At 63.1% G+C, this 57,671-nt stretch carries 47 protein-coding genes, 1 tRNA gene and 1 riboswitch (1 of these 49 running past the window's edge); of the genes, 19 read left to right on the top strand and 29 right to left on the bottom strand.

The annotated features are described in order from the left end of the window. Window positions 1-141 precede the first annotated feature (141 nt). A tRNA-Gly gene (locus tag NKH19_RS18425) sits at window positions 142-215 on the top strand. A gap of 4 nt (window positions 216-219) precedes the next feature. Here NKH19_RS18425 and NKH19_RS18430 read toward each other — a convergent pair. After that, a complete protein-coding gene (locus NKH19_RS18430) occupies window positions 220-1,209 on the bottom strand; it encodes a LysR family transcriptional regulator (protein ID WP_352870212.1) in 990 nt (329 codons plus the stop codon). Window positions 1,210-1,521: 312 nt separating this feature from the next. Here NKH19_RS18430 and chvE point away from each other — a divergent pair, with 312 nt between their 5' ends. From chvE to araD1, 4 genes are all read left to right on the top strand, one after another. Then, on the top strand, window positions 1,522-2,592 hold the full coding sequence (gene chvE, locus NKH19_RS18435) for a multiple monosaccharide ABC transporter substrate-binding protein (protein ID WP_142868326.1): 1,071 nt from the start codon (window positions 1,522-1,524) through the stop codon (window positions 2,590-2,592). A gap of 123 nt (window positions 2,593-2,715) precedes the next feature. After that, the gene (gene mmsA / locus NKH19_RS18440) at window positions 2,716-4,248 is read left to right on the top strand and encodes a multiple monosaccharide ABC transporter ATP-binding protein (protein ID WP_352870211.1); all 1,533 of its coding nucleotides are present in this window, start codon (window positions 2,716-2,718) and stop codon (window positions 4,246-4,248) included. Next, the gene (gene mmsB, locus NKH19_RS18445) at window positions 4,245-5,537 is read left to right on the top strand and encodes a multiple monosaccharide ABC transporter permease (RefSeq protein ID WP_352870210.1); all 1,293 of its coding nucleotides are present in this window, start codon (window positions 4,245-4,247) and stop codon (window positions 5,535-5,537) included. Before mmsA ends, mmsB begins: the two co-directional genes overlap by 4 nt. Window positions 5,538-5,743: 206 nt before the next feature. Then, a complete protein-coding gene (gene araD1, locus NKH19_RS18450) occupies window positions 5,744-6,736 on the top strand; it encodes an AraD1 family protein (RefSeq protein ID WP_352870209.1) in 993 nt (330 codons plus the stop codon). Window positions 6,737-6,782: 46 nt separating this feature from the next. Here the strand turns inward: araD1 and NKH19_RS18455 are convergent, their stop codons facing one another. Next, a complete protein-coding gene (locus NKH19_RS18455; protein ID WP_352870208.1) occupies window positions 6,783-7,556 on the bottom strand; it encodes an ABC transporter substrate-binding protein in 774 nt (257 codons plus the stop codon). A gap of 101 nt (window positions 7,557-7,657) precedes the next feature. Then, window positions 7,658-8,752, bottom strand: coding sequence for a 2'-deoxycytidine 5'-triphosphate deaminase (locus NKH19_RS18460; RefSeq protein ID WP_352870207.1), 1,095 nt, complete (start codon window positions 8,750-8,752; stop codon window positions 7,658-7,660). Window positions 8,753-8,834: 82 nt separating this feature from the next. Next, window positions 8,835-8,912, top strand: a riboswitch (SAM riboswitch). Between the two features lie 57 nt (window positions 8,913-8,969). Here NKH19_RS18460 and NKH19_RS18465 point away from each other — a divergent pair. Continuing rightward, window positions 8,970-10,157: an O-succinylhomoserine sulfhydrylase gene (locus NKH19_RS18465; protein WP_352870206.1), complete on the top strand. Its 1,188-nt coding sequence runs from the start codon at window positions 8,970-8,972 to the stop codon at window positions 10,155-10,157. Between the two features lie 14 nt (window positions 10,158-10,171). Here the strand turns inward: NKH19_RS18465 and NKH19_RS18470 are convergent, their stop codons facing one another. After that, complete coding sequence (locus tag NKH19_RS18470) at window positions 10,172-11,323, bottom strand: ceramide glucosyltransferase (protein WP_352870205.1); 1,152 nt, start codon at window positions 11,321-11,323, stop codon at window positions 10,172-10,174. A gap of 244 nt (window positions 11,324-11,567) precedes the next feature. Here NKH19_RS18470 and apaG point away from each other — a divergent pair, with 244 nt between their 5' ends. Further along, the gene (gene apaG / locus NKH19_RS18475; protein WP_352870204.1) at window positions 11,568-11,960 is read left to right on the top strand and encodes a Co2+/Mg2+ efflux facilitator ApaG/CorD; all 393 of its coding nucleotides are present in this window, start codon (window positions 11,568-11,570) and stop codon (window positions 11,958-11,960) included. A gap of 185 nt (window positions 11,961-12,145) precedes the next feature. On the opposite strand, the gene NKH19_RS18480 is transcribed toward apaG, so the two are convergent. From NKH19_RS18480 to NKH19_RS18490, 3 genes are all read right to left on the bottom strand, one after another. Beyond that, window positions 12,146-13,177, bottom strand: coding sequence for an Hsp33 family molecular chaperone (locus tag NKH19_RS18480; protein ID WP_352870203.1), 1,032 nt, complete (start codon window positions 13,175-13,177; stop codon window positions 12,146-12,148). A 93-nt stretch (window positions 13,178-13,270) separates the two neighbouring features. Further along, a complete protein-coding gene (gene argF, locus NKH19_RS18485; RefSeq protein ID WP_352870202.1) occupies window positions 13,271-14,182 on the bottom strand; it encodes an ornithine carbamoyltransferase in 912 nt (303 codons plus the stop codon). A gap of 17 nt (window positions 14,183-14,199) precedes the next feature. Next, window positions 14,200-15,399: an aspartate aminotransferase family protein gene (locus NKH19_RS18490; protein ID WP_352870201.1), complete on the bottom strand. Its 1,200-nt coding sequence runs from the start codon at window positions 15,397-15,399 to the stop codon at window positions 14,200-14,202. A gap of 358 nt (window positions 15,400-15,757) precedes the next feature. Between NKH19_RS18490 and NKH19_RS18495 the strand changes: the two genes are divergently transcribed. After that, complete coding sequence (locus NKH19_RS18495) at window positions 15,758-16,276, top strand: GcrA family cell cycle regulator (protein ID WP_056588322.1); 519 nt, start codon at window positions 15,758-15,760, stop codon at window positions 16,274-16,276. A 130-nt stretch (window positions 16,277-16,406) separates the two neighbouring features. On the opposite strand, the gene NKH19_RS18500 is transcribed toward NKH19_RS18495, so the two are convergent. The 3 genes from NKH19_RS18500 to NKH19_RS18510 form a co-directional block, all read right to left on the bottom strand. Next, window positions 16,407-17,417, bottom strand: coding sequence for a magnesium and cobalt transport protein CorA (locus NKH19_RS18500; protein ID WP_352870200.1), 1,011 nt, complete (start codon window positions 17,415-17,417; stop codon window positions 16,407-16,409). A 90-nt stretch (window positions 17,418-17,507) separates the two neighbouring features. Next, window positions 17,508-18,233, bottom strand: coding sequence for a phosphate signaling complex protein PhoU (gene phoU, locus NKH19_RS18505; protein WP_352870199.1), 726 nt, complete (start codon window positions 18,231-18,233; stop codon window positions 17,508-17,510). A gap of 113 nt (window positions 18,234-18,346) precedes the next feature. Continuing rightward, window positions 18,347-19,606: an ATP-binding protein gene (locus tag NKH19_RS18510; RefSeq protein WP_352870198.1), complete on the bottom strand. Its 1,260-nt coding sequence runs from the start codon at window positions 19,604-19,606 to the stop codon at window positions 18,347-18,349. A gap of 117 nt (window positions 19,607-19,723) precedes the next feature. Here NKH19_RS18510 and ppk2 point away from each other — a divergent pair, with 117 nt between their 5' ends. Beyond that, the gene (ppk2, locus tag NKH19_RS18515) at window positions 19,724-20,626 is read left to right on the top strand and encodes a polyphosphate kinase 2 (protein WP_352870197.1); all 903 of its coding nucleotides are present in this window, start codon (window positions 19,724-19,726) and stop codon (window positions 20,624-20,626) included. A 182-nt stretch (window positions 20,627-20,808) separates the two neighbouring features. On the opposite strand, the gene NKH19_RS18520 is transcribed toward ppk2, so the two are convergent. From NKH19_RS18520 to NKH19_RS18530, 3 genes are all read right to left on the bottom strand, one after another. After that, complete coding sequence (locus NKH19_RS18520) at window positions 20,809-21,576, bottom strand: enoyl-CoA hydratase-related protein (protein ID WP_352870196.1); 768 nt, start codon at window positions 21,574-21,576, stop codon at window positions 20,809-20,811. Further along, a complete protein-coding gene (locus NKH19_RS18525) occupies window positions 21,573-22,211 on the bottom strand; it encodes an acyl-homoserine-lactone synthase (RefSeq protein ID WP_352870195.1) in 639 nt (212 codons plus the stop codon). Before NKH19_RS18525 ends, NKH19_RS18520 begins: the two co-directional genes overlap by 4 nt. A gap of 97 nt (window positions 22,212-22,308) precedes the next feature. Then, complete coding sequence (locus NKH19_RS18530) at window positions 22,309-23,040, bottom strand: helix-turn-helix transcriptional regulator (protein WP_352870194.1); 732 nt, start codon at window positions 23,038-23,040, stop codon at window positions 22,309-22,311. 259 nt (window positions 23,041-23,299) lie between these two features. Here NKH19_RS18530 and NKH19_RS18535 point away from each other — a divergent pair, with 259 nt between their 5' ends. Then, window positions 23,300-24,148, top strand: a complete 849-nt coding sequence (locus tag NKH19_RS18535) for an ABC transporter substrate-binding protein (protein WP_352870193.1) — start codon at window positions 23,300-23,302, stop codon at window positions 24,146-24,148. Window positions 24,149-24,187: 39 nt separating this feature from the next. On the opposite strand, the gene NKH19_RS18540 is transcribed toward NKH19_RS18535, so the two are convergent. Beyond that, window positions 24,188-24,595 (bottom strand): tellurite resistance TerB family protein, encoded by a 408-nt coding sequence (locus NKH19_RS18540; RefSeq protein ID WP_352870192.1) that lies wholly within the window; start codon window positions 24,593-24,595, stop codon window positions 24,188-24,190. 175 nt (window positions 24,596-24,770) lie between these two features. On the opposite strand from NKH19_RS18540, the gene NKH19_RS18545 reads away from it, so the two are divergent. After that, the gene (locus NKH19_RS18545) at window positions 24,771-26,417 is read left to right on the top strand and encodes a lysine--tRNA ligase (RefSeq protein ID WP_352870191.1); all 1,647 of its coding nucleotides are present in this window, start codon (window positions 24,771-24,773) and stop codon (window positions 26,415-26,417) included. Here the strand turns inward: NKH19_RS18545 and NKH19_RS18550 are convergent. From NKH19_RS18550 to NKH19_RS18580, 7 genes are all read right to left on the bottom strand, one after another. Next, window positions 26,383-27,234, bottom strand: coding sequence for a thermonuclease family protein (locus NKH19_RS18550; RefSeq protein ID WP_352870190.1), 852 nt, complete (start codon window positions 27,232-27,234; stop codon window positions 26,383-26,385). The genes NKH19_RS18545 and NKH19_RS18550 overlap by 35 nt on opposite strands. A gap of 8 nt (window positions 27,235-27,242) precedes the next feature. After that, entirely contained in the window at window positions 27,243-27,893 is a 651-nt protein-coding gene (locus NKH19_RS18555) for a S24 family peptidase (protein WP_352870189.1), read from the bottom strand. Between the two features lie 82 nt (window positions 27,894-27,975). Continuing rightward, complete coding sequence (locus NKH19_RS18560) at window positions 27,976-30,195, bottom strand: 3-hydroxyacyl-CoA dehydrogenase NAD-binding domain-containing protein (protein WP_352870188.1); 2,220 nt, start codon at window positions 30,193-30,195, stop codon at window positions 27,976-27,978. 14 nt (window positions 30,196-30,209) lie between these two features. Next, window positions 30,210-31,418, bottom strand: coding sequence for an acetyl-CoA C-acetyltransferase (locus NKH19_RS18565; protein WP_352870187.1), 1,209 nt, complete (start codon window positions 31,416-31,418; stop codon window positions 30,210-30,212). Between the two features lie 29 nt (window positions 31,419-31,447). Next, complete coding sequence (locus NKH19_RS18570) at window positions 31,448-32,617, bottom strand: acyl-CoA dehydrogenase family protein (RefSeq protein ID WP_352870186.1); 1,170 nt, start codon at window positions 32,615-32,617, stop codon at window positions 31,448-31,450. 113 nt (window positions 32,618-32,730) lie between these two features. Then, entirely contained in the window at window positions 32,731-34,542 is a 1,812-nt protein-coding gene (locus NKH19_RS18575; RefSeq protein ID WP_352870185.1) for an acyl-CoA dehydrogenase, read from the bottom strand. Between the two features lie 325 nt (window positions 34,543-34,867). Further along, entirely contained in the window at window positions 34,868-35,326 is a 459-nt protein-coding gene (locus NKH19_RS18580) for a MerR family transcriptional regulator (protein ID WP_352870213.1), read from the bottom strand. Between the two features lie 453 nt (window positions 35,327-35,779). On the opposite strand from NKH19_RS18580, the gene NKH19_RS18585 reads away from it, so the two are divergent. From NKH19_RS18585 to NKH19_RS18600, 4 genes are all read left to right on the top strand, one after another. Beyond that, entirely contained in the window at window positions 35,780-39,787 is a 4,008-nt protein-coding gene (locus NKH19_RS18585) for a peptidoglycan-binding protein (protein WP_352870184.1), read from the top strand. Window positions 39,788-39,979: 192 nt separating this feature from the next. After that, window positions 39,980-40,903, top strand: a complete 924-nt coding sequence (locus tag NKH19_RS18590) for a sulfite exporter TauE/SafE family protein (protein ID WP_352870183.1) — start codon at window positions 39,980-39,982, stop codon at window positions 40,901-40,903. After that, window positions 40,903-41,694, top strand: coding sequence for a TIGR02186 family protein (locus tag NKH19_RS18595; RefSeq protein ID WP_352870182.1), 792 nt, complete (start codon window positions 40,903-40,905; stop codon window positions 41,692-41,694). Before NKH19_RS18590 ends, NKH19_RS18595 begins: the two co-directional genes overlap by 1 nt. A 273-nt stretch (window positions 41,695-41,967) precedes the next feature. Further along, complete coding sequence (locus NKH19_RS18600) at window positions 41,968-43,224, top strand: Hsp70 family protein (RefSeq protein ID WP_352982601.1); 1,257 nt, start codon at window positions 41,968-41,970, stop codon at window positions 43,222-43,224. Between the two features lie 8 nt (window positions 43,225-43,232). Here the strand turns inward: NKH19_RS18600 and NKH19_RS18605 are convergent, their stop codons facing one another. After that, on the bottom strand, window positions 43,233-44,126 hold the full coding sequence (locus tag NKH19_RS18605) for a LysR substrate-binding domain-containing protein (RefSeq protein ID WP_352870180.1): 894 nt from the start codon (window positions 44,124-44,126) through the stop codon (window positions 43,233-43,235). A gap of 278 nt (window positions 44,127-44,404) precedes the next feature. Between NKH19_RS18605 and NKH19_RS18610 the strand changes: the two genes are divergently transcribed. From NKH19_RS18610 to NKH19_RS18620, 3 genes are read left to right on the top strand one after another with little or no spacing between them, the layout of a single operon-like run. After that, complete coding sequence (locus NKH19_RS18610; protein WP_352870179.1) at window positions 44,405-47,335, top strand: molybdopterin oxidoreductase family protein; 2,931 nt, start codon at window positions 44,405-44,407, stop codon at window positions 47,333-47,335. After that, a complete protein-coding gene (locus NKH19_RS18615) occupies window positions 47,332-48,066 on the top strand; it encodes a 4Fe-4S dicluster domain-containing protein (RefSeq protein WP_352870178.1) in 735 nt (244 codons plus the stop codon). Before NKH19_RS18610 ends, NKH19_RS18615 begins: the two co-directional genes overlap by 4 nt. Window positions 48,067-48,069: 3 nt before the next feature. Then, window positions 48,070-49,005, top strand: coding sequence for a dimethyl sulfoxide reductase anchor subunit family protein (locus NKH19_RS18620; protein ID WP_352870177.1), 936 nt, complete (start codon window positions 48,070-48,072; stop codon window positions 49,003-49,005). 7 nt (window positions 49,006-49,012) lie between these two features. Here the strand turns inward: NKH19_RS18620 and pdeM are convergent, their stop codons facing one another. The 5 genes from pdeM to NKH19_RS18645 form a co-directional block, all read right to left on the bottom strand. Next, complete coding sequence (gene pdeM / locus NKH19_RS18625; RefSeq protein ID WP_352870176.1) at window positions 49,013-49,729, bottom strand: ligase-associated DNA damage response endonuclease PdeM; 717 nt, start codon at window positions 49,727-49,729, stop codon at window positions 49,013-49,015. Further along, complete coding sequence (locus tag NKH19_RS18630; protein WP_352870175.1) at window positions 49,726-52,275, bottom strand: ligase-associated DNA damage response DEXH box helicase; 2,550 nt, start codon at window positions 52,273-52,275, stop codon at window positions 49,726-49,728. Before NKH19_RS18630 ends, pdeM begins: the two co-directional genes overlap by 4 nt. Before the next feature lie 67 nt (window positions 52,276-52,342). Next, window positions 52,343-53,257, bottom strand: a complete 915-nt coding sequence (locus NKH19_RS18635) for a C40 family peptidase (protein WP_502910973.1) — start codon at window positions 53,255-53,257, stop codon at window positions 52,343-52,345. Further along, window positions 53,220-53,570: a MarR family winged helix-turn-helix transcriptional regulator gene (locus NKH19_RS18640; RefSeq protein ID WP_352870173.1), complete on the bottom strand. Its 351-nt coding sequence runs from the start codon at window positions 53,568-53,570 to the stop codon at window positions 53,220-53,222. Before NKH19_RS18640 ends, NKH19_RS18635 begins: the two co-directional genes overlap by 38 nt. Before the next feature lie 58 nt (window positions 53,571-53,628). After that, window positions 53,629-54,993, bottom strand: coding sequence for a leucyl aminopeptidase family protein (locus NKH19_RS18645; RefSeq protein ID WP_352870172.1), 1,365 nt, complete (start codon window positions 54,991-54,993; stop codon window positions 53,629-53,631). Between the two features lie 126 nt (window positions 54,994-55,119). On the opposite strand from NKH19_RS18645, the gene NKH19_RS18650 reads away from it, so the two are divergent. Then, a complete protein-coding gene (locus tag NKH19_RS18650) occupies window positions 55,120-55,941 on the top strand; it encodes a tetratricopeptide repeat protein (RefSeq protein WP_352982605.1) in 822 nt (273 codons plus the stop codon). 89 nt (window positions 55,942-56,030) lie between these two features. Here the strand turns inward: NKH19_RS18650 and NKH19_RS18655 are convergent, their stop codons facing one another. After that, a complete protein-coding gene (locus NKH19_RS18655; RefSeq protein WP_352870170.1) occupies window positions 56,031-57,050 on the bottom strand; it encodes a type II secretion system F family protein in 1,020 nt (339 codons plus the stop codon). A 9-nt stretch (window positions 57,051-57,059) separates the two neighbouring features. Continuing rightward, window positions 57,060-57,671, bottom strand: partial view of a type II secretion system F family protein gene (locus NKH19_RS18660; protein ID WP_352870169.1) — the 3' portion only. Its footprint extends 402 nt past the window's final position; 612 of the gene's 1,014 nt are visible here — the last part of the coding sequence; its start codon lies off the right edge, out of view; the stop codon is at window positions 57,060-57,062.

Here is a 57,671-nt window from a genome sequence, read left to right on the forward strand (position 1 = left end):
CAAAGCATCCTCCAAAGAATCAGATGCTCTCGACAGATTCAGCTCCTAAACCCCTTGTCACGCGTTAACTCACCCGATTGCCCTGGAACGGACCGCTTTGCGATTGCCCGAAGGCTAACCCTCATGGTAACGAGGAGACGTGCGGGTATGATGTAATGGTAGCTTGTCAGCTTCCCAAGCTGAACGCGCGGGTTCGATTCCCGCTACCCGCTCCAGCAATCATCCCACCTCGCGCAAGATGAAGTCGTGCAGCATCTTGGCGGCCGGCGACAGCACGCGGTTCCTGACCGTGATCAGGCTGTAGGGCCTGACCTCGATGTCGAATTCGGTCTGGACGACGTCGATGGCACCGGCCAGCCCGTCGGGATTCTGGATGAATTTCGCCACCTGGACCGAGACCGGCGCAATGGCATCGGACTGCGCGACCATGACCAGCGTCAGGAGCAGTGAGCTGGTGTTGAGGATCCGGTCCGGCAAAGCGATGTTGCGGTTGAGGAAATTGCTCTCCATCGCCTGGCGCAAGGGCGAGCCGCCCGACTGGAAAACCCAGTCATAGGCGGCGGTGTCCTCCAGCCGCACCGCCTTGCCCTTGGTGAGGGGGTGGCCCCGTCGCACGATCAGGCAGGCCTTCTCGACACCGATGACGCGCGACTCGAACAGCCGCGGATTGAGATCGTCCGGGATGCGCGCGATGATGAAATCATGGCGCGTGGCGATCAGCTCGCGCGCCAGCACGTTGGAGGTCTCGACCTGCATGGTGATCTCGATGCGCGGATAGATGCGGCGGATTTCGCGGATTGCCGGCACTGCCAGTTCGATCGCGGGCGCCGTCACCGCACCCAGGAACACCGAACCGCCCTTGCCCGACTTGAGCTCGGAAATCTCGCGGTCAACCTCGCGCATCTCCAGCAGGATCGAGCGCGCGCGCCTTGCCAACGCCTTCCCATAGGGGGTCAACGTGATGCCGCGCGGCAGCCTTTCACACAGCTTGACCTCGAGCACCGCCTCCATCTCGCCGATCATGCGCGAGGCCGCCGGCTGCGAAATGTTCATGACCTGGGCCGCCGCGCTGACGCGGCCATGGTCGTCAAGCGCGACGATCATGCGCATATGACGCAGACTGAGACCGCTGCGCAGCAGGGTTTCGCCATCGCCCGGAATTTCGCTGTAACGGTTTGAAATCGAACTAGAATTGCGTAGCGCGGCCATCGCCTTTCCCTTACTTCCCCTTACCGCCGCCGGTGGTCGCGCCGGTCCATTTCGCCTCATAGCACATACCAAACGCGATATAGCAACCATCAAAGATCGCATTTGACAGTTATGGCAAAGGATCACACCCTTCGCGCGTTCCGAGACGTGACGGTCGATGACGAGTAAAATCGTATCGATTGAAATCAGCGCTTCGGGGCCATGGGAGGATACCGGAGATCGATATGACGGCAGCAGTGCCTTGGCACTTCTGCACGATTGCGCGGCCCGCGACCCCCGGGGTGCCGCGTCCATCAACCAGGGAGAGTAAAAGTGAAGATCATCAAGACATTGGCCGCCGTCGCGGCCCTTGGCATCGCTGCCATGACCTACTCGGCGCACGCAGCCGACAAGGGTCTTGTCGGCGTGCTGATGCCGACCAAGACCTCGCAGCGCTGGATCAACGACGGCGACGCCGTCAAGTCCCAGCTCGAGGCTCTCGGCTACACCGTCGACCTGCAATACGCGCAGGACGACATCCCCAACCAGCTCAGCCAGCTGGAAAACGAAATCACCAAGGGCCCAAAGGCGCTGATCATCGCCTCGATCGACGGCACCACCCTGTCGGATGCGCTGCAGAAGGCCGCTGACGCGGGCGTCGTCGTCGTCGCCTATGACCGCCTGATCAAGAAGACCGCCAATGTCGATTACTACACCACCTTCGACAATTTCGGCGTCGGCGTCATCCAGGCGAATTCGCTGGTCAAGGGCCTCAAGGAGCGTTTCCCGAACACCAAGCCGTGGAACGTCGAACTGTTCGGCGGCTCGCCCGACGACAACAACGCCTTCTTCTTCTACAACGGTGCTATCTCCGTTCTGCAGCCGCTGATCGACGACGGCTCGATCAAGATCAAGTCCGGCCAGACCGGCATGGACAAGGTCGGCACGCTGCGCTGGCTCGCCGCCACCGCCCAGGCGCGCATGGACAATCTGCTGTCGGCCAACTATTCGGACGGCAGCCGCGTCGATGGCGTTCTGTCGCCCTATGATGGCCTGTCGCGCGGCATCACCGCCTCGCTGCGCGCCGTCGGCTACGGCACGGACGCACAGCCCTGGCCGATCGTGACCGGCCAGGATGCCGAGACCGCCTCGGTCAAGCTGATCATCTCGGGCGAGCAGTACTCGACCGTGTTCAAGGACACCCGTGAACTGGCCAAGGCCACCGTCGAGCTCGTCGACAAGGTGCTCTCGGGCGGCAAGCCGGACGGCCTTGATGAAAAGACCTACAACAACGACGTCAAGGTCGTCCCCTCGATCCTCTTGACGCCGCATGACGTCGACAAGTCGAACTACCAGGCACTGGTCGTCGACTCCGGCTACATCAAGGCCGACGAACTGAAGTAACCCCGGTTACAAAATCAGGGGTCCTGCGCAACGCAGGACCCCTTTTCGTTAACCAGCGAGCCCGGTATTGTTTACCGACCTCGCCGGCAGTGTTTGCCGAGCTCTCAAGGAGCGGTAGTCCCCATGGTCTCGACGATTTTGGAGATGCGCGACATCACCAAGACGTTCCCCGGCGTGAAGGCGCTGTCGAACGTCAACCTTAGCGTGGAGGAAGGCGAGATCCATGCCGTGGTCGGCGAGAACGGCGCCGGCAAGTCGACGCTGATGAAGGTGCTGTCGGGCGTCTATCCCACAGGCACCTATGACGGCCAGATCATCTTCAATGGCCAGGAATGCCATTTCAAAGGCATCCACGACAGCGAACACAAGGGCATCGTCATCATCCACCAGGAGCTTGCCCTGGTGCCGATGCTGTCGATCGCCGAAAACATTTTCCTCGGCAACGAGCACGCCAGATATGGCGTCATCGACTGGAATGCCAACGAGGCGCGCACCAGCGCCCTGTTGAAGAAGGTGGGCCTCAAGGAGGACCCCAAGACGCTGATCACCAATATCGGTGTCGGCAAGCAGCAATTGGTCGAGATCGCCAAGGCGCTGAGCAAGGAAGTCAAGCTGCTGATCCTCGACGAGCCGACGGCATCGCTCAGCGAAAAGGACAGCCAGGCGCTGCTCGACCTTCTGCTCGAATTCAAACGGCAAGGCATGACCTCGATCCTGATCTCGCACAAGCTCAACGAGGTGAATCGGGTCGCCGACAAGGTCACCGTCATCCGCGACGGGCGCACCATCGAGACACTGGCCAAGAAGGACATCTCGGAAGACCGCATCATCACCTCTATGGTGGGCCGGTCGCTCGACGACCGCTATCCGCCGCGCGAGCCTGACATCGGCGAGGTCGTGTTCGAAGTGAGGAACTGGTCGGTCTATCACCCGCTCCATGCCGACCGGCAGGTGATCAAGGGCATCGACATCAATGTGCGCAAGGGCGAAGTGGTCGGCATTGCCGGACTGATGGGCGCCGGCCGCACCGAATTCGCGATGAGCCTGTTCGGCCGCTCCTATGGCCGCCATATCACTGGCGAGGTGCTGCTCAAGGGCAAGCCGATCGATGTCTCCTCGGTGAGCCGGGCAGTCGAACACGGAATTGCCTACGTCACCGAGGACCGCAAGACCTACGGCCTCAACCTCATCGACCATATCAAGCACAACATCACGCTGGCCAATCTGGGCGGCGTGTCGCGCCATAGCGTGATCGACGACATGCGCGAGCTCTCCGTCGCCAACGACTATCGCAAGAAGACCAATATCCGCGCTTCGAGTGTCTATCAGATGACCGGCAATCTTTCCGGCGGCAACCAGCAGAAGGTGGTGCTGTCGAAATGGCTATTCGCCGACCCGGACGTGCTGATTCTCGACGAGCCGACGCGCGGCATCGACGTTGGCGCCAAATACGAAATCTACACGATCATCGCCCGCCTCGCCGCCGAAGGTAAGGCGATCGTGGTCATCTCGTCGGAAATGCCAGAACTGCTCGGCATCACCGACCGCATCTACGTCATGAACGAAGGCCGCATTGTCGGCGAAATGCCCGCGGCGGACGCCAGCCAGGAAAAAATAATGCGCGCCATCGTCCGGGGAGAAGGAAAAGCAGCATGAGCACCGAAAGCGCCCCCGCCCCGCAGAGCAAAGTCGCCGAAGACGTGCCGCAGCGTCCACGTATCGCCGTCTCGGCGCTGACGACGAACCTGCGCGAATACGGCCTGATACTGGCGCTGATCGCCATCATGGTGTTCTTCCAGTTCACCACCTCCGGAACGCTGTTCAAACCGGTGAACCTGAGCAATCTGGTGCAGCAGAACTCGTTCATCATCGTGATGGCGCTGGGCATGCTGCTGGTGATCGTCTCCGGCCATATCGATCTCAGCGTCGGCTCCGTCGCCGGCTTCATCGGCGCATTGGCGGCGATGATGATGGTCATCTGGCCGCTCGGGCCGTTCAGCAATCCGCTGGTGGTGTCGATCATCTGCCTCATCGTGGGTGGCGCGATCGGCGCGGCGCAAGGCTACTGGATTGCTTATCACCGAATACCGAGCTTCATCGTCACGCTGGCCGGCATGCTGATCTTCCGCGGCATCTGCCAGGCGCTGCTGGGCGGCGGATCCTCGGTGGGACCACTTCCCGACGGCTTCAAGGCCCTCAGCTCGGGCTTCATCCCGGATGTCATCGGGCCACTGACGCTCATCCCGCCGACGGTGAACGCGGCCGGCAAGACCATTATCGGCAGCGGCCTGACGCTGCACATGACGACGATCGTGCTGGGCCTGATCGCTGTGCTGGCCTACGCCTATTTCGGGCTGAGGACACGACGCAAACGCGAACGCCATGGCTATGAGGCCGAGCCCTTTCCCCTGTTCGTCATCAAGACGCTGGTGGGTAGCGCGCTGGCGCTGTTCCTGGTCTACCAGTTCGCCAGCTACAGGGGCCTGCCGGTGGTGCTGCTCGTCATGGGCGTGCTGATCTCGCTGTTCGTCTTCGTCACCAAGCGCATGACCATCGGCCGCCGCATCTATGCGATGGGCGGCAACGCCAAGGCCGCGCAGCTGTCAGGCATCAAGACAGAACGGCTGACGCTGATGGTGTTCGTCAATATGGGCGTGCTGTCGGCACTTGGCGGCCTGATCATCGCGGCGCGGCTGGGACAGGCGGTGCCGGCTGCCGGCCTCGGTAGCGAACTCGATGTGATTGCCGCCGTCTTCATCGGCGGCGCCTCGGCGATGGGCGGCGTCGGTCAGGTCATCGGCGCGGTGGTCGGCGGCTTCATCATGGGCGTGATGAACAACGGCATGTCGATCATGGGCGTCAATGTCGACTGGCAGCAGGTCGTCAAAGGCCTGGTGCTGCTCGGCGCCGTGATCTTCGACGTCTACAACAAGAACAAGGTTTGACGGGCCAGCGAGGCAACGAGGAAAGCATACGGGTCTAGATCGCGATGCTGCCGGCAACCCGCCGGCGTCAAGAAGTCCCTCGGGGACCAAGCTCGCGGGCGCAATCCGGACGACGAGTTCAACCCGTGGCGCGGCGAGGTCCGAGCCGCGCGGGTTAGGGTTTGCCAAACGGCAACCGGGCCAAGACAAATGAGAGAGGATTCATCATGCTGATCTCCCAGATTCTCGATGACGCCGAGACCATCCGTGTCGTTGCCCGCAACGGCGGCAAGACCCGGATCATCAACGGCGCCCGCAGCGTCTACTCGCTGGCGATGGAGGCCGCGCGTACCGGCGTCGGTCTCGTCGCGCTGATCGAACGCAAGGGGCTTGGCGAAACGGTCGATCTCGAGGCGGCCTACAAGAAAGGACGGCTGCTGTCGCCGATCAACCATCCCGACCCGGCGCATCTGCACCTGACCGGCACCGGACTGACGCATCTCGGCTCAGCCGCGACACGCGATTCCATGCACAAGAAGCTCAGCGCCGACGGCGAGGAGCAGCTGACCGATTCCATGAAGATGTTCCGCATGGGGCTGGAGGGCGGCAAGCCCGCGAAAGGCCAGATCGGCGTGCAGCCGGAATGGTTCTACAAGGGCAACGGCACGATGGCGGTGGCGCCAGGTGCGGCGCTCTTGTCACCGGCTTTCGCCAAGGACGCCGGCGAAGAGCCCGAGGTGGCCGGCATCTACGTCATCGGCGATGACGGCGCACCGTTCCGCGTCGGCTTCACCCTGTCGAACGAGTTTTCCGACCACGTCACCGAACGCGTGAATTATCTGTTCCTCGCCCATTCCAAGCTGCGCAACGCTTCGTTCGGGCCGGAGATCCTGATCGGCGACCTGCCGTCCGATATCAGAGGCACCTCGCGCATCTTGCGCGACAACGACGTGCTGTGGGAAAAGCCGTTCCTGTCCGGCGAAGCGAACATGTCGCACACCATCGCCAATCTCGAACATCACCACTTCAAATATGCGGCTTTCCGCCAGCCGGGCGACGTGCATGTGCACATGTTCGGCACGGCGACGCTGTCCTTCGCCGACGGCATCAGTACTGAAGCCGGCGACGTGTTCGAGATCGAGGCCAAGGATTTCGGCCTGCCGCTGCGCAATCCGCTCGAGATCGAGCAGCCGGTGAAGGTGGCGGTGAAGGCGCTTTGAAAGGGTGATCTCCCCCCAAGGGGAGGAGATCGGCAGCTTCGACGTCTCAATAAATATCGAAGTCGAAATACTTGGCCTGGATCTTCTTGTAGGTGCCGTCGGCGACGATCGCGTCGATGGCCGCATTGAGCTTGTCGCGCAATGCCGTGTCTTCCAGGCGGACGGCAATGCCGGCTTGTGTCTCCGTGCCCTTGACGTCACCGACCAGTTTGCAGCAGCCGTCGCTTGCCTTCTTCAACCAATCCATCAGCACGAACTTGTCCGAGATCACGGCGTCTAGCCGGCCGTTGGTCAGGTCGGTGATCGCTTCTTCCTGGGTCGGGTAGAGTTTTGCCTCGGCGCCCGCCTTGCCATAGGTATTCTGGGCATAGTCGGCCTGCGTGGTCGAGGCCTGGGCGCCGACCGTCTTGCCTGCAAGGGCCGCCGGTTCGGTCGAGGTGAGATCGCTGTCCTTCGGCGCCACCAGAGCGAGCGGTGTCGTATAATATTTGTTGGTGAAAGCGACCTGCTTCTTGCGCTCCTCGGTGATGCTCATCGAGGCGATGATGGCGTCGAACTTCTTCGCCTGCAGGGCGGGAATGATGCCGTCCCAGTCCTGGGTAACGATTTCGCACTCGACCTTCATCTGCGCGCACAGCGCGTTGGCGATGTCGATATCGAAGCCTTCGACCTTGCCGTCCGCTGTAATGGTATTGAATGGCGGATAGGCGCCCTCGGTGCCTATCTTGATTTTCTCAGCTGCCTGCACCGACAGAGAGCTGGCCGCCATCACCAGCATGGCAGCGCCCGCCGCCGATATGATCCGTTTCGAAATCTGCATTTTCTTGGTTCCCCTTGAACGCCGCCAGCCTGACGACCAGAAAGGCAGCCAAGCATGGCGAGCCGGCGCAGGCAAGTATTTTGCCAGCTGGCAATGGGGGTTCAGCGCGCGGGGCGGAAATGCTTGGACAGCTTCAAACCCTGCGCCTGGTAGTTGGAGCCGAGATCGGTGCCATAGAGTGCCCGTGGCCGCTTCAGCATGTGCTCGTAGACCAGCCGGCCGACGATCTGGCCATGGTCGAGGATGAACGGCACTTCGTGGCTGCGCACTTCCAGCACCGCCCGGCTGCCGGTGCCACCGGACGCCGAGTGGCCGAAGCCCGGATCGAAGAAGCCGGCATAGTGGACGCGGAATTCACCGACCAGCGGATCGAAGGGCGTCATCTCGGCGGCGTAGAGCGGCGGCACATGCACCGCTTCCTGGCTCACAAGAATATAGAATTCATCGGGGTCGAGCACCAGTTCGCCAGCGCCGCTCTTGTGGATCGGCTCCCAGAAGTCGACGACCTCCTGCGCGGCGCGCTTGTCGACGTCGATGAGACCGGTGTGATGCTTGCCGCGGTAGCCGACAAGGCCGTTTCGATCGCCGTTGAGGTCGATCGACAGCGCGATGCCGCCGCCGGAAATGTTGGGCGGCTCGGTGGCAACCAGGATCTGCGCGCGATGCAACTGGTGAAGTTCGGCTTCCGACAGCAGCGCATTGCCGGTGCGGAAACGGATCTGCGACAGTCGCGAACCGGTGCGCGCGACGATCGGGAAGGTGCGCGGGCTGACCTCCAGATAGAGCGGACCATGATAGCCGGCGGCGATCTTGTCGAACTCGTGGCCGCGATCGGTCATGACGCGGGTGAAGATGTCGAGCCGCCCGGTCGAGCTCTTGGGATTGGCCGAGGCCGAAATGTCCGCCGGCAATGCCAGGCTTTCGAGCAAGGGCACGATATAGACGCAGCCGGTCTCCAGCACCGCGCCCTCGGCCAGATTGATCTCGTGCAGCTTCAGCCGGTCGAGCTTTTCCGAGACCTTGTGGTTGGGGCCCGGCAGGAAGGAGGCACGCACCCGCCAGGCCTTGTCGCCGAGCCGGAGATCGAGGCTGGCCGGCTGGATCTGGTCGGCATCGAGCGCACGTGCCGACTTCAGCGCGCCGGACTGGAAGAGCGCCGAAATGTCCTGATCTGGAAGAATGCCTGTTTGCCGCAAAGCCGGCTCCGCTGCAACGCCGCTGGTACAAACCTCTTAATCAAGCCGGCAATTGACGCAAGCGTGGCGCGGGTCTAAAGGGTCGTTATCCCGTGGTGATTTGGCCGGTCGGCTTGCAGCCACGTTAAACAAGTCGCTAAAGGACCGTCGGGCCGCAAGGCCGTATGGACCGGTTGCGACTTTCGCGGCCGGTTTTTTTGTGTCTGGAAGAAGAGCGATGAGCACCAACAAGCGCAACTGGAAGCCTCAAACGGCACTCGTGCACAGCGGAACGCTGCGTTCCGGTTTCGGCGAAACGTCGGAAGCGATTTACCTCACCCAGGGCTACGTCTATGAAACGGCGCAGGCCGCCGAAGCCCGTTTCAAGGGCGAGGAGCCGGGCTTCATCTATTCGCGCTACGCCAATCCGACCGTCGACATGTTCGAAAAGCGCATGTGCGCGCTCGAAGGTGCCGAGGACGCCCGCGCCACCGCCTCCGGCATGGCCGCGGTGACGGCAGCGCTGCTGTGCAGCGCCAAGGCCGGCGACCATATCGTGGCGGCGCGCGCGCTGTTCGGCTCCTGCCGCTGGGTGGTCGAGACGCTGGCGCCAAGATACGGCATCGAGGCGACGCTGGTCGACGGCACCGACATCGCCAATTGGGAAAAGGCGGTCAAGCCGAACACCAAGCTGTTCTTCCTGGAAAGCCCGACCAACCCGACGCTGGAAGTGGTCGACATCGCCGCGGTTGCCTCGCTCGCCAATTCGATCGGCGCCAGGCTGATCGTCGACAATGTCTTCGCCACGCCCTTGCAGCAGAAGCCGCTGCAACTCGGCGCCCACATCGTCGTCTATTCGGCGACCAAGCACATTGACGGCCAGGGGCGCTGTCTCGGCGGCGTCATCCTGTCGGACAAGAAGTGGATCGACGAGAACCTGCACGATTATTTCCGCCACACCGGGCCCAGCCTGTCGCCCTTCAACGCCTGGACGCTGCTGAAGGGGCTGGAAACGCTGCCGCTGCGCGTGCGCCAGCAGACGGAAAGCGCGGGCCGGATCGCGGATTTCCTCGCCGAGCGGCCGGAAATTGCCCGCGTCATCTATCCCGGCCGCGCCGACCACCCGCAGGCCGATATCGTCAAGAAGCAGATGTCGGGCGGCTCGACGCTGATCTGCCTTGACGTCAAGGGCGGCAAGCAGGCGGCCTTCGCCTTGCAGAACGCGCTCGACATCGTGCTGATCTCCAACAACCTCGGCGACGCCAAGAGCCTGATCACCCATCCGGCGACGACGACGCACAAGAACCTGAGCGACGAAGCGCGTGCCGAGCTCGGCATCGGGCCGGGCACGCTCAGACTGTCCGTCGGCCTGGAAGACACCGACGATCTGCTTGAGGATATCGAACAGGCGCTGAAGGCCTCGTAAGAGGGCTTTGGCTTTCAGGCGCCGGACGGCGTCTCTTCCAGCTCGGCCGCCTTGGTCCCGATGGTCATCGCGTTGCCGCGCCAGTCGACGGCACCGCCGAGCCAGCCGCGTGCCCACATCGCCGGCAGGATCAGGTCGCGGGCCATGATCGCGGCAACCATGCGTCGCGACAGGTACCAGCCCTTGGACCAGGCCAGGGCGCACTCGGGAAGGTAGAAGGCCGCCAGCACGGCAATGGCGGTTGCCCAGAGGCTGAAGCCGGCGCTTGCCGCCGCAATCAGCGCCAGCACCAGCGGCACCGCCGCGCCAGTCAGGATTTCGGGTGCGAAGAACAGCGGGAAGGTGACGCGGCGCAGGCGCGCCCAACGGGCCTGACGTGACCAGATCTCGTCGAACGTGCGCCGGCCAAGCGGCTGTTCGAAGGGCGCGGCGACGAGATTGACGCGCAGGCCGAGGCCGTTGACCAGCTTGGTCGCGGCGGCGTCCTCGGCGATCTCGGCGGCCAACGCGCGGATGCCGCCATTGGCGTCGAGCATCGGCTTGTTCCAGAGCATGCTCTTGCCCTGGGCAAAGCCAAGGCCAAGCGCCTCGCCGGCATATTGCCAGCGCGCCTGCAGCGTGTTGAGGAAAGCGCATTCGACTTCAGCCCAGAAGCCGGCCGGCCGCGAGCCGATCGGCGTCGAACAGACAAGGCCGGTGTCGGGCCGCCATGCAGCCATCAGGTGCTGGATGTAGTCTCTCGGCATCAACACGTTGGAATCGGCCAGGACGACCCAGTCGTGCCGCGCCGCTTCCCAACCCTTGACGCAATTGTTGAGTTTCGGATTGGCGCTGAAGCGGTCGTCGCCGATCATCAGCCGGGCCGGCACCTTGGGAAACCGGGCAATCGCCCTGTTTATCGGTTTGACTACCGGATCGTCGGCATGGGCGACGCAGAAGATCAGCTCGTAGCGCGGCCAATCAAGCGAGAAGGCGCGCTCCAGCGTCTCGTGCGTGAACGGTTCAATGCCACGCGACGGCACGATGATCGACACCGGCCGCGGCTTGCCGGTCGGCGGCGCGATAATGCGGCGCCGTTTCAGACGCGAAGCGGCAAGCACGATGCTGGCGAGATTTGAGAGGATAAGAGCAATTGAAAGCGTGGCGGCTATGAGAGTGAGTTCCATCGAGATCCGGTCACTCCAGAAAACCGGTCCGCCAGAACAATCTGGCTGGCATGACGACCGATTTCAACAGTTCGACAGAGCGCCCGAGTCGCGCGGCACTGGTCGGCGCACACCATCATTGTCGTGTGTCACTTAAATGACATTCTTTGCCGGCACCTGCCGTTCGGTAGGCAATGAAAGGACGCGCACCGTTGACCAGCCTGCAAGGAGCGCCGAAAGATACTGGATTGTTTTGGAGCTGCTTATGTACAGCACCGTCACGCGCAACATCGAAGTGCAGGTCAGGCCGTTCTATCTGGAGGACCGTTCGGATCCGTCCGAGAACCGCTATGTCTGGGGCTATCAGATAACGATCGACAATCAGTCGGACGATTCCGTCCAGCTGTTGTCGCGCTATTGGCACATCACCGATGGCACCGGCAGGGTCGAAGAGGTACGCGGCCCTGGCGTCGTCGGCGACCAACCCGAACTCAATCCCGGCGACAGCTACCAGTACACGTCCGGTTGCCCGCTCTCGACACCCTCCGGCATCATGGTCGGGCACTACACGATGCGCAACCAGCGGGGCGAGACGTTCGACATCGCCATCCCCGCATTTTCACTCGACCTGCCGGGGAAGCGGCGGACGGTGAATTAGCGTCTTTCTCCCCGTCTCTGTACGGGGAGAAATGCCCGGCAGAGGGGCGCCGCCGGGCTGATGAGATTGTCTTCCACGCACAAGGCATCCGAGTGGACGGCGCGGCCATTCGCCGAAGTTCGCGCTGCCCCTCATCCGCCCTTCGGGCACCTTCTCCCCGTAAACGGGGAGAAGGAAGGGACACTTTACTGAGCCGCAAATTCCGCCGGGTCGAAGTCATATTGCTTCGAGCAGAATTCGCAGGCGACGTGAATGCCGCCGTCCTCGGTGCTGTCCTTGATCTCTTGGGCGGAAAAGCCCTCGAGGATGCCGCGGATCTTGTCCCGGGAGCACGAGCACTGGTCGGCGACCGGAACGCCGCCGAAGACGCGCACGCCATGCTCGTGGAACAGCCTGTAGAGCAGCCGCTCGGCGCCGATCGTCGGGTCGATCAGTTCGGTCGGCTCGATGGTGCCGAGCAGCGCCAGCAACTCCAGCCAGGAATTGTCGTCGGGATCGTGGATCTCCTCGCGCGGATCGCCATCGCCGCCCGGCAGGTCCGGCACGCGCATGCGCTCGGGCGACTGCGGCAGGAACTGCGCCAGGATGCCACCGGCGCGCCACTGCTCGCGGGCGCCGCCCGGGCCGGGCGTCAAGAGCTTGGCCACCGACAGCCTGAGATCGGTCGGAATCTGCTCCGACTGACGGAAATAGGTGCGTGCCGCATCTTCCAGCGTCTCGCCATCGAGCTGGACGATACCCTGATAGCGCTGCGTGTGAGCGCCCTGGTCGATGGTCAGCGCCAGCACGCCGGTGCCGAGCAGGGTCTGCTGGGACGTTTCGCCCGCCGCGACCAGCGCTTCCAGTCGGTCGGCATCGAAACGCGCATAGGCGCGCAGCGCCGAGGGCGTGGAAAAATCCGCGACCAGCATGTCGACAGGCCCGTCGGTGCGGGTCTGCAGGATGAACTTGCCCTCGAACTTGAGCGAGGTGCCGAGCAGCACCGTCAGCACACAGGCTTCCGCCAGCAGCCGGGCGACCGGCTCGGGATAGTCGTGGCGGCCGAGGATGGCGTCGAGCATCGGTCCGAGCTGGACGGTGCGACCGCGCACGTCGAGCGGGCCTACCTCGAAGGGCACGACGTGATCGTCGCCGGCGTAGCCGAATTCGCCGAGTTTGGGGTGATGTTCAGTCACTCGATAGGTTTCCAACATAACAAAGCTCCAGGGCGCGGCCATGCCGCCCTCTCGGGAGCATGCGTCGAAACGCGCTTGATTTGCGTGATGTGGCGCAAATAGGCATCACACCCCCAGAGATCAAGCTCACATAGATCAAGCGCCGAGGCACCAGGCGAGCACGGCCTTCTGGGCATGGAGCCGGTTCTCGGCCTCGTCGAAGACCACCGAATGCGGCCCGTCGATGACCTCGTCGGTCACTTCCTCGCCGCGATGCGCCGGCAGGCAGTGCATGAACAACGCGTCCGGCTTGGCCTTCGCCATCAGCTTGGCATTGACCTGGTAGGGCGAGAACACGTTGTGGCCGCGGGCACGATGCTCCTGGCCCATCGACACCCAGCAATCGGTGACGATGCAGTCGGCCTGATCGACGGCTTCCTCGGGCGAGCGGGTGAAATGCAGCTTGCCGCCATGCGCCTGCGACCAGTCGATATGCTTCTGCGCCGGCTCACTGCCCTCGGGCACGGCGACGTTGAGGTTGAAGCGGAACCGTGCGGAGGCTTCGAGCAAGGAATGCAGCACATTGTTGCCGTCGCCGGTCCAGGCGATGGTCTTGCCGGCGACCGGACCGCGATGCTCCTCGAAAGTCATGATATCAGCCATAAGCTGGCAGGGATGGGTGTCGTCGGTCAGTCCGTTGATCACCGGCACGGTGGCATTCTCGGTCAGCTCCAGCAGCCGCTCATGCGAGGTGGTGCGGATCATGATCGCGTCGACATAACGCGACAACACCTTGGCGGTGTCGGCGATGGTCTCGGAACGGCCGAGCTGCATCTCGGTGCCGGTCAGCATGATGGTCTCGCCGCCAAGCTGGCGCATACCGACGTCGAAGGACACACGCGTGCGGGTCGACGGCTTGTCGAAGATCATCGCCAGCACCTTGCCTTCGAGCGGCTTGCTGCGCTCGCCGGCCTTGAGGCGGGCCTTTCGCACCACCGCATCGTCCAGCATAAGACGCAGATCGCCTTCGGAAACGGCGGAAAGATCGGTGAAATGGCGAACTGACATCAGCAATGGTTCCGGGATTACTTCGCGGCGGCGGAGGCGATCGCCTCCGCCAGGCCCTTGGCGCCGGCGCGGATGCGGTTGAGCGCGTCGTGGATCTCGGCGTCGGTGACGGTGAGCGGCGGCAACAGGCGAATGACGTTGTCGCCGGCCGGAACCGCCAGCAGGTGCTGGTCGCGCAATGCCATGTTCACCTTGGTGTTGGGCATGGCGCATTTGAGGCCTAGCATCAGCCCGGTGCCCCTGATGTCCTCGATGACCTCGGGAAACTCGTCGGCGACCGACGCGAGACCCTGCTTCATCAGCAGCGCCTTGCGCTGGACGTCTTCGAGGAAGCCGTCTTCCAGCACGACATCTAGCACGGCGTTGCCGACAGCCATGGCCAGCGGGTTACCGCCGAACGTGGTCCCATGCACGCCCGCGGTCATGCCGACGGCCGCTTCGTCCGTGGCAAGGCAGGCGCCCATCGGGAAGCCGCCGCCAATGCCCTTGGCGATCGCCATGATGTCTGGCGTAACCCCTGACCATTCGTGCGCGAACAGCTTGCCGGTGCGGCCGATGCCGCACTGGACCTCGTCGAAGATCAACAGCAGGCCGTGCTGTTCGCACAATTGCCTGAGCCGCTTCAGCGATTGCGTCGGCACCGGACGGATACCGCCCTCGCCCTGCACCGGCTCGATCAGGATGGCGGCCGTCTCCGGCGTGATCGCCTTTTCGGCGGCGTCGATGTCGTCGAAACCGACCTGATCGAAACCTTCGACCTTGGGGCCGAAGCCTTCGAGATATTTGTGCTGGCCGCCAGCCGCGATGGTCGCCAGCGTGCGGCCATGGAAGGCGCCTTCGAAGGTGATGACGCGGAAGCGCTCGGGATGTCCATTGACGAACTGGTAGCGCCGCGCCGTCTTGATCGCGCATTCCAGCGCCTCGGCGCCCGAATTGGTGAAGAACACCTTGTCGGCGAAAGTGGCGTCCACCAGCCGCTCGCCGAGCCGGCTCTGCCCCGGAATCTCATAGAGATTGGAGACATGCCAGAGCTTGGCGGCCTGCTCGGTGAGTGCGGCCACCAGATGCGGATGGCTGTGGCCCAGTGAATTGACGGCGATGCCGCCGGCGAAATCGAGATATCGCTCGCCTTTGTCGGTAACCAGCCAGGTGCCTTCCCCGTGGTCGAAGGCCAGGGGTGCGCGAGCAAAGGTCTCGTAAAGCGCCGAACCGCTCATTATATGCGTCTCCGGTACCGGAAAATCAAAAAAGCCGCCAAAGCGGCGGCCTTTGCGGCTTATCCTGTTTTTCGGCCATGAAGTCAACGAAAACGTCGCGTAGTGCCGCGCGGCAAGCCCTCTGACGAGACGCCGGCTCATAAGCGACCGGGCAAGTTGGGGAAAACCGAAAAAACCGATTCGTGTTGCACTTGGGACTCTTGTCACCGAGTCAGCGCATAGAGTAGTTGTAGACGAGAAATAACTAGATTTCGTGCGGCGGACCTAATCACCAGATATATGTGGTGTCTGCCCCGGCAAATATTGCCGGGTTGGGAATGGATTCCGATTGCCGCACGCTTAGCAGGAGCGCGGTCTCATGAACTGGACTGACGAGCGGGTAGAACTTCTCAGGAAACTGTGGTCGGAGGGTCTGAGCGCAAGCCAGATTGCTGCGCAGCTTGGGGGGGTCAGCCGCAACGCGGTCATCGGCAAGGTGCACCGGCTGAAACTGTCGGGCCGCGGGCGCTCGACCGCCACGCCGGCACGCCAGAAGAAGGCGGCGCAAGGATCGACCGTTCAGAAATCGGTATCGCGCGCCGCAACCGCCACGCGCCATGTCACGACATCGATCGGCGCGACTGCCTTGCAGACGCAGTTCGACGCCGAACCGGTGGCACGCCACTACATCCGCCCGGTCGAGAATGTCGTGCTGCCGATCTCACGGCATCTGCAGCTCGTCGAGCTGACCGAGCGGACCTGCAAATGGCCGAACGGCGATCCGCTTTCGGAGGACTTCCATTTCTGCGGCAACGACGCCGCCGAAACCGGCCCCTACTGCAAGTACCACGCCCGCGTGGCGTTCCAGCCGGCATCGGAACGGCGGCGGAGTCGCTGAGCGAATAGCGAATAGCGAATAGCGAATAGCGAATAGCGAATAGAAACGGCTTGGCTTCTGGGACAGGAAGCAAGCCGTTTTGTGTTCGCTATTCGCTATTCGCTACTCCCTATTCGCTATTCGCTCTCTTTCACAGCCACCCATTCTTGCGAAACCGCCAGTAGAGAAACGCGCAGATCAGCGCGATCGTGGCCAGCACCATCGGGTAGCCGTATTCCATCTTCAGTTCCGGCATATCGCTGAAATTCATGCCGTAGATGCCGGCGAGTGCCGTCGGCACCGCCAGGATGGCGGCCCAGGAGGCGAGCTTCTTGGTGTTGGCCGTCTCCTGGCTCTGGCCGACCAGCAGGCTGGCTTCGAAAGCGAACGCCAGCACCTCGCGCAGGCTGTCGATCTTTTCCTGGACGGTGCGGATGTGATCGGTCACATCGCGGAACAGCGGATGCATGGCCGTATGGATCTGCGGCAGCTCGGCGCTGGTCAGCCGGCGGCAGACCTCGACCAGCGGCAGCGCCGCATTGCGCAGGCGCAAAAGATCGCGGCGCAGCATATAGAGGCGCTCGATGTCCGGGCCGGTCATCGGCTTCATCAGGACCTTGTCCTCGATCGCCTCGACCTCGTCCTCGATCTGCTCGAGCACCGGCATGTAATTGTCGACGATGAAATCGAGAATGGCGTAGAGGACGAAATCCTCGCCCTTGGCCAGCGAATGCGGGCAGCTTTCCCAATGCTGACGAACGGCGGCATAGGAGGTCGAAGGGCCGTGCCTGACGCTGACAATGTAGCCGCTGCCGACGAACAAATGGGTCTCGCCGAAGGTGACCCGGCCGTCGATCAGCTGCGCGGTGCGGGCGACAATGAACAGTGCATCGCCATATTGCTCGATCTTCGGCCGCTGGTGCGGGTGCTCGGCATCCTCGATCGCCAGCTCATGCAGGTGAAACTGCGCCTGGACGCGAAGCAGCAGGTTGCGGTCGGGCTCGAGCAGGCCAATCCAGACGACATGACCGGATTTTTTCGCCCATTCGCCGGCTTCCTCGATGGGAATGTCGGCGATGCGACGCCCGGCCGTGTAGACGCCGCAAGCGATAATGCCGGATATCGGCGCAGACGCCGGGGTCAGGTTCCGAACATTTTCCATCACGACCTCCCGAAGCAAATCCACGGACGAGGATAGAGGCAAGCCCGGAAAGCTTAGCTTAATTCGGGTGACGGTTCGAGAGGCGGCCGTTCACTTCACCGGCAGCGTCTCGGAAAGACCGATCTTGTCGGTCTTGTCGCCCTTCGGCCGCTCGGCCGGCAACTGCTCGCCGGTGACGATATAGTAGATGGTCTCGGCGATGTTGGTGGCGTGGTCACCGATACGCTCGATGTTCTTGGCGCAGAACAGCAGGTGCGTGCAGGGCGTGATGTTGCGCGGATCTTCCATCATGTAGGTCAGCAATTCGCGAAACAGCGATGTGTACATGGCATCGATCTGGTCGTCGCGGTCGCGCACGAAGCCGATTTTCTCTACCGAGCGGGATGCGTAGACGTCGAGCACTTCCTTGAGCTGGGTCAGCGCCAGGTTGGCCAGGGCCTCGAGGCCGCGGAACAGGCTGGTCGGCTGGCGTCCGTCGGTGACGGCGACCACCCGCTTGGCAACGTTCTTGGCGAGGTCGCCAACCCGTTCGAGGTCGGCGGAGATGCGAATGGTCCCGACGATCTCGCGCAAATCCGTCGCCATCGGCTGACGCCTTGCAATGATGATGATCGCCTTATCGTCGATTTCGCGTTGCCCTTCATCCAGCACGGCATCGTCGCGGATGACCTTCTCGGCGAGGCTAGGATCGGCATTGACCAAAGCGGCGATTGCCTGCTCGACCATGCGCTCGGCATGGCCGCCCATCGCGGCGATGCGCTTCGACAGATATTTCAGCTCGTCGTCGTAGGCGCTGACGATGTGCACGGACTGCATGGCAATACGCCTTCCCATGGAGTGTTTTGATTTTGAGTCGTTCCTCGAATCCCCGCTGATACGCTAGCCGGATGACAGAAAAAAGAAACAGTCGCCTCTAAACTAGGGCGATATCAGTGCGTCGGCAAATGAACCGAGAAGGCGGCGCCCTTGCCAACCTCGGACTTGATCGAAAGCCTGGCATTGTGGCGCGTCAGGATATGCTTGACGATAGACAGGCCAAGGCCTGTGCCCTTCTGGGTCCGGCTGGTCTCGACATCGACGCGATAGAAGCGCTCGGTGATGCGCGGAATGTGCTCCTCGGGAATGCCGGGGCCAAAATCCCTGATGGTCACGTCGATGCCGGGCTCCGAGCCGGCATCGCCGTGCGCGATCGACACCACCACGCGCCCGCCCGACTGCCCGTATTTGCAGGCGTTCTCCAGGAGGTTCTCGAAAACCTGGAAAAGCTCGTCGCGATCGCCGGGCACATCGAGCGGCCCATCGGCATAATCCCGCTCGATGGCAACGCTGTTTTCCCTGGCCAGCGGTCCGAGTGAATCAATGACGCTGTCGAGTGTCTCGCGCAGATCGACCTCGGTTCCCGGCTTCAGATAAGGCTTCATCTCGAGCCGCGACAGCGACAACAAATCGTCGATCAGACGCGCCATGCGACTGGTCTGGCTCTCCATGATCTGCAGGAACCGATCGCGCGCCGCCGGATCGTTGCGGGCCGGCCCGCGCAGCGTTTCGATGAAGCCGGCGATGGAGGCGAGCGGCGTACGCAGTTCGTGGCTGGCATTGGCGATGAAGTCGGCGCGCATGCGGTCGATCCTGCGCGTTTCGCTCTGGTCCTTGAATACCAGCACGTAGAGATCGGTCGCATGACCGACCGAGGACGCGCTCACCCGGTAAGCCCGTTCGACCGGCAGCTTCTCCGTGTAGTCGACGACATCGGAGGCGACATCGCCCGACAGCACGCCGTCCAGCAGAGCTTGCATTTCCGGCGCCCGGAACTTCAATGACAGCGACATGCCGGGCGCGATCCCGCCGAAGGCGGCATAGGCGGCGGCATTGGCATGCACGATGGTGGCGGTCCGGTCGAAGATGATCAGCGGATCGGCAACGGCGGCCGCAAGATATTCACCGGAGAGCCGCTGCAAGCCGATCGCCTCGATGGCCGCGCCGCTCTCGCTGGATTGGCGCGCGCCGGCGGCCGGCAGCATTGCCGCCGCAAGCAGCAGGAGCAGCGCCGGCAACAGTGCGTAGGCAGAAATACCCGCAAAGGCAAAGGCGATCAGAACAGCGACGACGGCGGCCGCAAGCAGCCAGCGGCTGTTCCACAGCCGGATGGCCAGCGTTTGCGCCATCCCTTTCTGTTCCAGGTCAGCCATTCGCTCGCGCGCCCGCACCACATGCATTCGCCGGTCGCGCGGCGGCGGAAACTTCCGCTGGACCGCTCCGGAGGCTCCCAATAGCATGAGTCCGGAAGCTGAAAAGGGTTCGTCTCGATGAAAAATGCCAAGGAAAGTCCCGCCGCGCCGACTTCGGGCCCGCTGAAGATCAGGATCGACGGCAAGGAGCGGGAGTTCGACATCGAAAATCCCGTGCTTCCCGGCTGGGTCGAGGACAACAAGCTGACCGCCGGCGGCTATCCCTACGACAAGAAGATGAAAAGCGACGAGTATGACGAGACGCTCGAGAAATTGCAGATCGAGCTGGTCAAGGCGCAGGCCTGGCTGCAGTCGACCGGCAAGCGGGTGATGGCGCTGTTCGAGGGCCGCGACGCCGCCGGCAAGGGCGGCACGATCTTCGTGGTGCGCCAGTACCTCAACCCGCGCACGGCACGCAATGTGGCGCTGACCAAGCCGACCCCGACCGAGATGGGGCAATGGTATTTCCAGCGCTATGTCGATCATTTCCCGACATCTGGCGAATTCGTCACCTTCGACCGATCCTGGTACAACCGTGCCGGCGTCGAGCCGGTGATGGGTTTCTGCACGCCGCGGCAGCACGAGCAGTTTCTCGACGAGACGCCGCATTTCGAACGGATGATCTCCAACGAGGGCATCCACTTCTTCAAGTTCTGGCTGAACATCGGCCGGGAAACCCAGCTCGAGCGCTTCCACGATCGCCGCTACAGCCCGCTGAAGAGCTGGAAGTTTTCGCCGATCGACGTTGCCGGCATTACCAAGTGGGACGATTATACAGAGGTGCGCGATACCATGTTCGAGCACACTCACAAGGAGTTCGCACCGTGGATCATCGTGCGGGCCAATGACAAGCGGCGCGCGCGGCTGGCGGTCATGCGGCGCATCCTGTTGTCGCTGCCCTATGACGGGCGCGATCTCGACGTAATCGGCAAGGAGGACAAGAAGATCATCGGCGAAGGGCCGTCGTTTTTGAAAGAATAGGCTGGCCTGGGAACCAGGATTGACGCATTTTGCGCCGCGCAGCCAAGGCCGCGCGGCGATGCTTTTTTCCTCGTCTGTCCTAAAGCGCGTCGCGTCGAAACGGATTCATGCGCCGCGCTTTAGGTCTTTGTTTCCATGCATGTCGTTGTCTCAAAACCGGGGCCACTTTTGAGCGACATGCATCAAGCCGCCAGCCGGGCGATGCGCTGCAATCGCCGCAGGGTCGTGTCGTCCTGCAGCGCCTGCTGGAAAAGCGAAATCTCCTGGTCGATGCGGTCGCATAGTGCCTGCGTGTCCCCCTTCAGCAGGCCGCGCGTCTGCAGCAGGGCGGCGACCGGCTTCTTGACAAGCTGTCTCGCCCGGCCGAGGGCCGCTTCCTCGACGCTGCCGCCCGGCACGATCTCGGCGATGAGGCCGAGCGCCCTGGCATCTTCGGCGCGAAGCGTGTCGCCGAGGCAGAAGAAGCGGAAAGCACCGGCGTAGCCGAGCTTCTGCGGCGCCAGGATGCTGGTCGCCGCATCCGGCACAAGGCCGAAATCGACGAATGGTACCCGGAACGTGCTTTCATCGGATGCGATCACCATGTCGCAATGGAACAGGATGGTGCAGCCGACCCCGACGGCATCGCCGTCGACGCAGGCAAGGATGGGCTTTGGAAATGTCGCCAGCGTGCGGAACAGGTCGGTGACGGCGGCGATCAGTTTCTGGTGCTTGGTGGCGTCGAGGAATTCGGAGAAGTCGCCGCCGAGACAGAAACAGCCTGCCAGGCCGCGCAAAACGACGACGCGCACCTCCTCATTGTCGGCGGCTTCATGGAAGGTCTTTGCTAGGCTTTCATAGGCTCTCCTGTCCAGCACCGGCCGGCCGTCATTCGACGACACGGTGACCACCAGCGTGTGGTTGCGAAGCTCAGGTTGCGGGTGTGTGCCCATGACTGTCTCCGATCTCATGACGCACGCCTTTGCCCGAGCATGTCGGGGTAACCCCTGGTCAGCACGGGCGCAAAATGATTGCGGCGCGAGCGCACCACGTCGAGGGTGTGTTCGTTGAAGGTCAGCAGGGTGGCCACGACCTGCTGGTTGCCATAGGTGCGCTGATAACCCAGCGGGGTCGCCAGGAAATGCAGTTGCAAAGCGCGCAGCACCCACATCGGCTCGAATTCGATGATCACCTTGTCGACGCCGCGCTTCAGCCCCCACTCGACGAAACCGGCGATCAATTCGGTGCCGACGGTTGAAACGCCGCGGCGGCCATCGCGAAAACCGGGAGCCACCGCATAGCGGGTCAATTCCCAGATGTTTGGGCCCGATGGCGGCGTTCCTTCGGAAAGGTCGGTCAAAACCTCGGTCAGCAGATGTGGCCGCGTGGTCGGCAACATCCTTTGATAGCCTGCGACTTCGTCACCTCTGATGACAATCTGATGCACCGCCTCGTCATGATCGAACTGGTCGAGTTCGAGCCCGTCGGGGCGCCGGAGATCGTCCCACCCCATCTCCTCGACGAATATCTTGTAGCGCAGCCGGTGGACGGCCTCCCAAAGATCGGGACGTTCCATCAATTCCTGGGTTGTAAGGGAAAATAGCATTCCGCCGTCTCCTGTGTTCAGAGGAAGATACGGCCGTGCTTCGATGAGAAAATTGCGTGATCGCGTATGCAAGAACTTCTAAGTCGGCACGGCCGACCTAGCTAATGTAGCCGCGCCGTATCGCTTCCGCGACGGCCTGCACCCGGTTGACGGCACCGAGTTTGCTTTTGGCGTTAAGAAGATGTTTCTCCGAGGTGTGTTCGGAGATGCCGAGGATTTGAGAAATCTCCCATTCGGACTTGCCGACGGCGGCCCATTGCAGGCATTCCCGCTCGCGCGGCGTCAGCACGATATGATCGATGGCCTTGCTCGCCATCGTGTGGAGTTGCATGGCGCGGCCAACCGCGTAGGTCGACACCAGCGACACCTGGCCGAACTCGGCGGCGGACAATTCCACGGCCTCCCCGCCCAGCGACACCATGACGATCTGGCCGTCGAGCGTGATCAGCGGGAAGGCCAGTCCATCACGCAGTTTGAAGGCACCGGCATCGCCCATCACTTCGCCGCTGCTCTTGTCTATGCGGATACTCTGCGAGGCCTCGCGCCACTGGAAGGGCGCCTGCAGCTGTTTCATGTGGCTGACGACCGGGTCATGATCGACATAGTTGCGCGCGACATAGCGCTCCAGCCACTCGCCGGGCCAATCGCAGAGAAGCACATGCTGCTTTTGCTGGCCGGCCGGCGTGCCCGGCTGCGGTACGGTTCCCGCCATCAGTGCGGTGAGACCGAAATCCGACGTTATGCCCAGCAGCGTTTCGCAGACCGCCGCCGCCGTCGCGGCGTGCTGCAGTTGGTCTATGAATTCCAGCGTGCGATCGAACTGACCCATCGCAACATCAACCCCATGTTGCCTCATGCATTGCGGCCTATGATGCGTGCCTGAGTTACACTTCGCCACCGACCACGGATTGCAAACCGCATGCTTATTCTGTGGCTCCGACCTCGATCCTCTCACCAAGGCGGCCAAAGCTGATTTGCAAACCGGCTAAATCATATCCTGAAATCGGCGTGTTGAAATCAAAAACCATTGTGCCTGTCCCATTTTCGTACGAAAACCGGTGCGAGCACGACCGCGGCGGAGTTTTATCTTGGCGTTCCAATGGAGATCCTTCGCCCTTGCGATGCTGATCGAATTGCTGTCGTTCGCCGACGGCGCGCGCGCCGCGGCGCCTCAGGTTCCGGTTCTGTGGGATGCCAAGGAGCGGCTGCCCAAGCCGGACCTTTCGGCGCTGCCCCGGCTGAGATTCCTGACGACCACCGATTTCCCGCCCTTCAATTTCCTCGACGGCTCCGGAAAGCTGTCCGGGTTCCACATCGATCTGGCACGTGCCATCTGCGCCGAGCTTGGCATTGTCGAGAAATGCCAGATCCAGGCCTTGCCCTGGGCCGAGCTGGAAGGCGCGCTACGGAAAGGTGAAGGCGAGGCGATCATCGCCGGCATCGCCGCAACGCCGGAATCGCGCGCGACCTATGCCTTCTCGCGCTCCTACCTGCAGTTTCCGGCGCGCTTCATCATGCCGAAGAGCAAGGCGCTGGCCGAACCGATCTTTGCCAAGTTGCGCGGCAAGCGTGTCGGCGTGGTCGCCGGCTCGGCGCATGAGAGCATGCTGCGCGACTATTTCAACACCGTTCAGATCGTCCCCTTCGACAGGCCGGAAAACCTCTATGCCGATCTCAAGGGCGGCAAGCTCGACGCCGCCTTCGGCGACGGCATGCGCCTGGCTTTCTGGCTGGGCGGCTCGGATTCAGCGGGCTGCTGCCGCTTTACCGGCGGCCCTTACCTAGCGCCTGAATATCTGGGCTCGGGCATGGCCATCGCAACCCGGGCGGACAATCCGGCACTGGCCGCCGCGTTCGACTACGCGCTGCAGGAGATTTCGATGAAAGGCACGTTCGCCGAATTTTATTTGCGCTATTTCCCGGTTAATTTTTTTTGATCCGGTCTCCGTCAGGTTTTGCTAGGGAGCTGCGGATATTCAGGTGAGCGTGCGCAGCCGCGCCTTGGCGGCACGGCCGATGGCGGCGACGGTCAGTGTGTCGAGATCGAGCTGACGCCGGATCAGCTGCAGCACCCGCACTTCTTCCATGCGCATTTCGAGATCGACGGCGGCCACCTCGAAGGCCGCGGCGTAGGCGGTGTCGCGCAAGCGCTCGGGCAGGGCCTCGGCGACTTCAGCCAGAACGCCTTTCAGCCCATCCTTTTCGTGCAGTCGCTTCTGGCAGGCCTGGGCGACACCGACCAGCCGGTCGTGGTTGAAATCCTCGAACACCGGCCAAGAGCGGACAACGTCGCCGATCCTGGCCAGTTCGACATCGGTCATGTCGCGATCGGAGGCCGAGGTGATGACCATCAGGTAGATCAGGGCTTCATGCGGCGTCGGCAATTTTTTCTCCTTGAACCGGGCTTCGAAGGTAGGAACGCACTCTCCGCACCGCAAGGAAAAAGCGCCGCACGCGTTGACGCTCCGGCGCTGCACGCCTAGAGACCGGTTGAAAAAACCCTGCTCCGGCCCCGCCTTCGAATGATTTGGGCCGGCGAATGATTTGGAAAACAGTGACATGGCGAGATCAAACATCGTCGATCTCAATCCCGAGGTGCTGGCGGCCGCGGCCGAGAGCAAGGCGTGGCCGTTCGAGGAAGCCAAAAAGATAATCGAACGCTACAAAGGCGCCGACTTTCCCCAAACGATCTTGTTCGAGACCGGCTACGGGCCATCCGGCCTGCCGCATATCGGCACATTCGGCGAGGTGGCGCGCACGTCTATGGTGCGCCATGCGTTCCGCGTCCTGACGCAGGACAAGGTTGCGACCAAGCTGCTGTGCTTTTCCGACGACATGGACGGCATGCGTAAGATACCCGACAGCGTGCCGGACCGCGTCGCACTCGAGCAGCATCTGCACAAGCCGCTGTCGTCGGTTCCCAATCCGTTCGGCGGCGACTATGCGAGCTTCGCCGACCACAACAACGCGATGCTTTGCCGCTTCCTCGACACGTTCGGCTTCGACTACGAGTTCGCCAGCGCGACGCAATATTACAAGTCCGGCCGTTTCGACGCGATGCTGCTGCGCGCCGCCGAACGCTATGACCAGATCATGGCGGTGATGCTGCCGACGCTCGGCCCCGAGCGCCAGGCGACCTACAGCCCGTTCCTGCCGATTTCGCCGAAGAGCGGCCGCGTGCTTTACGTGCCGATGAAGCATGTCGACGCCAAGGCCGGCACCATCACCTTCGACGACGAAGGCACGGAGACCACGCTTTCGATCACCGGCGGCCGCGTCAAGCTGCAGTGGAAGCCGGATTTCGGCATGCGCTGGGCAGCGCTTGGCGTCGACTTCGAGATGTTCGGCAAGGATCACCAGACGAATGCTGTGGTCTACGACCGCATCTGCAACATTCTGGGTGGACGGGCGCCGGAGCATTTCGTCTACGAACTGTTCCTCGACGAGAACGGCCAGAAGATCTCGAAGTCGAAGGGCAACGGGCTGACCATCGACGATTGGCTGACCTATGCGCCGACCGAAAGCCTCGGGCTCTACATGTACCAGCGGCCACGGCAGGCCAAGAAGCTGTATTTCGACGTCATCCCGCGGGCCGTGGACGAGTACTACACCTTCCTTACCGCGTATCCCCGGCAGGACTGGAAGGAACGGCTGGGCAATCCGGTCTGGCATATGCATGACGGCAACCCGCCCGCCATCGACATGCCGGTGCCGTTCTCGCTGCTGCTCAACCTGGTCAGCGCCTCCAACGCGCAGAACAAGGATGTGCTGTGGGGCTTCATCTCGCGCCATACGGTGGGGGTGACGCCAAAGACGCATCCCGAGCTCGACCGGCTGGTGGGCCACGCGATCCGCTATTTCGACGATTTCGTGAAGCCGACGAAAACCTTCCGGCCGGCCGACGAGGTCGAGCGCGAGGCACTGCAAGCTCTCGACGAGGCGCTTGGCGCGCTGCCGGCGGACGCCAATGGCGAAGCGATCCAGAACGCTTCGCTCAACGTCGCGCGCAGGATCGAACGTTATCAGGACCATTCCAAGCAGAGCCCGGAAGGCGGCCCCGGCGTATCGGGCGCCTTCTTCCAGATGATCTACCAGGTGCTGATCGGCCAGGAGCGCGGCCCGCGCTTCGGATCGTTCGTCGCGCTCTATGGCATTGCCGAAACGCGGGCGCTTATTGAGCGGGCGCTGGCTGGTCAGCTGGCTTGAGAACGCCGTCCACCTCTTCCAGGATCGAACTCGGCGCCTGAGGCGCCGGGCTTGGCGCGGCCGGCATTGCCGGCATGCCGGACAGATCGGGCGCCGATCCGAAAATGCCCTTCTTCGCCGTGCGTGCCTTGTCGCCGGCCTCGACATAAGGGCCACCATTGGCGGCGCGCGCCCAGCCGTTTTCGACCAGCCATTGGCCGACATCCTGCTTGCCGATCCGGCATTCGGCGGCGATCAGGTCGCGGCCGCCCTCGGGCGGTACGATGCAGGCCACCGCGCGGCCGCGCAGGAAGGCGCGGAACGCCGTCCGCGCACGGACGCCGCACGGCCAGGATTTGCCGTCATCGCTGCAAATCTCGTCCTGGCTGACGATGTCGATGCCGGAAACCGCGACCGAGTAACCCTTCGCTTCGATCAGGCCGGCGGCCGGCGCGACCGGCTGGAACAGCTTTGTGCCGTTCCAGTCGTCGGGCATTTTCGGCTTGGGCGGCACGGCCAGCGCCAGCTTGCTCAGCGGCTCGCGCGGCTCGACCCGTTCCAGTTCCTCGGCCGGAAGCTCAGGCGGCGCAACGAGGTCGGGATCGATCGCCCTCGAATGCGGCGCAGGCTTCGGCGGCTGTGGATTTGAAATGGCCCATGTGGCCGGTTCTTCGGGCACCATGTCGGCGTCCTCCCGCGCGATCGTATCGGCGCCCGGATCGAGCTGGTCCACCGTGACCACACTGTCGCTTCCATTCAGCGTGCGGCCGCCCGTGACGACCATGGCCGCCATTACCGGGACCATCAGAATCGAAAGGGCGATATGAAGGAGACGCACCAGCCGACCTACTGGCTTGCCCACACAATCCGCGCCACCCATTCTACATCGCGCATGGGAATATCGCGGTCGGGATGATCGGGATTGAGCGAGACCAGCGCGATCGACTTAACGGTCTGGCGCTCGAGCACCTTGGCCATGACCTCGCCGGCAGTGGTTTTGACGACGACGCGATCGCCCTTGCGGGTGATCGCGCCCGGTTCGACGATGAGGATATCGCCATTGCGGTAGAGCGGCAGCATGGAATCGCCCTGCACCTGCAGCGCATAGGAGCTCTCCGTCGATTGCGCCGGCAGTTCGACCAGATCCCAACCCTGACCGGCCGGAAAGCCGGCATCGTCGAAGAAGCCGCCGGCGCCGGCCTGGGCAAAACCGAGCAACGGCACGGAGCTTCCGCGGGCGATCGAGGCGCCATGACGGATCCCGGCCCGGCCTTCGATCAGGCCGGTGAATTCGTCGAGCGAAGCGCCCGTCGCCTCGATGATCTTGGCCAGCGATTCGGTCGAAGGCCAGCGTGGCCGACCATCCGACGACAGACGCTTCGACTTGTTGAAGGCAGTGGAATCAAGCCCCGCGCGCTTGGCCAGACCCGAGGCCGAAAGCGAATAGCGCTCGGCAAGAGCATCGATGGCGGCCCAGACACGGTCATGTGAGAGCATGTCTTGCTCTCCTTCAAACAGGAAAAAATACCTTTTCCGTTCTAACCCCGAGCCACCCTCTTGTCCACAGTCCAGGGCTGCCTCATGCCGCCTTTCTGGTCTCGCCCTTCGCATAGGGATCGAAGCGCTGGTAGAAGCTCTCGTCTTTCTCGGCCATGTCGAGCAGCAGCTTGGGCACCTTGAACTCGGCGCCGTATTTCTTCTGCAGGCCCTTGGCGATCTTGACGAACCCCTTGGCACCGATGCCGTCGATGTAGGACAGCGCGCCGCCGGTGTAAGGGGCGAAACCGAAGGCCAGGATCGAGCCGACATCGGCCTCGCGCGGGTCGGTGACGATACCCTCTTCCATCACCCGGGCCGCTTCCAGCGCGATGGTGACCAGCAGCCGCTGCTGCAGCTCCTCATAGTCGACCTTCTCGGGCGCAAGCTGCGGATAGAGATCCTTGAGCCCCGGCCACAGCTTCTTCTTGGCGGGTTTCGCCGGATAATCGTAGAAACCCTTGCCGTTCTTGCGCCCGAAGCGGCCGTGATCGTCGACCATGGTGTTGATCAGCGCCATCTGCTTCGGATCGACCGCCTTGTCGCCGAGATCCCTGATGGTCTGCTTCATGATTTTCTGGGCAAGGTCGATGGCCGTCTCGTCGGTCAGCGCCAGGGGTCCGACCGGCATGCCGGCGGCTTTCGCGGCATTCTCGATCATCGGCGCCGGGACACCTTCGATCAGCATCTTGTAGGCTTCCGACATGTAGCGCAGCACGCAGCGGTTGACGTAGAAGCCGCGCGTGTCGTTGACGACGATCGGCGTCTTCTTGATGGCGCGGACGAAGTCGATCGCCGCGGCCAGCGCCTTGTCGCCGGTCTTCTTGCCCAAAATGATCTCGACCAGCATCATCTTGTCGACTGGCGAGAAGAAGTGGATGCCGATGAAATTCTTCGGCCGCGCCGAATTCTTGGCCAGCGCCGAGATCGGGATGGTGGAGGTGTTCGACGCAAAGATCGCCGATGGTTTCAACACGGCTTCCGCCTGTTCGGTGGCGCTCTTCTTGACGGCCGAATCCTCGAACACCGCCTCGACAACCAGATCGCAGCCGGCAAGGTCGGCATAGTTGGCCGTCGGCGTGATCAGCGACAGCAATTTGTCCTTGTCCTCCGGCTTGGCGCGGCCCTTCTTCACCTGATCCGAGATCAGGTTGTCGGAATGCGCCTTGCCCTTGGCGGCCGACTCCATGTCGCGATCGAGCAGCACCACCGGAATGCCGGCCTTGGCGGTGACATAGGCGATGCCGGCGCCCATGAAGCCGGCGCCGAGAATGCCGATCTTCTTGAACTTGGTTTCGGGTACGCCGGCCGGGCGGCGCGCGCCCTTGTTCAGTTCCTGCAGCGACACGAACAGCGAGCGGATCATCGCCGCCGCTTCCCTGGTCCGCATGATCTCGGTGAAATAGCGCTGCTCGATGCGCAAGGCGGTGTCGAACGGCACCAGCAGGCCTTCATAGACGCATTTGAGGATCGCGGCGGCGGCCGGATAGTTGCCGTAGGTCTCGCGACGCAGTATCGCGATGGCCGGCGGCCACAGATTGAAGCCGGCGGGCGAATAGATCTGGCCACCGGGCAGCTTGAAGCCCTTCTCGTCCCATGGCGCCACCGGCTTAAGGCCATTCCTGATCATCGCCTTGGCGGTATCGACCAGCCTTGCCGGCTCCGCGATCTCATGGATCAGGCCCATCGACTTGGCCTTTTGCGGCGACAGCGTCTGGCCGGAGGTCAGCATCTGCAGCGCCTGCTGCTGATCGGTCAGCCGCGGCACGCGCTGGGTGCCGCCGGCGCCCGGGAAGATGCCGATCTTCACCTCGGGAAGCGCCATCTTCACCTTGTCGCTATCGGCGGCGACGCGACCGTGGCAGGCCAGCGACAGTTCGAAGGCACCGCCCATGCAGGTGCCGTTGATCGCCGACACCCACGGCTTTCCGCAAGTCTCCAGCTTGCGGAACAGGCCGGTCATGATGCCGGCATTGTCGAACAGCGCCTTGGTGGCCTTTTCGGCGTCCTTTCCCTTTTCAGCGGCGAAGGTCGTCAGCATCTTCTGCAGCAGGGTGATGTCGGCGCCGCCGGAGAACGTGTCCTTGCCGGATGTGATCACCGCGCCCTTGATGGCGGCGTCACCCGTCACGTGATCGACGATGGCGTTCAGTTCCCGCATCGCTTCTTCGGTGAAGACATTCATCGATCGGCCAGGCATGTCCCAGGTGACAAGCGCAATGCCGTCGGCGTCGACGTCGACCGTGAAATTAGTGTAGCTCATTGTTTCTCTCCCCGTCAGACGCGTTCGATGATCGTTGCGGTGCCCATGCCGGCACCGATACACAGCGTCACCAAGGCGGTGTTCAAATCACGGCGCTCGAGTTCGTCCAGCACCGTGCCCAAGATCATGGCACCGGTGGCGCCGAGCGGATGGCCCATGGCAATGGCGCCGCCATTGACGTTGATCTTGTCATGCGGAATGTCGAACGCCTGCATGTAGCGCAGCACCACCGAGGCGAAGGCCTCGTTGAGCTCGAACAGGTCGATGTCGGACAGCTTCATCTTGGCGCGCTTCAACAGCTTCTCGGTGACGTCGACCGGGCCGGTCAGCATCAGCACCGGTTCGGAGCCGATGTTGGCGAAGGTGCGGATGCGGGCGCGCGGCTTGATGCCCATCGCCTTGCCGGCCTTCTTCGAACCGAGCAGCACGGCCGCCGCGCCGTCGACGATGCCGGATGAATTGCCGGCATGGTGGACGTGGTTGACCTCTTCCACCTCAGGATGCTTCTGCACGGCGACAGCATCGAAGCCGCCCATCTCGCCAGGCATGATGAAGGACGGGTTGAGCGAGGCCAGCGACTGCATGTCGGTCGACGGGCGCATATGCTCGTCATGGTCGAGGATGGTCAGGCCGTTCTGGTCCTTGATCGGAATGACGGACTTCTTGAAGCGGCCGTCGGCCCAGGATTTCGCGGCGCGCTTCTGGCTCTCGACCGCATAGGCGTCGACGTCGTCTCTGCTGAAGCCGTATTTGGTGGCGATCAGGTCGGCGGAGATGCCTTGCGGCACGAACCAGCCGGGCAGGCCGACCGAAGGATCCATGAACCAGGCGCCACCGGAGGCACCCATGCCGACGCGCGACATCGATTCGACGCCACCGGCGATGACGATCTCGTCGGCGCCCTGCGCGATCTTGGCGGCGCCGAAATTGATGGCATCGAGCCCGGAAGCGCAGAAGCGCGAGATCTGCATGCCGGGCGCCTTGGTGTCGTAGCCGGCCTCGAAGGCGGCGGCGCGCGGGATGACCGAGCCCGCCTCGCCGACCGGATCGACGCAGCCGAAGATGATGTCGTCGACAGTGCCGGTGTCCAACCCATTGCGGTCGCGCAGCGCTTCGAGCGTCTTGGCGGCAAGCCGAACCGCCGGCACCTCGTGCAGCGATCCGTCCTTCTTGCCCCTGCCGCGCGGCGTCCGCACGGCGTCATAGACATAAGCTTCGGCCATCTCTTGCTCCTTGGTTTATCCGACGCTGCTCAGAGCGAGCGTCCGATCAGCAATTTCATGATCTCGTTGGTGCCGCCGTAGATGCGCTGGACGCGGGCGTCGCGGAACATGCGGGCGATCGGATATTCATTCATGTAGCCATAGCCGCCATGCAATTGAAGGCATTCGTCGACGACTTTTCCCTGCAGGTCGCTGAGCCAATACTTGGCCATCGATGCGGTCACGGGATCGAGGCCGCCATTGATGTGGCGAGTGACGCAGTCGTTATAAAAGACACGACCAATGGTGGCCTCGGTCTTGAGCTCGGCCAGCTTGAACTGGGTGTTCTGGAAATCGATGATCGCCTTGCCGAACGCCTTGCGCTCCTTGACGTAGTCGATGGTCAGCGCCAGCGCCCGCTCGATCATGGCGATTGCGCCGGTGCCGATCTGCAGCCGCTCCTGCGGCAATTGCTGCATCAGCTGGACGAAGCCCTGCCCCTCTTCATGGCCGAGCAGATTGGAGGTCGGCACGCGCATGTCGTTGAAGAACAGCTCCGATGTGTCGTTGGCCTTCAAGCCGATCTTGTCGAGGTTGCGGCCACGCTGGAACCCTTCGACCTCGTCGGTCTCGACGACGATCAGCGAGGTGCCCTTGGCGCCCTTCTCCGGATCGGTCTTGGTGACGATGATGATGAAGTTTGCCAGCTGGCCGTTGGTGATGAAGGTCTTGGAACCGTTGACTTTGTACTGGTTGCCATCCTTCTCGGCCCGCGTTTTGACGCCTTGCAGATCCGAGCCGGCGCCGGGCTCGGTCATGGCGATGGCGCCGATCAGTTCGCCTGTCGCCAGCTTCGGCAGCCATTTCTTCTTCTGCTCTTCGGAGCCGTAATGGAGGATGTAAGGAGCGACGATCGAATTGTGCAGGCCGATGCCGAAACCATCGACACCGACATGGCCGATGGCCTCGATGATGGCACTCTCATGCGCGAAGGTACCGCCAGAGCCGCCATATTCCTCCGGCATCGAGGCGCAGAGCAGGCCAGCCGCACCGGCCTTCAGCCAGCTTTCGCGGTCGACCATCTCGTTCTTTTCGAACTCGTCGTAGCGCGGCGCGATCTCTTCCGACATGAAGCGGTGCGCCATGTCGTAGAGCATGCCGACCTCGTCCGCCGCCCAGGCGGGCTTGGGAAGGCCAAGGATTTCGGCTGGGTTGGTCATGCTGTATGATACTCCTCCCAGAGCGCATCTTCAGAGTTGAGGTCGGCGCGCTTTACGCAGGACCCCACCCGGCCCTTCGGGCCACTCTCCCCTCACGGGGAGGGAAACTAACTTTAGAACGCTTCCGACGGCAGTGCCATCAGCGTGTCGGCGCCGCTCGAAATGCGGGCGAGATGCGCTGATGTCTCCGGCATGATCCGCTCCATGAAGAAGCGCCCCGTCACGACCTTGTTGTCGTAGAAGGCTACGTTGTTTTCATAAGAGGATTGGACGCCATTGGCGCCCGTCTTACCAAGAGCCGCCTTGGCCATCCGCGCCCACATGTAGCCGAGCGCGACAAGGCCGAAGAGATGCATATAGTCGGTCGAGGCGGCGCCCGCATTGTCGGGCTTGGCCATGCCATTCTGCACCAGCCACATGGTCGCCGCCTGCAGATCGTTGAGACCCTTCTTCAAGGCCTTGGTGAACGGCGCCATCTTATCGTTAGCGCGGTTCTCCTCGCAGAATTCGCCGACCTCCTTGAAGAAGGCCTGCACGGCGCGGCCTCCATTCAGGCCGAGCTTGCGGCCGACGAGGTCGAGCGCCTGGATGCCGTTGGCGCCTTCATAGATCATGGCGATGCGGGCATCGCGCACGAACTGGCTCATGCCATGCTCTTCGATGTAGCCGTGACCGCCGAACACCTGCTGCGCCATCACCGCGTGGTCGAAGCCCTTGTCGGTGAGCACGCCCTTGATCACCGGCGTCATCAGGCCGGTGTAGTCGTCGGCTGCCTGGCGGTCCTTGTCGTCACCGGAGCGGTGGGCGATATCGGACTTGATCGCCGTCCACAGCGCCAGCGCGCGACCGGCCTCGTTAAAGGCCTTCATGGTCATCAGGCTGCGGCGGATATCGGGGTGGACGATGATCGGGTCGGCCTTTTTGTCGGGCGCCTTCGGCCCCGACAGCGAGCGGCCCTGCAGGCGGTCCTTGGCGTAGGCGACAGCGTTCTGGTAGGCGATCTCAGAAAGCGACAGCCCTTGCAGGCCGACGCCGAGGCGCGCCTCGTTCATCATCGTGAACATCGCCTTCAGGCCGCCATTGGCCTCGCCGAGCAGCGTGCCTTGCGCCTCGTCATAGTTCATGACGCAGGTCGAATTGCCGTGGATGCCCATCTTCTCCTCGATCGAGCCGCAGGAGACGGTGTTCCTGGCGCCCGGATTGCCCGATGCGTCGAGCATGAGCTTCGGCACGATGAACAGCGAGATGCCCTTGACGCCTTCCGGCGCGCCCTCGATGCGGGCCAGCACCAGATGGACGATGTTGTCCGACATGTCGTGTTCGCCGGCGGAAATGAAGATTTTCTGGCCTGATATTTTGTAGGTGCCATTGCCGTTCGGCACCGCCTTGGTGCGCAGCAGGCCGAGATCGGTGCCGCAATGCGGCTCGGTCAGGTTCATTGTGCCGGTCCAGGCGCCTTCGATCATCCTGGGCAGCCACTGGGCCTTCTGCTCGTCGGTGCCGTGGGTGATGATCGCCGCGATCGCGCCTTGCGTCAGGCCCGGATACATCATCAGCGACATATTGGCCGAGACCATGTATTCGGAGACTGCAGTGTGTACAGCGTAGGGCAGGCCCTGGCCGCCGAACTCGACCGGTGCGGCCAGTCCCATCCAGCCGCCCTCGCGATACTGGTTGAAGGCCTCCTTGAAGCCCTTCGGCGTCGTCACCGAACCATCGTCATGACGAACGCAGCCTTCCATGTCGCCGACACGGTTCAACGGGTGCATGACGTTTTCGGCGAGCTTGGCGCCTTCGGCGAGGATCGCCTCGAGCACATCGGGTGTGGCGTCGGAAAATCCGGGAAGGTTCGAATAGCGCTGGTAGCCCAGCACCTCGTTGAGCACGAACAGCGTATCCTGGACGGGAGCCCTGTATGTCGGCATGCGTTTTCTCCACCCTGCGAACCCGGTCCGAACGCCCCGATGACAGCCAGGGGCGGCATGCGGACCGATGTTGAGAGCGGGATAGCAAAAATTGACGTTTGCGTAAACGTCAATTTTTTCGATGCGACGAGATTTCCCGCTCATTGCAGCAATGAGCGTAGCGGCATGGCAGCGCTTGCGAAGATAACGAAAGCCGCGCGGCGGGGCCGCGCGGCTTTGATAATCAGACATTCAGGCGGATGACTTACCAGCTTGACGCAATTCCGAAGGTAAAGCGCTACGCGCTTTCCCGGGAAAACCGATTCACACTTTTCCTGGAATTGCTTTAGCTGGCGGCGCTCGCCTGCGGTGCGGACCGCTCGGCCAGCATCCGGCGCACTGCCGACATCGAGCCGCTCAGCTCGTTGATGGCGTCGTCAATCAGCGCTCGTTGCTTCTGCAGGCGGGCAAGCTGCTTTTCCGATTTGTCCAACGCCAGCCGCAGCTGCTTGGTGTTTGAACCGGTCGGATCGTAAAGATCCATCATCTGCTTGACGTCGCGCAGCGAGAACCCGACCTTGCGGCCAAGCAGGATCAGCTTCAGCCGAGCCTTGTCGCGGCGCGTGTAGAGACGGGTCGAACCGTCACGCCGCGGGTTGAGCAGGCCCTTGTCTTCGTAGAAACGCAGCGTGCGCAGTGTCACTCCGTATTTTTTTGCCATCTCGCCGATGCGGACAAGGTCCTCGCCGGCTTCGACGGACATATTGGTATTGGCCGCGGTCTCGCCGGCCGAGATAAGCTTCATAGTCACTGGCTTTCCCCGTCTGATGGCGTCGCGGTCCTAGACCGTGTGTCGCCTGACTGGAAGCGGGGGCCTGCTTCCAGTCGTGGTTTCAACAAACAAATCGCAAAAAAGCACGCTCGACGCGCCTTTTACGTTTACGTCAATTCTATACCGATTGCCGCCTCATGGCGCAAGGGCGTTCCGAGTCCGAACTTTATGCCGCACCGTCAGGCGGAGCCAACATCCTTTCAATTTCTTAAGTTTGGTTAACGCGTTGTTTACCACGTTGGGGGAAATGTGAGCGCGTCGGCTACCCGTGTTTATCCTGTATCGAATTTTTCACGGTTTTTCGGAGCGCGGGTGAGAACCCGGGAAGCTCGTCTTCCACCGCGGCATAGCCGCCGGTCGCCTCGTTCCGACAGGGACTTGAGGGAACTGGCCGCGAGCCAGCCATTCTGAAAGACGGACGCACCTATGAACAGCAAGCGGTCCTATCTCGACACACTCAACGCCGGCAGGCAGCGCAGGCCGCAGACCACGCTTGAGCAGTTGAACCGGTCGCTGGAAACGCTGGAGCAGCGGCTGGAGCGGACGCGCGAGGACCCGATGGCACGTCCCGATCCCCGTCAATATGGCGCCGATGCACGTTATCCCGCCGCCCGACCCGCCAGCCAGCAGCGCTGGTATGAGGATCCGCAGGCCGCGCCGCGCCCGAAGACCCCGATGCAGGGAGCCGCCGCTTTCGGGCAGAATTACCAGGCCATTGCCCGCGACATCGATCGCGTGCGCGGTCAGGAAGACGGCGTTGCCATGGTTGGCAAGATCGCCGGCGAGTTGCGCGGCATGCGCGAGGAATTGCGCCACCAGATGACCGCCGGGCTGCAGCGTGAATTCGAAGCACTGCGCAAGGACATCGAGCGGGCTTTCCAGTCGGGCGCCAGGCCCGGCGCCTCGGCCAAGGGCAGCGCCGAACTCGGCCTTGAATTCGAACGGCTTTCCGGCGCCATCCAGACGCTGGCCGAAAAGAGCGGCGACAGAAGCGTCAACATGCTGCGACTCGAGCTCGAACAGGTCAAAGCCGCGATCGACACGCTGGCACGTGAAGAGAGCGTGCAGAAGGTCGACCGCCGCTGGGACGATTTCGATCGTCGCTGGACGGCTTTCGAGGACCGCGTCGACGCCGATCAGCGCAAGCGCTCGGACGATCCAGGCCTGTCGATGCTGACCGACCGGCTGGAGCAGATCAGCAACGCCGTCAACAACCTGCCGGAATCGCTGTCGCTACGCTCGCTGGAGGAAAAGGTGCGCACGCTTGCCGGCGCCGTCGATCACTTCGCCAGCCAGCAAGACAATCGCGGCAGCGACACGCTTGGCATGATCGACGAGCGGCTGGACGAGATTTCCCGCGCCATCGTTGCATCGACGGTCGCTGCGCAAGCCAATTCATTCGACCACGAGGCCTTCGAGCGCATCGAGAAGCGGATCGACTCGCTTGCCCGGCAGATCGAGGAAGTGGCGCAGGATCGGCCCGATAACGCGGTCATGGACCGGCTGAGCACCCTATCGAGCCGGGTCGACGAGCTCGCTGGCCGTGCCAATCTGCCCGAGCAGGCAATGGAGCGCCTAGCCAAGCAGATCGCACTCATCGCCGACAAGATCGACCAGGCGCCCGCCATGCCTGACGCCGACTACATCTTCCACGGGCTGGAGCAACGCTTCGACGTGCTGTCGGGCATGATGGAACGCCGACAGGGCGACGCCATCGAACAGGGCAACATGCTGTTTCGCGATCTCGAACGCCGGCTTGACGAGGTTGCCGACAGGCTTGACCAGCGGATGCCGCAAATCGATAGCGCCGGCATCATGGATGCCATCGATGCCCGCTTCACCGCGCTGGCCAAGCGCATGGAAACGCGTGTTCCCGATCCCACCGGCGAGGCGGCGATCCGCGGCCTGGAAAGCCGGCTCGAAGACATTTCAAGCCGGCTGGATGCGTCGGCCGCGCAGGTGGCCGGCATCGATCCGGCGCTGATCCGCAGCCTGGAGGCGCAGGTCGCCGGCCTGTCCGCCCATCTTTCCAGGCCCAGCACGCCGCTGCCGGAATTCGAGGACATCAGCCCGCGCCTCAACGAAATCGAGAAGTCGCTGGCCGGAACCCGTGATTCCATCCTCGGCGCGGCGCGCGAAGCGGCCGAGAACGCGGTGCGATCGCTGGCCGGTTCGAGTGCCAACACGACCGCCGTTTCCGGCCTTGCACAGGATTTGAAGACGCTTGAAACGCTGACGCGCCGCTCCGACGAGCGCAATTCGCGAACGTTCGAGGCCATCCACGACACGTTGCTCAAGATCGTCGACCGGCTGGGTTCGCTGGAACCCAGCGAGCCAATCGAGGCGATGAGCGAATTGCTGGATACGGCACCGGCCGAACCGAGCAACTGGCGCGGCGCCCGGCGACCCAAGATGGCCGTCGAGCCGCCGTCGATGGATATCGATCAGCCCTTGCCATTGACTGGGGACATGGCCGATCTCGATGGCCGCGCCGCCGCGATCCCCCGCAACGAGCCGGGCGCTCGCAGCGGCCTGGGCCTGGGCACTCGCACGCCCGCCGAGGCCGCCGCTGCTGCGGCCATGGCGGCGCTCGGCTCCGACCCGATTGCCGAGAAAAGCGAACAGGCGGGCGGCCGCAAATCAATGTTCGGCGGCCTGGCCCGCGCATTCAAGGGCAAGAAGGAGGCGGACATTCCGCCATTGGCCGGCTCGGCGCCGAGTGCCCCTGTACCGAGTGTCGATCTCGACGAGCCGCTCGATCCGAAAATGGCCAACCGGCCGCTGGAGCCCGGCTCCGGCGCACCTGACCTCAACGCCATCATGAAGCGTGTGCGCGACGAGCGCGGCCAGCCGGCCAAGCCCAGCGACACCGATGCCGCGAAATCGGATTTCATCGCCGCGGCCCGGCGCGCGGCGCAGGCAGCCGCCGCCGAGGCCGACGCGGTGAAGCGCCAGTCGACAATAACCGGACCGGTGAAGGCGCTGCGGATCGGCGAGCTGCTCAAGGCACGGCGCAAGCCGATCCTGATGGGGACAACCGCGATATTGCTGGCGCTGGGCGCCTTGCAACTGAGCAAGGCCTTCTTCGCCGATCCCGCCCAGGTGGCGAGCAACGACGTCGCGCCGATCGTCGCCTCGCAGCCGGTGAAAACCGCCTCATTCGACGCCGCTGGCCGGCCACGGACAGACGTTCAGCCCGCGGCAGTGGAAAGCGCGCCGGATCGTACCGTGAGACAGGCCGAGCCGTCCGAACCGGCAATCAATGACGACATGGCGGCGCAAGGCACGATGGCGACGCCGCCGGGCGCCGAGCCGTCGATGGATGCCGCGCCGGCAGCCGAGCCGGCTCCCGCCTCCGTCGCTTCGGCTACGCCCGCCGATGCCAACGCGGCGACGGCCGACACGACAGCTTCGACCGCGCCGGCCACGACTGCCCCGGGCCCCACTGTTTCAACCGCCACGGATACGAGCGATGCCGACACAAGCACCCAGCCGATGACGGCCCAGCCGGCCGCCGCCAAGGACACCACGGGCGCGGTTCCGCCAACGGATGCTTCGCCGGCGGCGACCACGGCCAAGATCGACATTCCCGCTGACGCCGGCCCGGTCGCCTTGCGCGATGCCGCCGCCAGTGGCGATGCCAAGGCGCTGTTCGAGATCGGCTCGCGCTATGCCGAGTCGCGCGGCGTCAAGGAAGACATGGCGGCAGCTGCCAAATGGTACGAGAAGTCGGCGGAACTCGGCTTCGCGCCGGCCGAATATCGCATTGGCAATTTCTACGAAAAGGGCATCGGTGTCGCGCGCGACATCAAGAAGGCGAAGACCTGGTACCAGCTTTCCGCCGAGCAGGGCAACGCCAGCGGCATGCACAATCTGGCCGTGCTGTTCGCCATGGCCGCGGACGGCGTGACCGACAATGAATCGGCGGCGCACTGGTTCCAGGCGGCGGCCGACGTCGGCGTCAAGGACAGCCAGTTCAATCTCGGCATCCTCACCGCCAAGGGCGTCGGCATGAAGCAGAACCTCGAAGAGTCCTACAAATGGTTCGCGCTCGTCGCCAAGACCGGCGACAAGGATGCGGCGGCCAAGCGTGACGAGATCGCCAATGCGCTGCGGCCCGAGCAGCTCGAACGCGCCCGCGCCGCAGTCGAACTGTGGAAGCCCAAGCCGCTGGACGCGGCGGCCAATTCGGCCGACGTTCCCGAATCCTGGCAGGACGGCGCACCGCAGACGACGGCCAGTATCGACATGAAGAAGGCCGTCCAGAACATCCAGCGCATTCTCAACAAGAATGGCTACGATGCCGGCGGCACCGACGGCAAGATGGGCCAGAAGACGAAGACCGCGATCATGGCTTTCCAGACCGACAACAAGATGCCGGCGACCGGCGAGGTCGATGAAGAACTGGTCAAGGCGCTGCTGGCGCGCAAATAACGGCAGAGGCGTCGCTTCCACGACGCCCTTGCCACACATTTGCCTGTTAACTGATTGAGATGTTTTTTGTTTCGGCGGCGTAGCGTGGTTTGACTTCGCGGCACCTCCGGCGCAAGAACGAATTGGCTTGTCGGGCCAAGATGCCCGCAACGGTTGCATTCACCGACAGGCAGAACTGATCGAGACTGACGGGTGGGCATCTATCTCCCGATCGCGGAAATTTCCGTCAACGTCTTCGTCCTGCTGGCCATGGGTGCGGCGGTGGGTTTCCTGTCGGGCATGTTCGGCGTCGGCGGCGGCTTCCTCATCACGCCGCTGCTGATCTTCTACAACATACCTCCCGCGATCGCGGTCGCCACCGGCGCCAACCAGGTCATCGCCTCCTCCGTCTCCGGCGTCCTTTCGCACATGAAGCGGGGGACGCTCGACTTCAAGCTCGGTGGCGTGCTGCTGGCCGGCGGCATCATCGGTTCCACCGGCGGCATCTACGTCTTCGCCTTCCTGCGCCGCCTCGGCCAGCTCGATCTGTTCATCTCGCTGCTTTACGTCGTGCTGCTCGGCACCGTCGGCGGCCTGATGCTGGTCGAAAGCGTCAATGCGCTACGCGCCACGCGCAGCGGCGCGGCACCGGTGCTGAAGAAATCCGGACAGCACAACTGGATCCATCGCTTGCCGTTGAAGATGCGCTTCAGGGCATCAAAACTGTTCGTCAGCGTCATCCCGGTGCTTGGCCTTGGCGCCGGCATTGGCTTCCTATCGTCGATCATGGGCGTCGGCGGCGGCTTCATCATGGTGCCGGCGCTGATCTACCTCCTGAAAGTGCCGACCAATGTCGTCATCGGCACCTCGCTGTTCCAGATCATCTTCACCTCCGCCTACACGACGCTCGTCCATGCCACCACCAACCAGACGGTCGACGTCGTGCTGGCCTTCCTGCTGATGGCGGGCGGCGTCGCCGGCGCGCAATATGGCGCCAAGGCCGGCCAGAGGCTGCGCGGCGAGCAGCTCAGGGCCTTGCTGGCGCTGCTGGTGCTGGCGGTGGCGATACGATTGGCCATCGATCTTTTCGTCACCCCGCCCAATCTCTATTCGCTGTCCGCCACGGGCCTCAACTGATGAGGGCTCCGAACGCGTTCGCAACCGCCATTTTCCTGTCTTTGCTTGCGGCCACCATGCCGGCGAAGGCACAGATCCCGCTGACGGAAGGCATTCAGATCGGGCTCTCCACCGACAATGTCTCGATCACCGCCGGCTTTTCCGGCGCCGACCTGACCATCTTCGGTTCGCTGGAAAATCCCGATCCATTCGTCGCGCGCCAGGGCCGTTACGATGTCATCGTCGTGCTCGAAGGTCCGCCCAAACCGGTGGTGGTGCGCCGCAAGGACCGAGTGCTCGGCGTCTGGGTCAATCTGGACTCCGAGACCTTCGAGAACGTCCCGATGTCCTATTCGGTGGCGACGACGCGACCGCTGCAGGACATCACCGAACCCAACAGCTACAAGCAGCTGTCGCTCGGCGCCTCCAACCTCTACATGCAGCCCGCCGATGCCGGCGACAGCCCGGCGACGATCGAGGAATTCACCGCTGCATTGCGGGAGCGCAAGTCGGCGACCGGCCTCTACAGCGAGAATGTCGGCGGCGTGCAATTCCTGTCGCAGAACCTGTTTCGCGCCACCGTCAGGCTGGCGCCGAATGTTCCGGTCGGCACCCACAAGGCGCGCGCCTTCCTGTTCAAGAGCGGCCTGTTCATCAAGGAAAGCTCGGCGCAGCTCGAAATCCGCAAATCCGGTTTCGAACAGTCGATCTTCCGTGTCGCGCACAATTATTCCTTCCTCTATGGCGTCTTCGCCATATCGCTGGCCATGCTGACAGGCTGGCTCGGAAGGCTGATCTTCCGGCGAGACTAATGCAATGTCGCCCAAAAGTGGCCCCGGTTTTGGGAAAACGACATGCATCGAGTCAAAAACCTAAAGCGCGTCGCCTGAATCCGTTCAAACACGACGCGCTTTAGAACTTTTCCCGAAAAGTGGTTTCCCTTTGTGGGAGCATGCGGTAGACCGCGCTCCCCAGCCAACTGGCAGACACAAACAATTCGGTTCGGCAGAGCAGCCTGTCCCCGGGCAGCGCGCGATTTCTCATGGCGCCTATCGGCTCGCCGACGACAAATACAGGAACTTGTCATGCGACCAGCCTTCGGCGGCATCGACTTCGGCACTTCCAATTCCACCGTCGGTGTGGTCCGGAACGGGCAGCCGCGCCTCGTCGTGCTTGAAGACGGTCAGGTCATGCTGCCCAGTGCCGTGTTCTTCAACTTCGAGGACAACCGCACCTGTTTCGGCCGCCAGGCCATCGCCAACTACACCGACAGCATCGAGGGCCGGCTGATGCGTTCGCTGAAGAGCGTGCTCGGCAGTTCGCTTGCCCATGAAAAGACACGCATCAAATCGCGGTCGATTGGCTTCATGGAGATCGTCGGCATGTTCCTCGGCCATCTCAAGAAGAAGCTGGAGGTAGATGCCGGCGACATGGTCGAGACCGTGGTGCTTGGCCGGCCGGTGCAGTTCGTCGACGACGATACCGAGGCCGATGCGAAGGCGCAAAGCGAACTCGAAAACGCCGCGCGCGCCCAGGGCTTCAAGCACATCGCTTTCCAGTTCGAGCCGATCGCGGCGGCGCTCGACTACGAACAGAAGGTGACGCGCGAGGAACTGGCGCTGATCATCGACATGGGCGGCGGCACGTCGGACTTCTCGATCGTGCGCGTTTCACCGCAGCGTTCCCGTTCGCTCGACCGCAAGGACGACATCCTGGCCAGCCGGGGCGTCCATATCGGCGGCACGGATTTCGACCGGCTGCTGAGCATCGCCCATGTGATGCCGCAGCTTGGCTACCTGACGCCAACCAAGGATGGCAAGCGCAATCTGCCGGCAAGCTACTTCATCGACCTCGCGACATGGCAGCGCATCAACCTGGTCTACACCGCCAAGGCGATGACGCATCTGCGCCAGATCCGCTACGAGGCCGAGCGCGCCGACCTTGTCGACCGTTTCATCCACATCGTCGAACACCGCTACGGACATGCGCTGGCGGCACTTGTCGAAAAGGCCAAGATCGAGCTGACCGACAGCTCGTCCGCCCATGTGGCAGTGAAGCTACCGGGCGCCGAGTTCGCCGCCGAAATCACGCGCGGTGGGCTGGATGCCACGATTGCCAGGGACATCGAGCGGGTCACCGCAACGGTGGGGCAGACCATCCAGGACGCCCAGGTCAGGCCGCTCGACATCACTGCGGTGTTCCTGACCGGCGGATCGACCGCGATCCCGCTGGCAAGGCGAGAGATCCTGTCGCTGGTGCCGCAGGCATCCGTCATCGAAGGCGACATGTTCGGCTCGGTCGGACTTGGCCTGGCGCTGGATGCGCAGCGAAAATACGGCTGACGCGCGTCTCACCCATGGTCTGCTGACGTACCCAGATGCGCCTTGAGCGCCATCTGGGCCAGGCTTGCCTGGCGATCGCGATGGGTGATCATGGCGAAGTCGCGTTTCGGCAAGTCGAGCGGCACGGACCTGAGACTGCCTTCGGCCACGGCGCGGGCCACGACAAGCTCCGAAATGATGGTGGCGCCGGCTCCCGCCTCGACCGCCTGGCGGATAGCCTCATTGCTCGGCAGCACCAGGAATATCTGGAGGTCGGCTAGCGAAATTCCTTCGCGGCGCGCCAGATCCTCCAGCACTTCGCGCGTGCCCGAACCGCCCTCGCGGATGATCCAGCGCAGGCCCTTGATGTCAGGATGGCCGGGCGTAACTTCGGCGATCTCCGGATGCGAGCTGGCAACGACCAGCATCAGCCTGTCGATGTCGACCTTGGCGCGGCGCAGGATGTCGGACTCGGTGCGCCCCTCGACCAGACCGAGATCGGCCGCGCCATCGAGGACATTGGCCTCGACCTGCCTGGTGTTGCCGATGCTGACGCTCAGCCTGACGGCGGGATAGGCTTCGTGGAAGGAAGCCAGCCGGCGCGGCAGCCAGTAGCTGGCGATGGTCTGGCTGGCGGCGATCGAGAGGCTGCCGGTGACCGTCTGCGAGACATGTTCCAGCACATTGCGGGCGGCGGCGGCCCGTTCGAGCACGGCCTTGGCCTCCGGCAGGAACCGGTGACCGGTCTGGGCAAGCTCGATGTTGCGGCCGACCCGGTTGAACAGATGGACGCCGTGCTGTTCTTCAAGCGCCCGGATGGCCGCCGATGCGGCCGACTGCGAAATGCCCAGCAGTTCCGCCGCCCTGGTCATATGGCCGCGCTCGGCGACGGCGACGAAAATCCGCAATTGGTCCAGGGTCATGGGCGCATTAAGAAACAATATCGATCGAATTTACAAGAACAATTGATTAGACAGATCGATATCTTTATTCTAAGTTTTGCCGCGAAGTTAGAAAAAACTCGCCGGGAGATCGCAGAGAGCAGAATGATCGGGCGGTTCAGATCCCTGCTTGCGCATTGGACCCGCGGCATAAGGCGGCGGCTGGCCGGCGATCGATATCATCCGGAAGAGCACTACATGCGCGGCCCCGGACCGAAGACACGGGCCAAATCCGTTGGCCGCACGGGCATCCCCGGATCATGATGCAGGGACCGCCTCGCGGCGCGAATTCGGCACCATCGCAACGCCCGCTTGCCGACACCCGCGCACCGGATGAAGGCGATGGCGTCGACACCTCGCCTGCCGTTTCCGACAGCATCGCCAAGACGACCTGCTACATGTGCGCCTGCCGCTGCGGCATCGATGTCCACATCAAGGATGGCAAGGTCCGCTACATCAACGGCAACAAGGACCATCCGGTCAATCGCGGCGTGATCTGCGGCAAGGGCAGCGCCGGCATCATGCAGCACTACAGCCCGGCAAGGCTGAAGAAGCCATTGCTGCGCACCGGCCCGCGCGGCTCTGGCGAGTTCCGCGAGATCGAGTGGGAAGAGGCGTTTTCGATCGCTACCGAGCGGCTCTCCAACATCCGTCGGACCGACCCCAAGAAACTGGCCTTCTTCACCGGCCGCGATCAATCCCAATCCTTGACCGGCTGGTGGGCGAGCCGGTTCGGCACGCCGAATTTCGCCGCCCATGGCGGCTTCTGTTCGGTCAACATGGCGGCCGGCGGCCTCTACACGATCGGCGGCTCGTTCTGGGAATTCGGCGAACCGGACTGGGACAACGCTAAGTACTTCATGCTGTTCGGGGTCGCCGAGGACCACGATTCCAACCCGATCAAGATCGGTCTCGGCAAGCTCAAGGCGCGCGGCGCCAAAGTCGTCTCGATCAATCCGTGCCGCACCGGCTACAATGCGATCGCCGACGACTGGATCGGTATCCGGCCCGGCACCGACGGCCTGTTCGTATTCGCCCTCATCCACGAATTGCTCAGGGCGGGCCGCGTCGATCTCGACTACTTGATCCGCTACACCAACGCTCACGTCCTCGTCATTCAGGAGCCGGAAGCGGCCGATGACGGGCTGTTCGTCCGTGACGGCGATGGCAATCCGTTGGCCTGGGACAGGGTGGCGAAGACACCGGTCAGCGCCACCGATGCCACTGCGAGACCCGCGCTGACCGGCAACTTCACGATCGGCGGACGCCGCTGCGTTCCGGTGTTCCAGTTGCTGGCCGACCGCTACCTTGATGAGAGCTATGCACCGGACGCGGTCGCCGAGCGCTGCGGCATTGCCGCCGATACGATCCGCAGGATCGCCGCCGAACTCGCCCATGTCGCCTTCGAACAGACGATCGAATTGCCTATCGCCTGGACCGACTGGGCCGGGCGCAGGCACGAGACGATCAAGGGGCGGCCTGTCTCGATGCACGCCATGCGCGGCATCTCCGCCCACTCGAACGGTTTTCATACATGCCGCGCCATCCATTTGCTTCAGGTGCTGCTGGGCACCGTGGATGTGCCGGGCGGCTTCCGCTTCAAGCCGCCCTATCCCCGATCCGCGCCGCCCGAACCGAAACCGGCCGGCAAGACCATCAAGCCGATGACGCCGCTCGACGGCATGCCACTCGGTTTCGTCTGCGGGCCGGACGACCTGCTGGTCGATGCGGCCGGAACACCGACCCGTATCGACAAGGCCTATTCGTGGGATGCGCCGCTGGCCGCGCATGGCCTGATGCACACCGTCATCCGCAACGCCTGGGCCGGCGATCCCTACAGGATCGACACGCTGATGATGTACATGTCGAACATGGCGTGGAATTCCTCGATGAATACCGTCGAGACCATGGCAATGCTGACCGACTATGATGACGAGGGCAACTACAAGATCCCGTTCATCATCTATTCCGATGCCTATTATTCCGAGACCGTGCCGTTCGCCGACCTCGTGCTGCCGGACACGACCTATCTTGAGCGGCATGACTGCATCAGCCTGCTCGACCGGCCGATCAGCCATGCCGACGGGCCGGGGGACGCCATTCGTCATCCTGTTGTCGAGCCGGACCGTGATGTCCGGCCGTTCCAGTCGGTGCTGATCGAACTCGGCGCGCGGCTCGGCCTGCCCGGCTTCGTCAACGACGATGGCTCGGCCAAGTATGGCGACTACGCCGACTACATCGTCAACCATGAGCGCACGCCCGGCATCGGCCCGCTCGCCGGCTGGCGTGGCAAGGATGGAACCTCGACCGGCAGGGGCGAGGCCAATCCGGACCAGTTGCAACGCTACATCGACAATGGCGGCTTCTGGCATCACGATTTCGCGGATGACCAGCGTTACTACAAGATGTCCAACCGCTCCTATCTCGATTTCGCGGTGCAGATGGGCTTCATCCCCAAGGCGGAGCCGATCGTCTTCCAGCTCTATTGCGAGCCGATGCAACGCTTCCGGCTGGCCGCGCGCGGTCATGGCCGCGTCTTGCCACCGGAGGGCGATCGCCAACGCATCGAGACCTACATGGACCCGCTGCCGTTCTGGTACATGCCCTTCGAGGAAGCGGTCGTCGGCCTCGAAAATTATCCGCTGCATGCACTGACGCAGCGGCCGATGCACATGTACCATTCCTGGGGATCGCAGAATGCGTGGCTGCGGCAGATCACCAGCCAGAACCGGCTGTTCGTGCATCACCGGACGGCAGCAGATCTAGGCCTTGTCGATGACGACTGGGTGTGGATCGAGAGCATCAATGGCAGGGTTAAGGGACAGATCAAGCTGATCGACGGAGTGAACGAAAGCACGGTCTGGACCTGGAACGCCATCGGCAAGCGGCGCGGCAGCTGGGGGCTGAAGGACGACGCGGCTGAATCCAATCGCGGCTTCCTGCTCAACCATATCATCGGCGACCAGACCTCGGCCGACGCCAACGGCAAGCGCTATTCGAATTCCGATCCGGTCACCGGCCAGGCGGCATGGTTCGATCTGCGCGTGCGCGTCGTCAAATGCGCGGCGGAAGAGGCCGGCTTCACCGAGCCGCAATTCGAGCGTTTCCAGCAGCCACCGCATTTCGAACCCTCGCCCGACAAGCTGACTTTCGGCGCTGAGTTCCGCAGGGCGAGAGAGGCGGCCGAATGACCTGCCTGCCAAGTCAAAGCGGCAAGAAACTAGGGCTGATCATCGATCTCGACACCTGCGTCGGCTGCCAGGCCTGCGTCACCGCCTGCAAGGAATGGAACACCGGCGGCCACATGGCGCCGCTGACCGACATCGACCCTTATGGGGGCCATGTCGACGGCGTCTGGTTCAACCGCGTGCACAGCTACGAACACACGACCGAGATGGGCGGGCGCACCGTCAACTTTCCCCGCTCCTGCCTGCATTGCGAGACGCCGGCCTGCGTCACCGTCTGCCCGACCGGCGCCTCCTACAAGCGGGCTTCGGACGGCATCGTGCTGATCGACGAGGACAAGTGCATCGGCTGCAAATTGTGTAGCTGGGCCTGTCCTTACGGCGCACGCGAATTCGACACCGATGTCGGCGTCATGAAGAAGTGCACGCTGTGCGTCGACCGGATCTACAATGACAATCTGGCCGAAGAAGACCGCGTGCCGGCCTGCGTCGCCGCTTGCCCGACCAGCGCCCGGCATTTCGGCGACCTAGGCGATCCCCTGTCAGCTGTCTCGCAACTGGTGGCGGAGCGCGGCGGTGTCGACCTGATGCCGGAGCTCGGCTATCACCCGACCAACAAATACCTGCCGCCGCGCGCCCATACCAAGCGCGCCGCATCGGTGGCCGCGCCGGCCCTCGAACCGGTGCGGGCCGAAGGCGGTTTCCTCGGCTGGGTCGACCGCATGCTTTCGAACTAGCCCATGCATCCAGCCTTCTCCGTCGTCTTCTTCACCACCGCCACCGGTGCCGGCTATGGATTGCTGGCGCTGCTTGGCGTGCTCGCCGGGCAGGGATTTGTCCCACCTGACTTCTGGCTTGGGCTTGTTGGCCTTGGGCTGGCACTCGGCTTGATCGCGGCCGGATTGTTGTCTTCGGCGGGTCATCTCGGCAGGCCCGAGCGCGCCTGGCGGGCGTTCTCGCAATGGCGCAGTTCATGGCTGTCGCGTGAAGGCGTCGCCTCGGTCATCACCTTCATCCCGGCGGGACTGTTCGGCATCGGTTGGGTATTTTTTGGCCGCACCAGTGGCTGGGTGGCCATTGCTGGACTACTGGCCGCGTGCGGCGCGGTTGTCACCGTCTGCACCACAGGCATGATCTATGCCTCGCTGAAACCGATCGCCCAGTGGCACAGCCGCTACACGTTGCCGGCTTACCTGATCTTTTCGGCGATGACCGGCAGCGTGCTGCTGAACGCGCTGCTACAGGGATTTGCTCTCGGCTCGAAAACGATCCTGGTGGCTTGCGTGCTTCTGACCTTGCTCGGCTGGGGCTGGAAGCTGGCGACCTGGCGCTACAACGACCGGCTGGAAATCCCGACCACCGCCAACACCGCAACCGGGCTGGCCGGCGGCACGGTGCGCTCGCTGGAATGGCCGCATACAGAGGAAAACTACCTGCTCAAGGAAATGGGCTTTCGCATCGCGCGCAAGCACGGCGCGCGGCTGCGTCAGATCACGCAGGCTTTGGCCTTCGCCTTGCCCCTCCTGCTGTTCGCCGCTACTTTCGCCCTGCCCTGGCCCTTCGCAGCGGCGCTATCGGTGCTCGCCGCGATCGTGCAGTTCGCCGGCATGCTGGTCGAACGCTGGCTGTTCTTCGCCGAGGCGAAGCACACCGTCACGCTCTATTACGGCAGATAGGGCTGTTTCAGCCGGGCCTGAGCATCGAGTGCGAGATGGCGAAGATACGGCCCGTGCCAAGCATATAGGCCATCAGCGTGTCCAGGCGGAACAGTCCGGCATAGGCGCGGTCGAGCACGTTGAGCGAGCCGGTATAGGCGCCGAAGGCCGGCATGATCATGCGGCCACCGTCGCCGGCAAAGCAGCGCCGACGCACCGAGCGGCCCTGCTGCACGATGCGGGCGCAGGGATGCAGGTGGCCCGCTATTTCGCCCTCGACGCGCACCTTCGACGGCTCGTGCCGGAACAGCAGCGAGCCAATGGCGAGTTCCCGCACTGTTTCGCCGGGCAGGTCGGCGGGTGCTTCCGGATCGTGATTGCCGGCAACCCAGAACCAGTCGCGGCCTGCCATCAGCGCCTCCAGCCGTTCACGGAAGCTCGCATGCATGCGTTCGGCGCCACCGGCATCGTGGAAGCTATCGCCCAGGCTGATGACGATGGATGGCTGATAGTCTGATATCACCGCCTGCAGTCTGAGCAGGGTTGCGCCGGTGTCATAGGGCGGGATCAGCGTGCCGCGCCTTGCAAGCGACGAACCCTTTTCCAGATGCAGATCGGACACGGCCAGAAGCCGCAGATCCGGAAAATAGAGCACGCCACGCGGGTCGCATACCGCGCGCTCGCCGGCGATGCCGACAAGGTCGGCCTCGGCTATCAGCGATACGCGCGCCAGCGAAAAATTCATTCCTCACGCATTCCCGGCCCCATCGCCTCCTCGACCAGTGTAGCCGCATCCATCAGCAGCGTTTCATCGGCCTCACCGTTCACCGGCATCTTGCCGATCTCGAGCATAATCGGCACGGCGAGCGGCGATATCTGTTCGAGCGCCTTATGCACGATTCGACCCTGGATGCGCGAGAGCATGTCGCCAAGTCTGCTGACATCGAGCAGACCGGTCGCCGCGTCGGCACGCGTCGCCTGCAGCAGGATGTGGTCGGGCTCGTGGCTGCGCAGCACATCGTAGATCAGATCGGTCGAGACGGTGACCTGGCGGCCGCTTTTCTGCTGGCCTGGATGACGTTTTTCGATCAGTCCCGAGATCAGCGCGCAGTTGCGGAATGTGCGCTTGAGGAGCCAACTGTCGGCCAGCCAGGCTTCGAGGTCGTCGCCCAGCATGTCCTGGTCGAAAAGCGCACTAAGCGAAGGCCTCCTGGCTTTGAACATCGCGCCCATATCGCCCAATGACCATATGGCCAATGCATAGTCGGTGGCGACGAAGCCAAGCGGCCTGGCTCCCGCCCTATCCAAGCGGCGGGTGAGCAGCATGCCGAGCGTCTGGTGCGCCAGCCGGCCTTCGAACGGATAGGCCACCAGATAGTGGCGGTTGCCGCGCGGAAAGGTCTCGATCAACAGGTCGTCGCGTTTCGGCAGTACCGATTTGTCGGCCTGGAATCGCAGCCAATCAGCCACCTGCTCCGGCAGCTTCTTCCATCGCTGCGGGTCGTCCAGCATGATGCGGACTTGTTCAGCGAGATAGGTCGAAAGCGGAAACTTGCCGCCGCCATAATAAGGCACCTTGGCATCGCTGCCAGGCGCGTTCGACACGAAGCACTCATTCTCGCGAATGCCTTCGAAGCGCAACACCTTGCCGGCAAACATGAATGTATCGCCATGCGTCAGCGTTTCGAGGAAGGCTTCCTCGATCTTGCCGAGAACCCGGCCGCCGCGCGAAGCCGCGCCTCTGCTGCCAGCCTGCACATAGCGCACATTGAGCGCCGGCACTTCGATGATGGTGCCGACATTCAATCTGTATTGCTGGGCAACGCGGGGATTGGACACCCGCCACAACCCGTCCTTGTTCAGCCGGATGCGGGCGTATCGCTCATAGTTCTTGAGCGCATAGCCGCCAGTGGCGACGAAATCGACAACGCGGTCGAATGTCGACCGATCGAGACTTGCATAGGGCGCAGCCGTGCGCACCTCCTCGAACAGATCATCGGCACGAAACGGCGCACCGCATGCGCAGCCCAGCACATGCTGGGCCAGCACATCGAGCCCACCATCGATCAATGGCGGCGTGTCCTGCGCGCCGAGATAATTGGCGTCGAGGGCCGCCCGGCATTCCAGCACCTCGAAACGGTTGGCCGGGATGAGGATCGCCTTGGATGGCTCGTCCATGCGGTGATTGGCACGGCCGATGCGCTGCGCCAGCCGACTCGCACCCTTCGGTGCACCGACATGGACGACCAGGTCGACATCGCCCCAGTCGATGCCGAGATCGAGTGTCGACGTCGCGACGATGGCACGCAGTGCGTTGTCTCCCATCGCCTTCTCGACGCGCCGGCGCTGGGCGACGTCGAGCGAGCCGTGATGCAGTGCGATCGGCAAGGTGTCCTCGTTGACCCGCCACAATTCCTGGAACAGCAGCTCCGCCTGGCTGCGGGTGTTGACGAACAGCAAGGTCGTCCTGTGGCGCTTGATCTCGCGGTAGATCTCCGGCGTGGCGTAGCGTGCTGAATGTCCTGCCCACGGCACGCGCTCTTCCGAATCGAGGATGGAGATCTCGGGCTTCGCACCGCCGGTGACGACGATCAATTCGGCCATCCCCGGGCTCGTCGAATCTTTGGGCGGATTCTGGCTGACCAGCCAGCGCCGCAACTCGTCCGGCTCGGCCACCGTCGCGGACAACCCGATCGTTTGCAGGCCAGGGACAAAGCCGCGCAACCGCGCCAGGCCGAGCGCCAGCAGATGTCCACGTTTCGACGTGACCAGTGAATGCAACTCGTCGAGCACGACGTAGCGCAGGTCCTCGAAAAAGCGTCTCGCATCGCCTGCTGCAATCAGCAACGCCAGTTGCTCGGGCGTGGTCAGCAGAATATCGGGCGGGACCAGCTTCTGGCGCTGGCGCTTGTGGGCGGGCGTGTCGCCGGTGCGCGTCTCGATGGTGACAGGCAGACCAATTTCTTCCACCGGCTTGCCGAGATTGCGCTCGATGTCGACGGCCAGTGCCTTCAGCGGCGAGATGTAGAGCGTGTGAATGCCGCGCTGCGCCTGGCCAGGTTTCCTCTTAGGCCGGTTGGCCAATTCGGTCAGCGAGGGCATAAACCCGGCCAGCGTCTTGCCGGCGCCGGTCGGCGCGATCAGCAGGACCGATTGCCCCGCTTGAGCCTTCGCCAACAACTCGATCTGATGAGCGCGCGGCGACCAGCCTTTCTCGCCAAACCATCGGATGAATGGTTCGGGCAGGGCCACGGTGGCATTCTGTTCGGCAAGGCGCGGCTGCTCTGTCACCCGCCAGAGGTAGCGCGACGGCAGTCAATCGCCAAGAAGAATCGGAACAAAAGGGGATCGTTCTTTCCTACGGCCGCCGAAACCCCGTCGGGTCGCCATAGAGGTAGCCGATGCGGGCGACGGCATCCTTCAGCCCTTCGCGCGACACCAGCATGGTGTGGCCGTTGGCATGGATCATGGTGTCGGCGTCGGTCATGACGGCGACATGGCCCTTCCAGAACACCAGATCGCCGCGCCGCAACCCTGAGAAATCAGGTCCCGGTTCCAGCGGCTCACCGAGCGTCGCCGCCTGCATGTCGGTATCGCGCAGCACGTTCCTGCCGGCCATGCGCATCGCCAGTTGCACCAGGCCCGAACAATCGATGCCGAAGCCGGAAGCGCCGCCCCAGAGATAGGGTGTGCCGAGAAACATCTCAGCCACCGAAACATAATCGGTGGCCACATCACCGAGAGGCCGCAGATGACCCGCGATGATCGCCTCGCCGGAGGGCAGGACGGCATAGGGCGTGCCGCGCGTCTCGGCCGCATCCGTCACTGTCACCGTCGATCCAATCGACAATTGTCCTGAGATCGGAAACCGCAGATCGGGTCCAGGATAAAGAAAAGTGCGTGGTGCCGAGACGATGTGCGTGGGCGCATGGTCCCGCCCGCCCAGCATGGTATCGGCGACATAGCCGACATAGCCGTCGCGTTCGCCCTGGATCCAGGCCCAGCCCTCAGTGACCTCGAAGACGAGGACATCATCGCCGAACAGGGCTTGCGTGTTGACGCCGGCATCCGGCCGCGGCGCCTTGCGGATATCGGCCACGGACGCGGTGATCCGCGCTGGTCGGCCAGCGACGAAGCGGTCGGCGGCGACCTCGCCCTTCAGCCGTGCATCGGCAAGGTCGGAACGGAAAGCGTGAAGGCGGGCATCCCTGGCAGTCAAATCGGCAACTCTGAAATTAGATGGGTAACTCGTGGGCCTTGGCGATGATACCATCGCCGAAGCGCTCGACAAAGAGCGCGCCCTCGACCGTGCGCCTGATCAGAACATTGCGCTTGTCGAGCTCATCGCGATGCCGCGACACCAGTTTCAATGCACCCATCGTGTCGAGCGCGCGGGTGATCACCGGCTTGGTGACGTTGAGGCGGGCGGCTAGCCCGCGCACGGTATGTGGCGGCGGGTCAAGATAGATTGTGAACAGGATCGCGGTCTGGCGCATGGTCAGATCAGGCGCATTGTCGCGCACCTGCGACAGCATCACTTGCTGCCACAGTCGCAAGGCCTGGCTCGGGCGCATCGCAATCGACATCGCGCCAGCATGACGGCAAATTGTTTCGGTTCCGTTTCAGTCGCTAACCTTCTTGTTGCTAGCCAAAGCGTTTCGAAATGATCCGCTCCAGCGCGCGGATGCCTTGCGCTTCGCCGCCGGCGGGGCCATGCGGGCGGTCGGCGGGGTTCCAGGCGAAGATGTCGAAATGCGCCCAGCCCGCGGTCTTTTCGACAAAGCGCTTCAGGAACAGTGCCGCCGTGATCGAGCCGGCGAAACCGTCCGTGGTAACATTGTTGATGTCGGCGATCTTCGACGACAGTTTGGCATCGTAAGGCCGCCACAACGGCATGCGCCACAGCGGGTCCTCTGCCGCGACGGAAGCCTCAGCGAGATCGGATGCCAACACTTCGTCGCCGGTATAGAACGGCGGAAGATCGGGGCCCAGCGCGACGCGGGCAGCCCCGGTCAGCGTCGCCATGTCGACCAGAAGCCCCGGCTCCTCCTCGTCGGCCAGCGCCAGCGCATCGGCCAGCACCAGCCTTCCCTCGGCATCCGTGTTGCCGATCTCGACAGTGATGCCCTTGCGGCTCGTCAGTACGTCGCCAGGCCGGAAGGCGTTGCCGGCAATCGAATTCTCGACCGCGGGAATGAGCACGCGCAGCCGCACATTCAGCCCGGCAGCCATGATCATCGAGGCCAGGCCGAGCACGTTGGCGGCACCGCCCATGTCCTTCTTCATCAACAGCATGCCGGACGACGGCTTGATATCGAGACCGCCAGTGTCGAAACAGACACCCTTGCCGACCAGCGTCACCTTCGGCGCGCCTTGCTGCCCCCAATGCATGTCGATCAGGCGCGGCGCGGCGGTCGACGCGCGGCCGACGGCATGGATCATCGGGAAGTTCTGCTCGAGGAGATCGTCACCCGTGACCACCGAGACTTTGGCCTTGTGGCTGCCGGCCAGGGTCCGCACCGCCTTCTCCAAGTCTTCCGGGTCCATATCGCTGGTCGGCGTGTTGACCAGATCGCGTGCCAGGAAAACGCCATCGGCGATGCGGCGAACCCGCCCGGCATCGACTCCGGCAGGCAGGCCGAAGCGCAGCGCCTTGCCGGGTTTCTTGCCATAACGGGTGAAGACATAGCCGCCGAGCACCAGCGCGGTTGCCGCGAGTTCCGGCTCGACCGGCATCGAGGCGAAATGCCAGTCGCCTTCCGGCAAGGCTTTCGACAATGCGCCGAGGGCGAGCGTGCCTTCGCCATCGCCGATACCGAACAAGGCGCCGCCGAGCGCTCCGTTTTCGCCAGGCACGACCAGCGTCCTGCCTGCCTCGCCGGAAAAGCCGTTGGCTCTGGCCCAGGCGATAGCGGCTGGCGCAAGACCGGCCGCGTCCAGGCCGTCCCTGGCGACCAGATGAACCGGCAGTGCGCCCGGCAATTTCTTCTCGACGAGTTCGACAGGCATTCGATGGTCTCCGTGCGGCGGGCGCCTGAGTCGGCGTTCTTAACTGTCCGTTAGGGTTAACAGAATATTTCTGCGGGAGGGAAGACGGCCACGCAATGGCCGCGCATGAATGGAGGCCCGGTGCCGATGCCGACCAACCGCACGATCAACGCCAGGGGAAAACGGCTCATCACCACGGCCCTTATGCTGGCGCTCGCGGCGGGCGTCGCCGGTTGCGGAACCGACAAGCTCTCCACCGGCTCTATCGGACGCACCGGCGGCAAACCTCTGGAAACCATGTCGGCCGCAGAACTGCACAATGCCACCGGCGCACTTGGCCAATCTTACGCCAGGAACCCCAACGACAAGCGGATAGCGACAAATTATGCGGCGGCACTGCAGATGGATGGCGACGCCGACCAGTCGCTCGCCGTGATGCGCAAGCTGGCGATCGCTCTGCCGAAGGATCGTGACGTGCTTGCCGCCTATGGCAAGGCGCTGGCGGCCAATGGCCAGTTCGAGGCGGCAATCGACGCCGTACGCCGCGCTCAAACGCCGGAATATCCCGACTGGAGGCTGGTGTCGGCCGAAGCGGCCATTCTCGATCAGACCGGCCAGAAGGCCGATGCGCGCCAGCTGTACCGCAAGGCGCTCGAACTCAAGCCGAACGAGCCTTCGGTGCTCTCCAACCTTGGCATGTCCTATGTGCTGGAAGGGGACCTGCGCACCGCCGAAACCTATATGCGCTCGGCCGCGCAGCAGCCGAATGCGGACAGCCGGGTCCGCCAGAACCTAGCGCTGGTCGTCGGGCTGCAGGGCCGTTTCGACGAGGCCGAGAAGATTGCCTCACAGGAACTCTCGCCTGAACAGGCGCAGGCAAACGTCGCCTATCTCAGGCAGATGCTGGCGCAGCAGAATGCCTGGAGCCAGCTCAAGGATCAGGACAAGTCAAAGCCCGCGACCAACTGAGACGACAATCTGCCAGGGCCTTCAAATGAAGAAGCCGCGCTGCATCCAGCGCGGCTTCTTCACGTGTCGTACTGGGATTTGCCGCGCCGCTACTGGGCTGCTGCCGGCGCCGAATGATCTCCGAAGATACCGCGCTGACTGACCTGAATGCCGGCGGGGCCCAGAATGATGGCGAAAAGCACAGGCAGGAAAAACAGGATCATCGGCACGGTGAGCTTTGGCGGCAAGGCGGCGGCCTTCTTCTCGGCCGCGTTCATGCGCATGTCACGACTTTCGGCGGCAAGCACGCGCAGTGCATGCGCCACCGGCGTGCCGTAACGCTCGGCCTGGACGAGTGCCTGCGACACCGCCTTGACCGAATCCAGTCCGGTGCGGCTTGCCAGGTTCTCGTAGGCTTGCTTGCGCTCCGGCAGATAGGAAAGCTCGGCATTGGTGAGGATGAATTCTTCCGCCAGCGCCACCGATTGCGCGCCGATCTCGTCGGCGACCTTGCGCAGCGCTGCTTCCACCGACATGCCCGATTCGACGCAGATCAGCATCAGATCGAGCCCATCCGGCCACGCCATCTGGATCGACTGCTTGCGCTTGGTGGCGCGGTTGTTGACATAGACGACCGGTGCGTAGAAGCCGCCATAAGCAACGAGGATGCAAACGAACAGCCTGATGACCAATGGCTTGTCGGGCAATCCTCCGAGCACGAAGATGTAGATTGTGGCCAGCGCGAAGCCGACAAAGGGAAGCACGAGACGGAAGAAAAGAAACCGCGTCAGCGGATTCTGGCCACGAAATCCAGCCACTTTGAGTTTCTGCAACGTGCCCTCGTCGGCGAGCGCGCGCCTCAGATCCAACCGGTCGACGATGTTGCGCATGCCAACAGACTGTTCCTCGCGCAGACCCTTGCGACGGCGATCCGCCTCGACGGCAAGCCGGGCGCGCTGTTTGGCTCGCAGTTCGTCGCGTTCCAGGGCAACGCTTTTCATGCGAGACTTGAGCTGGTTTCCGCCAAACGCCGGCAGCAAGGTGAAGACGGTCGCAAACACCGCTATTCCGACCAGCAGCGCGATCAGGAAGCTCGGATCCGTCAGGGTTTTGATGACTTGCTCGGTCATGCCAGCATCCTAGACTTCGAAGTTCATCATCTTGCGCATCACCAGGATGCCGATCGACATCCAGACCGCGGCGCAACCAAGGATCAGATTTCCGACGCTGGTGTTGAAAAGCGGCATCAGGTAGGCCGGGCTCGACAGGTAGACGAGAAAGGCGACGACGAAGGGCAGCGCACCGATGATCGCGGCGGACGCCTTCGCTTCCATCGACAGCGCCTGGACCTTGGCTTTCATCTTCTTGCGATCGCGAAGCACACGCGAAAGATTGCCCAGCGCCTCGGAGAGATTGCCGCCGGCTTGCGACTGAATCTGGATGACGATGCCGAAGAAGCTTGCCTCAGTGCAAGGCATGGTTTCGGGCATGCGCAATGTTGCGTCGGGGATCGAGAGGCCCATCTGCTGTGAATCGACGATGCGACGAAACTCGGCCTTCACAGGCTCGGGCGATTCGTTGGCGATCAGGCGCACGGCATCGTTCAGCGGCAGGCCGGATTTGACCGCGCGCACGATGATGTCGAGCGCGTTTGGAAATTCGTTGAGGAATGCCTTGACCCGGCGGGCGCGACGAAACGAGACGAACCAGCGCGGCAGGCCCAGCCCCCCAGCAACCAGCACTCCCGGCAA

The sequence above is a fragment of the Mesorhizobium sp. M1338 genome (assembly GCF_040318045.1).
Classification (GTDB): domain Bacteria; phylum Pseudomonadota; class Alphaproteobacteria; order Rhizobiales; family Rhizobiaceae; genus Mesorhizobium.

Excerpts from the sequence above, each read along its gene's own strand:
- NKH19_RS18430 (WP_352870212.1), bottom strand. The coding sequence starts at position 1,209 with ATGGCCGCGCTACGCAATTCTAGTTCGATTTCAAACCGTTACAGCGAA.
- mmsA (WP_352870211.1), top strand. The coding sequence starts at position 2,716 with ATGGTCTCGACGATTTTGGAGATGCGCGACATCACCAAGACGTTCCCC.
- mmsB (WP_352870210.1), top strand. The coding sequence starts at position 4,245 with ATGAGCACCGAAAGCGCCCCCGCCCCGCAGAGCAAAGTCGCCGAAGAC.
- araD1 (WP_352870209.1), top strand. The coding sequence starts at position 5,744 with ATGCTGATCTCCCAGATTCTCGATGACGCCGAGACCATCCGTGTCGTT.
- NKH19_RS18455 (WP_352870208.1), bottom strand. The coding sequence starts at position 7,556 with ATGCAGATTTCGAAACGGATCATATCGGCGGCGGGCGCTGCCATGCTG.
- NKH19_RS18465 (WP_352870206.1), top strand. The coding sequence starts at position 8,970 with ATGAGCACCAACAAGCGCAACTGGAAGCCTCAAACGGCACTCGTGCAC.
- NKH19_RS18470 (WP_352870205.1), bottom strand. The coding sequence starts at position 11,323 with ATGGAACTCACTCTCATAGCCGCCACGCTTTCAATTGCTCTTATCCTC.
- apaG (WP_352870204.1), top strand. The coding sequence starts at position 11,568 with ATGTACAGCACCGTCACGCGCAACATCGAAGTGCAGGTCAGGCCGTTC.
- NKH19_RS18480 (WP_352870203.1), bottom strand. The coding sequence starts at position 13,177 with ATGGCCGCGCCCTGGAGCTTTGTTATGTTGGAAACCTATCGAGTGACT.
- argF (WP_352870202.1), bottom strand. The coding sequence starts at position 14,182 with ATGTCAGTTCGCCATTTCACCGATCTTTCCGCCGTTTCCGAAGGCGAT.
- NKH19_RS18490 (WP_352870201.1), bottom strand. The coding sequence starts at position 15,399 with ATGAGCGGTTCGGCGCTTTACGAGACCTTTGCTCGCGCACCCCTGGCC.
- NKH19_RS18495 (WP_056588322.1), top strand. The coding sequence starts at position 15,758 with ATGAACTGGACTGACGAGCGGGTAGAACTTCTCAGGAAACTGTGGTCG.
- NKH19_RS18500 (WP_352870200.1), bottom strand. The coding sequence starts at position 17,417 with ATGGAAAATGTTCGGAACCTGACCCCGGCGTCTGCGCCGATATCCGGC.
- phoU (WP_352870199.1), bottom strand. The coding sequence starts at position 18,233 with ATGCAGTCCGTGCACATCGTCAGCGCCTACGACGACGAGCTGAAATAT.
- NKH19_RS18510 (WP_352870198.1), bottom strand. The coding sequence starts at position 19,606 with ATGGCTGACCTGGAACAGAAAGGGATGGCGCAAACGCTGGCCATCCGG.
- ppk2 (WP_352870197.1), top strand. The coding sequence starts at position 19,724 with ATGAAAAATGCCAAGGAAAGTCCCGCCGCGCCGACTTCGGGCCCGCTG.
- NKH19_RS18520 (WP_352870196.1), bottom strand. The coding sequence starts at position 21,576 with ATGAGATCGGAGACAGTCATGGGCACACACCCGCAACCTGAGCTTCGC.
- NKH19_RS18525 (WP_352870195.1), bottom strand. The coding sequence starts at position 22,211 with ATGCTATTTTCCCTTACAACCCAGGAATTGATGGAACGTCCCGATCTT.
- NKH19_RS18530 (WP_352870194.1), bottom strand. The coding sequence starts at position 23,040 with ATGGGTCAGTTCGATCGCACGCTGGAATTCATAGACCAACTGCAGCAC.
- NKH19_RS18545 (WP_352870191.1), top strand. The coding sequence starts at position 24,771 with ATGGCGAGATCAAACATCGTCGATCTCAATCCCGAGGTGCTGGCGGCC.
- NKH19_RS18555 (WP_352870189.1), bottom strand. The coding sequence starts at position 27,893 with ATGCTCTCACATGACCGTGTCTGGGCCGCCATCGATGCTCTTGCCGAG.
- NKH19_RS18560 (WP_352870188.1), bottom strand. The coding sequence starts at position 30,195 with ATGAGCTACACTAATTTCACGGTCGACGTCGACGCCGACGGCATTGCG.
- NKH19_RS18565 (WP_352870187.1), bottom strand. The coding sequence starts at position 31,418 with ATGGCCGAAGCTTATGTCTATGACGCCGTGCGGACGCCGCGCGGCAGG.
- NKH19_RS18570 (WP_352870186.1), bottom strand. The coding sequence starts at position 32,617 with ATGACCAACCCAGCCGAAATCCTTGGCCTTCCCAAGCCCGCCTGGGCG.
- NKH19_RS18575 (WP_352870185.1), bottom strand. The coding sequence starts at position 34,542 with ATGCCGACATACAGGGCTCCCGTCCAGGATACGCTGTTCGTGCTCAAC.
- NKH19_RS18580 (WP_352870213.1), bottom strand. The coding sequence starts at position 35,326 with ATGAAGCTTATCTCGGCCGGCGAGACCGCGGCCAATACCAATATGTCC.
- NKH19_RS18585 (WP_352870184.1), top strand. The coding sequence starts at position 35,780 with ATGAACAGCAAGCGGTCCTATCTCGACACACTCAACGCCGGCAGGCAG.
- NKH19_RS18595 (WP_352870182.1), top strand. The coding sequence starts at position 40,903 with ATGAGGGCTCCGAACGCGTTCGCAACCGCCATTTTCCTGTCTTTGCTT.
- NKH19_RS18600 (WP_352982601.1), top strand. The coding sequence starts at position 41,968 with ATGCGACCAGCCTTCGGCGGCATCGACTTCGGCACTTCCAATTCCACC.
- NKH19_RS18605 (WP_352870180.1), bottom strand. The coding sequence starts at position 44,126 with ATGACCCTGGACCAATTGCGGATTTTCGTCGCCGTCGCCGAGCGCGGC.
- NKH19_RS18610 (WP_352870179.1), top strand. The coding sequence starts at position 44,405 with ATGATGCAGGGACCGCCTCGCGGCGCGAATTCGGCACCATCGCAACGC.
- NKH19_RS18615 (WP_352870178.1), top strand. The coding sequence starts at position 47,332 with ATGACCTGCCTGCCAAGTCAAAGCGGCAAGAAACTAGGGCTGATCATC.
- NKH19_RS18620 (WP_352870177.1), top strand. The coding sequence starts at position 48,070 with ATGCATCCAGCCTTCTCCGTCGTCTTCTTCACCACCGCCACCGGTGCC.
- pdeM (WP_352870176.1), bottom strand. The coding sequence starts at position 49,729 with ATGAATTTTTCGCTGGCGCGCGTATCGCTGATAGCCGAGGCCGACCTT.
- NKH19_RS18635 (WP_502910973.1), bottom strand. The coding sequence starts at position 53,257 with ATGGTATCATCGCCAAGGCCCACGAGTTACCCATCTAATTTCAGAGTT.
- NKH19_RS18640 (WP_352870173.1), bottom strand. The coding sequence starts at position 53,570 with ATGTCGATTGCGATGCGCCCGAGCCAGGCCTTGCGACTGTGGCAGCAA.
- NKH19_RS18645 (WP_352870172.1), bottom strand. The coding sequence starts at position 54,993 with ATGCCTGTCGAACTCGTCGAGAAGAAATTGCCGGGCGCACTGCCGGTT.
- NKH19_RS18650 (WP_352982605.1), top strand. The coding sequence starts at position 55,120 with ATGCCGACCAACCGCACGATCAACGCCAGGGGAAAACGGCTCATCACC.
- NKH19_RS18655 (WP_352870170.1), bottom strand. The coding sequence starts at position 57,050 with ATGACCGAGCAAGTCATCAAAACCCTGACGGATCCGAGCTTCCTGATC.